The sequence below is a fragment of the Paenibacillus haidiansis genome, from assembly GCF_036553665.1.
In the GTDB taxonomy this organism is placed as follows: domain Bacteria; phylum Bacillota; class Bacilli; order Paenibacillales; family Paenibacillaceae; genus Fontibacillus; species Fontibacillus haidiansis.
Window position 1 is genome coordinate 1 of sequence record NZ_JAZHPZ010000013.1, and the last position, 57671, is coordinate 57671.

General features: G+C 54.3%; 57 protein-coding genes and 1 riboswitch (1 of these 58 running past the window's edge). Of the genes, 6 read left to right on the plus strand and 51 right to left on the minus strand.

Annotation, left to right across the window (positions count from 1 at the left end):
• Positions 1 to 76: 76 nt before the first annotated feature.
• From V3851_RS20285 to prfA, 40 genes are all read right to left on the minus strand, one after another.
• Entirely contained in the window at positions 77 to 997 is a 921-nt protein-coding gene (locus V3851_RS20285) for an IS3 family transposase (protein WP_331848502.1), read from the minus strand.
• Between the two features lie 11 nt (positions 998 to 1008).
• Complete coding sequence (locus tag V3851_RS20290; protein ID WP_331848388.1) at positions 1009 to 1326, minus strand: transposase; 318 nt, start codon at positions 1324 to 1326, stop codon at positions 1009 to 1011.
• A 390-nt stretch (positions 1327 to 1716) separates the two neighbouring features.
• Positions 1717 to 3063, minus strand: a complete 1347-nt coding sequence (murA, locus tag V3851_RS20295) for a UDP-N-acetylglucosamine 1-carboxyvinyltransferase (RefSeq protein ID WP_331848389.1) — start codon at positions 3061 to 3063, stop codon at positions 1717 to 1719.
• 251 nt (positions 3064 to 3314) lie between these two features.
• Positions 3315 to 3566 (minus strand): DUF1146 family protein, encoded by a 252-nt coding sequence (locus V3851_RS20300; protein WP_331848390.1) that lies wholly within the window; start codon positions 3564 to 3566, stop codon positions 3315 to 3317.
• A gap of 381 nt (positions 3567 to 3947) precedes the next feature.
• Positions 3948 to 4358 carry a F0F1 ATP synthase subunit epsilon gene (locus V3851_RS20305; RefSeq protein WP_331848391.1) on the minus strand — a complete coding sequence of 137 codons (411 nt, stop codon included), beginning with the start codon at positions 4356 to 4358 and terminating at the stop codon, positions 3948 to 3950.
• A 60-nt stretch (positions 4359 to 4418) separates the two neighbouring features.
• The gene (atpD, locus tag V3851_RS20310) at positions 4419 to 5819 is read right to left on the minus strand and encodes a F0F1 ATP synthase subunit beta (RefSeq protein ID WP_331848392.1); all 1401 of its coding nucleotides are present in this window, start codon (positions 5817 to 5819) and stop codon (positions 4419 to 4421) included.
• Between the two features lie 104 nt (positions 5820 to 5923).
• Entirely contained in the window at positions 5924 to 6784 is an 861-nt protein-coding gene (atpG, locus tag V3851_RS20315) for an ATP synthase F1 subunit gamma (RefSeq protein ID WP_331848393.1), read from the minus strand.
• 181 nt (positions 6785 to 6965) lie between these two features.
• On the minus strand, positions 6966 to 8480 hold the full coding sequence (atpA, locus tag V3851_RS20320) for a F0F1 ATP synthase subunit alpha (RefSeq protein WP_331848394.1): 1515 nt from the start codon (positions 8478 to 8480) through the stop codon (positions 6966 to 6968).
• 15 nt (positions 8481 to 8495) lie between these two features.
• Entirely contained in the window at positions 8496 to 9044 is a 549-nt protein-coding gene (locus V3851_RS20325; RefSeq protein ID WP_331848395.1) for a F0F1 ATP synthase subunit delta, read from the minus strand.
• Entirely contained in the window at positions 9041 to 9532 is a 492-nt protein-coding gene (gene atpF / locus V3851_RS20330; protein WP_331848396.1) for a F0F1 ATP synthase subunit B, read from the minus strand. The genes V3851_RS20325 and atpF overlap by 4 nt, the downstream gene beginning before the upstream one ends.
• 114 nt (positions 9533 to 9646) lie before the next feature.
• A complete protein-coding gene (gene atpE / locus V3851_RS20335) occupies positions 9647 to 9859 on the minus strand; it encodes a F0F1 ATP synthase subunit C (RefSeq protein ID WP_068778920.1) in 213 nt (70 codons plus the stop codon).
• A gap of 87 nt (positions 9860 to 9946) precedes the next feature.
• Positions 9947 to 10714, minus strand: coding sequence for a F0F1 ATP synthase subunit A (atpB, locus tag V3851_RS20340; protein ID WP_331848397.1), 768 nt, complete (start codon positions 10712 to 10714; stop codon positions 9947 to 9949).
• Between the two features lie 36 nt (positions 10715 to 10750).
• On the minus strand, positions 10751 to 11128 hold the full coding sequence (locus V3851_RS20345; protein ID WP_331848398.1) for an ATP synthase subunit I: 378 nt from the start codon (positions 11126 to 11128) through the stop codon (positions 10751 to 10753).
• A gap of 397 nt (positions 11129 to 11525) precedes the next feature.
• Positions 11526 to 12680 (minus strand): non-hydrolyzing UDP-N-acetylglucosamine 2-epimerase, encoded by a 1155-nt coding sequence (gene wecB, locus V3851_RS20350; protein ID WP_331848399.1) that lies wholly within the window; start codon positions 12678 to 12680, stop codon positions 11526 to 11528.
• Between the two features lie 26 nt (positions 12681 to 12706).
• Positions 12707 to 13336 (minus strand): uracil phosphoribosyltransferase, encoded by a 630-nt coding sequence (gene upp, locus V3851_RS20355; protein ID WP_331848400.1) that lies wholly within the window; start codon positions 13334 to 13336, stop codon positions 12707 to 12709.
• Between the two features lie 207 nt (positions 13337 to 13543).
• Entirely contained in the window at positions 13544 to 14722 is a 1179-nt protein-coding gene (locus tag V3851_RS20360) for a cysteine desulfurase family protein (protein ID WP_331848401.1), read from the minus strand.
• Positions 14719 to 15177: a hypothetical protein gene (locus V3851_RS20365; RefSeq protein ID WP_331848402.1), complete on the minus strand. Its 459-nt coding sequence runs from the start codon at positions 15175 to 15177 to the stop codon at positions 14719 to 14721. Before V3851_RS20365 ends, V3851_RS20360 begins: the two co-directional genes overlap by 4 nt.
• Entirely contained in the window at positions 15174 to 15698 is a 525-nt protein-coding gene (locus tag V3851_RS20370; RefSeq protein WP_331848403.1) for a thioredoxin domain-containing protein, read from the minus strand. Before V3851_RS20370 ends, V3851_RS20365 begins: the two co-directional genes overlap by 4 nt.
• A 16-nt stretch (positions 15699 to 15714) precedes the next feature.
• The gene (locus tag V3851_RS20375; protein ID WP_331848404.1) at positions 15715 to 16194 is read right to left on the minus strand and encodes a hypothetical protein; all 480 of its coding nucleotides are present in this window, start codon (positions 16192 to 16194) and stop codon (positions 15715 to 15717) included.
• Positions 16191 to 18029 (minus strand): ABC transporter ATP-binding protein, encoded by a 1839-nt coding sequence (locus V3851_RS20380; protein WP_331848405.1) that lies wholly within the window; start codon positions 18027 to 18029, stop codon positions 16191 to 16193. Before V3851_RS20380 ends, V3851_RS20375 begins: the two co-directional genes overlap by 4 nt.
• Positions 18030 to 18091: 62 nt before the next feature.
• Positions 18092 to 19384, minus strand: a complete 1293-nt coding sequence (locus tag V3851_RS20385; RefSeq protein WP_331848406.1) for an ABC transporter substrate-binding protein — start codon at positions 19382 to 19384, stop codon at positions 18092 to 18094.
• A gap of 264 nt (positions 19385 to 19648) precedes the next feature.
• Positions 19649 to 20188: a thioredoxin domain-containing protein gene (locus V3851_RS20390; protein WP_331848407.1), complete on the minus strand. Its 540-nt coding sequence runs from the start codon at positions 20186 to 20188 to the stop codon at positions 19649 to 19651.
• Positions 20189 to 20221: 33 nt separating this feature from the next.
• Complete coding sequence (locus V3851_RS20395; protein WP_331848408.1) at positions 20222 to 20734, minus strand: MauE/DoxX family redox-associated membrane protein; 513 nt, start codon at positions 20732 to 20734, stop codon at positions 20222 to 20224.
• Between the two features lie 370 nt (positions 20735 to 21104).
• Positions 21105 to 21743 carry a GDSL-type esterase/lipase family protein gene (locus tag V3851_RS20400; protein WP_331848409.1) on the minus strand — a complete coding sequence of 213 codons (639 nt, stop codon included), beginning with the start codon at positions 21741 to 21743 and terminating at the stop codon, positions 21105 to 21107.
• Positions 21744 to 21941: 198 nt separating this feature from the next.
• Entirely contained in the window at positions 21942 to 23192 is a 1251-nt protein-coding gene (locus V3851_RS20405; RefSeq protein ID WP_331848410.1) for a serine hydroxymethyltransferase, read from the minus strand.
• A 31-nt stretch (positions 23193 to 23223) separates the two neighbouring features.
• Positions 23224 to 23808 (minus strand): TIGR01440 family protein, encoded by a 585-nt coding sequence (locus tag V3851_RS20410; RefSeq protein WP_331848411.1) that lies wholly within the window; start codon positions 23806 to 23808, stop codon positions 23224 to 23226.
• A gap of 175 nt (positions 23809 to 23983) precedes the next feature.
• Positions 23984 to 24067: riboswitch (ZMP/ZTP riboswitch) on the minus strand.
• Positions 24068 to 24116: 49 nt separating this feature from the next.
• Positions 24117 to 24716, minus strand: coding sequence for a low molecular weight protein arginine phosphatase (locus V3851_RS20415; protein WP_331848412.1), 600 nt, complete (start codon positions 24714 to 24716; stop codon positions 24117 to 24119).
• A 69-nt stretch (positions 24717 to 24785) separates the two neighbouring features.
• On the minus strand, positions 24786 to 25346 hold the full coding sequence (locus V3851_RS20420) for a manganese efflux pump MntP (RefSeq protein ID WP_331848413.1): 561 nt from the start codon (positions 25344 to 25346) through the stop codon (positions 24786 to 24788).
• A gap of 122 nt (positions 25347 to 25468) precedes the next feature.
• On the minus strand, positions 25469 to 27505 hold the full coding sequence (locus V3851_RS20425) for a Na+/H+ antiporter (protein WP_331848414.1): 2037 nt from the start codon (positions 27503 to 27505) through the stop codon (positions 25469 to 25471).
• A 63-nt stretch (positions 27506 to 27568) separates the two neighbouring features.
• Positions 27569 to 28429, minus strand: coding sequence for a DUF72 domain-containing protein (locus V3851_RS20430; RefSeq protein WP_331848415.1), 861 nt, complete (start codon positions 28427 to 28429; stop codon positions 27569 to 27571).
• Positions 28426 to 29637 carry an L-threonylcarbamoyladenylate synthase gene (locus V3851_RS20435; RefSeq protein WP_331848416.1) on the minus strand — a complete coding sequence of 404 codons (1212 nt, stop codon included), beginning with the start codon at positions 29635 to 29637 and terminating at the stop codon, positions 28426 to 28428. The genes V3851_RS20430 and V3851_RS20435 overlap by 4 nt, the downstream gene beginning before the upstream one ends.
• 172 nt (positions 29638 to 29809) lie before the next feature.
• A complete protein-coding gene (spoIIR, locus tag V3851_RS20440) occupies positions 29810 to 30499 on the minus strand; it encodes a stage II sporulation protein R (protein ID WP_331848417.1) in 690 nt (229 codons plus the stop codon).
• A gap of 158 nt (positions 30500 to 30657) precedes the next feature.
• Complete coding sequence (locus tag V3851_RS20445) at positions 30658 to 31845, minus strand: FtsW/RodA/SpoVE family cell cycle protein (protein WP_331848418.1); 1188 nt, start codon at positions 31843 to 31845, stop codon at positions 30658 to 30660.
• A gap of 174 nt (positions 31846 to 32019) precedes the next feature.
• A complete protein-coding gene (locus tag V3851_RS20450) occupies positions 32020 to 32880 on the minus strand; it encodes a MurR/RpiR family transcriptional regulator (RefSeq protein ID WP_331848419.1) in 861 nt (286 codons plus the stop codon).
• 100 nt (positions 32881 to 32980) lie between these two features.
• Entirely contained in the window at positions 32981 to 33646 is a 666-nt protein-coding gene (locus V3851_RS20455) for a hypothetical protein (protein WP_331848420.1), read from the minus strand.
• A 23-nt stretch (positions 33647 to 33669) separates the two neighbouring features.
• Complete coding sequence (locus V3851_RS20460) at positions 33670 to 35817, minus strand: hydantoinase/oxoprolinase family protein (RefSeq protein ID WP_331848421.1); 2148 nt, start codon at positions 35815 to 35817, stop codon at positions 33670 to 33672.
• Positions 35818 to 35904: 87 nt separating this feature from the next.
• The gene (locus V3851_RS20465; RefSeq protein WP_331848422.1) at positions 35905 to 37197 is read right to left on the minus strand and encodes a transporter permease; all 1293 of its coding nucleotides are present in this window, start codon (positions 37195 to 37197) and stop codon (positions 35905 to 35907) included.
• A 37-nt stretch (positions 37198 to 37234) separates the two neighbouring features.
• Positions 37235 to 38584: an FAD-dependent oxidoreductase gene (locus V3851_RS20470; RefSeq protein WP_331848423.1), complete on the minus strand. Its 1350-nt coding sequence runs from the start codon at positions 38582 to 38584 to the stop codon at positions 37235 to 37237.
• Between the two features lie 202 nt (positions 38585 to 38786).
• Positions 38787 to 39668: a peptide chain release factor N(5)-glutamine methyltransferase gene (gene prmC / locus V3851_RS20475; RefSeq protein ID WP_331848424.1), complete on the minus strand. Its 882-nt coding sequence runs from the start codon at positions 39666 to 39668 to the stop codon at positions 38787 to 38789.
• 3 nt (positions 39669 to 39671) lie between these two features.
• Positions 39672 to 40739: a peptide chain release factor 1 gene (prfA, locus tag V3851_RS20480; RefSeq protein ID WP_331848425.1), complete on the minus strand. Its 1068-nt coding sequence runs from the start codon at positions 40737 to 40739 to the stop codon at positions 39672 to 39674.
• Positions 40740 to 40957: 218 nt separating this feature from the next.
• On the opposite strand from prfA, the gene V3851_RS20485 reads away from it, so the two are divergent.
• The 6 genes from V3851_RS20485 to V3851_RS20510 all read left to right on the plus strand — a co-directional run bounded on the left by V3851_RS20485 (position 40958) and on the right by V3851_RS20510 (position 47006).
• The gene (locus tag V3851_RS20485) at positions 40958 to 41920 is read left to right on the plus strand and encodes a LysR family transcriptional regulator (RefSeq protein ID WP_331848426.1); all 963 of its coding nucleotides are present in this window, start codon (positions 40958 to 40960) and stop codon (positions 41918 to 41920) included.
• A 99-nt stretch (positions 41921 to 42019) separates the two neighbouring features.
• Positions 42020 to 42817 (plus strand): ABC transporter ATP-binding protein, encoded by a 798-nt coding sequence (locus V3851_RS20490; protein ID WP_331848503.1) that lies wholly within the window; start codon positions 42020 to 42022, stop codon positions 42815 to 42817.
• Positions 42818 to 42860: 43 nt separating this feature from the next.
• Entirely contained in the window at positions 42861 to 43727 is an 867-nt protein-coding gene (locus tag V3851_RS20495) for an ABC transporter permease (RefSeq protein WP_331848427.1), read from the plus strand.
• Positions 43728 to 43766: 39 nt separating this feature from the next.
• The gene (locus V3851_RS20500; RefSeq protein ID WP_331848428.1) at positions 43767 to 44801 is read left to right on the plus strand and encodes an ABC transporter substrate-binding protein; all 1035 of its coding nucleotides are present in this window, start codon (positions 43767 to 43769) and stop codon (positions 44799 to 44801) included.
• Positions 44802 to 44827: 26 nt separating this feature from the next.
• Positions 44828 to 45580: an isochorismatase family protein gene (locus V3851_RS20505; RefSeq protein WP_331848429.1), complete on the plus strand. Its 753-nt coding sequence runs from the start codon at positions 44828 to 44830 to the stop codon at positions 45578 to 45580.
• A gap of 85 nt (positions 45581 to 45665) precedes the next feature.
• On the plus strand, positions 45666 to 47006 hold the full coding sequence (locus V3851_RS20510) for an MFS transporter (protein ID WP_331848430.1): 1341 nt from the start codon (positions 45666 to 45668) through the stop codon (positions 47004 to 47006).
• A gap of 81 nt (positions 47007 to 47087) precedes the next feature.
• On the opposite strand, the gene V3851_RS20515 is transcribed toward V3851_RS20510, so the two are convergent.
• From V3851_RS20515 to V3851_RS20565, 11 genes are all read right to left on the minus strand, one after another.
• On the minus strand, positions 47088 to 47531 hold the full coding sequence (locus tag V3851_RS20515; RefSeq protein WP_331848431.1) for an NINE protein: 444 nt from the start codon (positions 47529 to 47531) through the stop codon (positions 47088 to 47090).
• Positions 47532 to 47552: 21 nt separating this feature from the next.
• Positions 47553 to 47903 carry a TM2 domain-containing protein gene (locus V3851_RS20520; RefSeq protein WP_414859337.1) on the minus strand — a complete coding sequence of 117 codons (351 nt, stop codon included), beginning with the start codon at positions 47901 to 47903 and terminating at the stop codon, positions 47553 to 47555.
• 128 nt (positions 47904 to 48031) lie between these two features.
• The gene (ychF, locus tag V3851_RS20525) at positions 48032 to 49132 is read right to left on the minus strand and encodes a redox-regulated ATPase YchF (protein ID WP_331848432.1); all 1101 of its coding nucleotides are present in this window, start codon (positions 49130 to 49132) and stop codon (positions 48032 to 48034) included.
• Positions 49133 to 49220: 88 nt separating this feature from the next.
• Positions 49221 to 49697 (minus strand): GNAT family N-acetyltransferase, encoded by a 477-nt coding sequence (locus V3851_RS20530; protein WP_331848433.1) that lies wholly within the window; start codon positions 49695 to 49697, stop codon positions 49221 to 49223.
• Positions 49698 to 49723: 26 nt separating this feature from the next.
• Positions 49724 to 50560 carry an energy-coupling factor transporter transmembrane component T family protein gene (locus V3851_RS20535; protein ID WP_331848434.1) on the minus strand — a complete coding sequence of 279 codons (837 nt, stop codon included), beginning with the start codon at positions 50558 to 50560 and terminating at the stop codon, positions 49724 to 49726.
• Complete coding sequence (locus tag V3851_RS20540; protein ID WP_331848435.1) at positions 50550 to 52313, minus strand: ABC transporter ATP-binding protein; 1764 nt, start codon at positions 52311 to 52313, stop codon at positions 50550 to 50552. The genes V3851_RS20535 and V3851_RS20540 overlap by 11 nt, the downstream gene beginning before the upstream one ends.
• A gap of 13 nt (positions 52314 to 52326) precedes the next feature.
• Complete coding sequence (locus V3851_RS20545) at positions 52327 to 52887, minus strand: ECF-type riboflavin transporter substrate-binding protein (protein WP_331848436.1); 561 nt, start codon at positions 52885 to 52887, stop codon at positions 52327 to 52329.
• A 126-nt stretch (positions 52888 to 53013) separates the two neighbouring features.
• Positions 53014 to 54045, minus strand: coding sequence for a type 2 isopentenyl-diphosphate Delta-isomerase (gene fni, locus V3851_RS20550; RefSeq protein WP_331848505.1), 1032 nt, complete (start codon positions 54043 to 54045; stop codon positions 53014 to 53016).
• A 40-nt stretch (positions 54046 to 54085) separates the two neighbouring features.
• Positions 54086 to 55567: a phytoene desaturase family protein gene (locus V3851_RS20555; protein ID WP_331848437.1), complete on the minus strand. Its 1482-nt coding sequence runs from the start codon at positions 55565 to 55567 to the stop codon at positions 54086 to 54088.
• A gap of 50 nt (positions 55568 to 55617) precedes the next feature.
• Complete coding sequence (gene cls, locus V3851_RS20560; protein WP_331848438.1) at positions 55618 to 57126, minus strand: cardiolipin synthase; 1509 nt, start codon at positions 57124 to 57126, stop codon at positions 55618 to 55620.
• A 200-nt stretch (positions 57127 to 57326) separates the two neighbouring features.
• On the minus strand, positions 57327 to 57671 hold the 3' portion of the coding sequence (locus V3851_RS20565) for a TorD/DmsD family molecular chaperone (RefSeq protein ID WP_331848439.1). Its footprint extends 342 nt past the window's final position; only the last 345 of its 687 coding nucleotides appear in the window; its start codon lies off the right edge, out of view; the stop codon is at positions 57327 to 57329.

Consider the following 57671-nt stretch of genomic DNA (forward strand, 5'->3'; position numbering starts at 1 on the left):
CGGCTGGGCCCCTTAAATCCGGAGTCCTGACCTACAAGTTTATTGTAAACGCAGTATTGCTTATTTTCTTACGTGTTTACATCGATTTATGGAACTTAGTGGTATCCTTTAGCGTCTTCACCCATGACGAAAACTTCATTGGTGCCATACGCTTCAAGCTACCATGCATTCTTCGATAATTATAAAAGTCCATATATTGATCAAGCGTTTCAAACGCCTCTTCAAACGTCATGAATTCTCGTCTACTAAACAAGTTACGTTCCAGTATGCTATGAAACGATTCGATGTAGGCATTCATATTTGGAGTCCGTGGGGGAATTCGCTCATGGGCCATCCCTAAGCTCTCACAGGTATCTCCAAACAACTTGCTTACAAATTGAGGCCCGTTGTCCGTCCGGATCACAGGTAATGTTTCACCAGGCTGAATGCGGCACTCTATGGCATATAAAAGCGTTTGAACGGCATGCTTGGCTTCGCAGGTTCGCCCGCGATATTGTCCGACTATCACGCGGTCAAATACATCGATAATGCTAAGAACAAAGAAAAATCGCTTCTGTCCTATAACGTATCCGTATTTGATGTCCATTTGCCACAACTGATTGGAACCGGTTATGAATCGGTTCTTTGGGAGAGTGCGCGGGTGCGATGGAACGTGCTTTCGAGCTTTTTGCAGAATGCCGAGTTCTTTGCAAAGGCGGTACGTTTTCTTCTTATTAATTATGACTTGGTGAACATCACGAATGCACTGGCCCAACAGTTTATAGCCGTAGACATGTTCTTCGCCTTCAAGTAGCTCAAGGAGCCACTCTTTGATCTGCTCATCGCTAATGGGGATCCCCGTTATGCTTAGAGAGTATCCAGGTGTAGGGCGCCCGCGTTTGCCTGCAGGTGACGGCTCAGCCTTTGGGGTAGAAGTCCTCTTTTTCCGATCGTAGTAGGTCGATTCGGCAATTTCCAAAATCCGCAGAACTACAGCTGTTGGTTCACCCCGCTTAATGAATGGTTCTGCTACTTCAAGTTTTTCAGATAAGCGGGGTTTTTCTTTTTTACGAGTTCCCGTAGGATCTCATTTTCGAGTTCTTTCTCGCCGAGCACTTTCATAGCTTTTTCGTATTTCTCTTCAATCTCTTGAAGTCGTTTGAGCTCTTGAAGGTGTTGGTCAGGCAGTGAAGTTTCTATATCCGTTATCTGATCTCGGTATGTTCGGATCCAGGTCCGAATGGTTTCCGGGTGCAGGTCATACGACCGGGCAAGCACCCCCACTTTAATACCAGATAAAGCTTCTCTTACTACCTTTAAACGAAATTCATCTTTGGCTTTTCCCATAACTTAATCCTCTCCCTTATTTCCATTGTAAATCCTTGTAGGGGAGGACTCCAGTTTATTTAGGGGGCCTAGAGGAAAATACAGCTATTTCCCTTCCGCCATCCTCCAAAGCTACTTCAGTGCAAAAATTCATGCACTTTTGCAGGAATCGCCTTCGGCTACCCCTAACGAACCGAAAAAGATGCACAATTGCAGGCTTTTAGTACCCGGTCGCGTTAAGACAGGTGAATCCCAAAATATGTAAGCGTATTCAATTAAATAATCCTGCATATATTTAAATTGCCCACCGTGAAGAGGACTCGCAAACCGCAAAAAAGACCACGCCTCCTCGGCATGGCCTTACGTTTTCTGATTTAAATAGGGCAACTAAACCCTTGCTTCCGTTTTCAATTAAGCCCAAGTGGGCTGAATTTTGAGCAGCGGCAATTCCTCCTGAACCATAACGGGTACTTTGCCCGTTTCCGGAACGGCTTCTTTGCCTTCGGAAATGCGCCAGATGTCGGCGCCGAGTCCGGACAATTTTTCGGCCAGGTTGACATAACCGCGGTCAATGTGATGCGTTCCGCTTACTTCGGTCGTCCCGTCGGCGGCAAGCCCGGCAATGATCAGGGCGGCCCCGGCCCGCAGGTCCGTCGCGCAAACCTTCGCTCCGCTCAATTTGGCGCCGCCGGTCACGATGGCGCTTCGGCCTTCCACTTTAATCTCCGCATTCATTAAGCGGAATTGGTCCACATGCATAAACCGGTTCTCAAACACGGTCTCCGTAACGACGCTTGTGCCTTCCGACGCGAGCAGCAGCGCCATCATTTGCGCCTGCATATCCGTCGGGAATCCCGGGTACGGCAAGGTTTTGACATCGACCGCCTTCAGCGGCTTGTCGGCGATGACTCGCACTCCGTTCTCGAATGTATCCACGCGTACGCCCATTTCTTCCAGCTTGGAAATAATCGGTCCGAGATGGTCGGCGATCGCTCCTTCAATAAATACGTTCCCGCCGGTCATTGCGGCCGCGGTCATGAATGTTCCCGCTTCGATGCGGTCAGGGATAACGGTGTGCTCTACGCCGTGAAGCTTCTCCACGCCTTCGATCCGGATTATGCCGGTACCGGCCCCGCGGACGATCGCACCCATGCCGTTCAAGTAGTTGGCCAGATCGACGATTTCCGGTTCCTTGGCCGCGTTCTCGATCACGGTCGTGCCTTCGGCCAGTGTAGCCGCCATCATAATGTTTTCCGTAGCCCCTACGCTGGCAACGTCGAGGTAAATTTTCGCTCCGCGCAAACGGCCTTGGGATTTTGCTTCAATGAAGCCCTGGCCCAAATTAATTTCGGCACCCATCGCTTCAAAGCCCTTCAAATGCTGGTCAATCGGTCTTGTACCAATGGCGCAGCCTCCGGGGAGCGAAATTCGGGTGTACCCCATTCGGGTCAATAAAGGACCCATGACGAGAAAAGACGCCCGCATTTTCCGTACCAATTCGTACGGCGCTTCACAGGAGGAGATGACCTTCGCATCGACCGTAATGACTTCGCGGTCGTATGTAATGCTCGCTCCTAGCGATTCCAATACTTTATTAATGGTCATTACATCATCCAATGGAGGAGCGTCGTGGATTACACTTACGCCTTCCTCGCCCAGCAAGGATGCTGCAATGATCGGCAGCACTGAATTTTTAGCTCCGCTTACTTTAACGTTCCCGGCCAAAACATTGCCACCGCGGACGATAAATTTGCTCATCTTGGTTCCCTCCGCGCGTTCATTTTCACCATTTCCCCTAAATTTCATCATATCATCGGTCATTTGAGGCGCACAAGGCTCTAAACCTGTCGAAAAGTGGAGTTTTTCCTCGGAAACGGCACTCTCTTTAAGCCAGGATCATTATTACGTTTCGTTCATCCTTATTCACCATTGTTGACACAATGTTTTGATGTTATTCGACATTCTCTTGTCCTCATAGTCTAACACAGATATAACCAAAGACTTAGTAATTAAAACATATAGCGCAGCATTTGCGTGTATCCCCAATAATCCAGCACGAAGGCCGCGACGAACCGTCCGAGACAGATGGCCAACAGCAAGTGCAGCAGCTTTCCTTGCGGTCCCTTCGGATGGCGGATGATCAAATCCAGCTTGAGGTTTTGCAGCGCCCACCAAGACAGGGCGATACATGCCAGCGACACGAGAATCGCCGTTAGGCCGTTGACTCCGACCGCTGCGGGTATGGACTCGACCGGGTTCACATGGATTTCCTCCCTGTCACGTTATATTTATGCCGCAAGTACCCAATCGGTTAATATAACGTCCCTAAATTATATCGGATAAAACAATGTAAAAATATAGACCCTATATATCATACTTGCCTGCGAGACAATAATCCAGTGTTTCTTTCGTCTGCAAGGGCTTCCAATATCATCTATCGGCAGATTTGCTTCTTTCGCAGCATGTCCTTTTGCTTATTGTCCAGTCCTGCATAGTTGTTAATAATATGTTCGATCTACAGTATTGCAATTCCTTCCCGGGGTTTATATCAACATTTTTCGTCCGTTTTTCGCATTTATTTAGCCCGGTGCAAAAAATGACAAAAGCCGGCACCCATGGGTGCCGGCTTGATGCATCTTCGCCTATTCCTTGGAACGGCTCGATACCTTAATCCGCGTGACCGCTCTTTGCAATGCCAGTTCGGCACGACGGTGATCGATCCGGTCCTGAACGGTCGCGGACAATCTGCGTTCGGCGCGTTCCCGGGCCGCGATCGCCCGCTCGAGATCGATCTCCTCAGGCAGCTCGGCGCTCTCCGCCAGCAGGATCGTCTTCTCTCCCTGGACTTCGATAAATCCGCCGTGAACAGCGATCGTTTGGGTTTTCCCCTCGGATTTGATCACGATCGGAGCTACCTGCAAAGGGGTAACAAACGGAATATGCCCCGGCAGGATGCCGAGTTCACCTTCCACTCCCCGGACAGACAGGCTTTCTACCTGCCGGGAGAACACTACGTGCTCCGGTGTGACAATCTCCAATAAAAAGGTGCTCACTTTCATCCCTCCTGTTCGTGGGACGTTCATTTCTGAAGCATCCGTCTTTCGCGGTGCTACTTACAGCGTCTTCGCCTTCTCAACGGCTTCTTCAATCGGTCCGACGAAGAGGAAGGCCGCTTCCGGAAGATCGTCGTGCTTGCCGTCCAAAATTTCTTTGAAGCTGCGTACGGTTTCGGAGATCGGTACGTACTTCCCTTTAAGGCCGGTAAACTGTTCGGCAACGTTAAACGGCTGAGACAGGAAACGTTCAACCTTACGGGCACGGGAAACGATCAACTTGTCGTCTTCGGACAATTCGTCCATACCCAGGATGGCGATAATATCTTGCAGCTCTTTATAACGCGCCAGCAATTGCTTAACGCCTTGAGCAACATTGTAATGTTCTTCTCCGACGATTTCCGGAGTCAGAATCCGGGAGCTGGAAGCCAGCGGATCCACGGCAGGGAAAATCCCTTTCTCGGAAATTTTACGCTCCAGGTTTGTCGTTGCGTCAAGGTGAGCAAACGTAGTCGCCGGAGCCGGGTCGGTATAGTCATCCGCAGGGACGTAAATCGCTTGAATCGATGTAACGGAACCTTTCTTCGTCGAGGTGATCCGTTCTTGCAGTTGGCCCATTTCCGTCGCAAGCGTAGGCTGGTAACCTACCGCGGACGGCATCCGTCCGAGCAAGGCCGATACTTCGGAACCTGCTTGCGTGAACCGGAAAATATTGTCGATAAACAAGAGCACGTCGCGGCCTTCTTGATCGCGGAAATATTCGGCCATCGTCAGCCCCGTCAGAGCTACCCGCAGACGAGCACCTGGAGGTTCGTTCATTTGACCGAATACCATCGCCGTTTTTTGAATAACGCCGGACTCAGTCATTTCCATATAGAGGTCATTCCCTTCACGGGTACGTTCCCCTACGCCGGCAAATACCGAAATACCGCCATGCTCTTGTGCAATGTTATGAATCAATTCCTGAATCGCTACCGTTTTGCCTACGCCGGCACCGCCGAACAGACCGATTTTACCGCCTTTTGCATATGGGGCGAGCAAGTCGATAACTTTGATCCCTGTCTCCAAAATTTCGGATTGAGTCGACAAGTCTTCAAACTTCGGAGGTTCGCGGTGAATCGGATTGCGTACTGTCGTTTCGATTTGACCTTTATTGTCGATCGTTTCTCCGAGTACGTTAAATACCCGGCCTAACGTTCCCTGACCTACTGGAACGGAAATCGGTGCGCCCAAATCTTCGGCCTCTGTTCCCCGTACCAGACCGTCCGTCGAGGACATCGCGATACAGCGAACCAGGTTGTCGCCAAGATGATTGGACGCTTCCAACATCAGATCGCCCGAACCATCCTGCGCGTCTTGTTTCACAATTCTAATGGCATTATTAATATCCGGTAATTGGCCACGGCCAAATTCGATGTCAACTACCGGACCCATTACGCTAACAACGCGTCCTTTGTTCATCTTTTGTTACCTCCTATTTGATTCCATGAGCTTTGCGACAGGACTCGCGCGGAATTCGTTCCCGCGGATTCCCGGCACCAAGTTTCCCCAAATTACAAGCTTTTTCAGCCTTGTGCGTTTGCCCCTGCGACAATTTCCGTAATTTCCTGGGTAATAGCCGCCTGGCGTGCCCGGTTGTAAGTCAGGGTCAGTTCGTTGATCAATTTTGTCGCATTTTTGGTCGCACTGCCCATTGCCGTCATTTTGGCGCCCAACTCACTGGCTTTACCTTCAAGAAGCGCGCTGAAAATCAATGTTTCGGCATATTTCGGCAACAATACCTCCAACACCCCTTCCGGGGAAGGCTCATATTCATACTCGGCCGTAACGCCATGATGCTCCACATTATCGAATGGAAGCAGGCGGTCCACAGTCGGTCTTTGGGTAATCGCGTTAATAAACTTGCTGTAGCACAGATATACCTCATCATACTCTTCCAGCTCGAATCCTTGAACCGCCGCGTATGCGAGCGATTTGATGTCCGCAAATCTCGGCGTATCGGACAGATCGGTCACGGACTGCACCACCGGGAGATCCCGGCGGGTAAAATAGTCGCGTCCTTTACGTCCAACCACAAACAGGCCGTACTCCTCCGTGGAGGCATGCTTGCTTTTCAGCGTATCGGAAACAAGTCGAAGCATGTTCGCATTGTAGCCGCCGACCAGACCGCCGTCGGAAGTGATCACGATGTACGCGGTGCGTTTAACCTTACGCGAAACCAGCATAGGATGAGAGACGCCGTTCGTTCCGGCTGCGATGCTCGACACCACTTCCTTCAGTTTTTCAACATAAGGACGGGAAGCCTGCGCTTTTTCCTGCGCTTTTCTCAGCTTGGACGAAGCCACCATCTCCATCGCCTTCGTGATTTGACGGGTATTCTGAACGCTCTTGATCTGGCGTTTAATCTCGCGTATCCCTTTTGCCATGATTTCACCACCTCAAAACTTTGGCGGAGCCAAAGTTACTTCGAAAGCATAATCTTCAAGTTTTGGCATAGCCAAAACTACTTCGTAAGCATTAGCTTAACTTTGACGCAAGTCAAAGTTTAATCATCATAATCACAAACCGGCGTTCCGGCAAAAGCCAGAGCCGGTTTATGCTTTATCGTTATACGGAAGCCGCAAAGCCCTTCTTGAACTTCTCGATGGCTTCCTTCAGTTTCGTTTCATTGTCGGCGACAAGATCCTTCGTGTCGCGAATCGATTGCAGCACATCATCGTGCTGGCTCTTCACGAACGACAGGAACTCGGCTTCAAAACGACGCACATCGCCAAGCGCGATGTCGTCCAGGTAGCCTTTAACCGCCGTATAGAGGCTGATGACTTGCTCTTCGACCGGCAACGGCTGATTGACGCCTTGCTTCAGGATTTCCATCATTCGGGAACCACGGGTCAAACGCGCTTGCGTCGACTTGTCGAGGTCGGAACCGAATTGGGAGAACGCTTGAAGCTCGCGGTATTGGGCCAAGTCTAGACGGAGCGTACCGGCAACCTTCTTCATCGCCTTGATTTGCGCGGAGCCCCCTACCCGGGATACGGAAATACCGACGTTGATCGCCGGACGTTGACCGGAATAGAACAGGTCGGACTCCAGGAAGATTTGACCGTCCGTAATGGAAATTACGTTGGTCGGGATATAAGCGGATACGTCCGAAGCTTGCGTTTCGATAAACGGCAGCGCGGTAATCGAACCGCCGCCGAGCTCGTCGCTCAGCTTCGCCGCGCGTTCCAAAAGCCGGGAGTGCAGGTAGAATACATCGCCCGGGAATGCTTCGCGGCCCGGAGGACGGCGGAGCAGCAAGGACAATTCGCGGTAAGCGGCCGCTTGTTTGGACAAGTCGTCATAAATAATGAGGACATGCTCGCCTTTGTACATGAAATATTCCGCCATCGCAACACCGGCATAAGGCGCGATGTACAGGAGCGGAGCCGGTTCGGAAGCGGAAGCGGTTACGACGATCGTATAGTCGAGCGCTCCATGACGGCGCAGCGTTTCCACTACGTTGACGACTGTGGATTGCTTTTGGCCGATAGCGACGTAAATACATTTCACGCCATTGCCCTTTTGGTTGATGATCGTGTCGATGGCGATCGTCGTTTTACCGGTTTGGCGGTCGCCGATGATCAGCTCGCGTTGGCCGCGGCCGATCGGAACCATCGAGTCGATCGCCTTGATCCCGGTTTGCATCGGCTCGTGCACCGATTTCCGGTCGATAACGCCCGGAGCGTTGTTTTCGACAGGACGGAATTCCGTCGTCGCGATCGGGCCTTTGCCGTCCACCGGTTGACCGAGCGGATTGACAACGCGGCCGAGCAGCGCTTCGCCGACGGGCACCTGCATAATTTGTCCCGTCCGTTTCACTTGGTCTCCTTCGCGGATTTCGTTGTACGGTCCGAGAATAACGACGCCGACATTGCTTTCTTCCAGGTTCAGCGCAAGGCCGAATACGCCATTTTCAAACTCAAGCAATTCGTTGGCCATGGCGTTCTCAAGTCCGTGAACACGGGCGATACCGTCACCAACTTGAATAACGGTGCCTACTTCGGCCACTTCAATTTCCGATTTATATTGTTCGATCTGACTTTTAATCAGTGAACTGATCTCTTCAGGTCTGATACTCAAGTGTTTCACCCCTATCTACAGTGCTTGTCTTCGAAAAGACTTCTCAAGCCGTTCCAGCTTGCCGGACAAACTTCCGTCATACAATGTATCGCCGATTCTGACTTTGATTCCGCCTAACAATTCCTTATCCACTTCGTTAATGATACGAATTTTCTTGCCGACAAGCACGCCAAATTCTGCCGCCAGCTCTTGCTTCTCGCCATCACTTAGCGGGTAAGTACTGTACACCAACGCGTCTGCCAGGCCCAGCGCTTCCCCCGTAATTTTGGTGTAGCTCGTTAGGAGTTCGGGCAAAATCTCGATTCTCCCCCGATCGATAAGCATTTTCACAAGAGAAACCACGGGCTGTGAAAGTTTCCCTTCCAAACCGCTCCGTATCACTTCCCATTTTTTGGAAGTCGAAATTTTGGGACTTAGAATAAACTGTTGAATGTCAGTTTCGTTATGCAGAACTTCAATCAGGGCCTTCAGCTCCTGCTCGACCTCAAGGGTTCGGCCTTCCTGTCCGGAAATCTCGTACAGCGCCCTTGCGTATCTGCTGGCAACCACCGTTTCCCGACTCATGATTTACTACCTACTTCTTTCAGGTATTGGTTTACCAGCTTCTCTTGCTCGGCAGGATTGCTTTCCACTTCACGCTCGATCAGCTTGGAAGCAATATCGACGGAGAAAGCGCCGATTTCACCGCGCAAGGCTTCAACCGCTTTCATTCTCTCGCTTTCAATGTCACGTACAGCTTCATTCTTCATCCGAATCGTATCTATCTTAGCCTGTTCCAGCAAATCCTTGGCTTGCTTGCTGCTGCTCTGTTTGGATTGTTCGATAATTTCGAATGCTTCCTGACGGGCTTGCTTCAGCGCTTCCTTCTGCTCTTCAACATATACAGCAGCTTGCTCTCTGGTTTGCTGCGCCTCTTCCAATTGGGTCCGCACCAGCTCACGACGCTGTTCCATGATCGCGAACAGTTTACCGAATGCGAATTTGCTGAGCAGCCAATAGAGAATACCAAAAGCAATCATGGTAATTACAATATTTTCCCATAGGACGTTCACCGATGTCACTCCTTTCCATTAGCTACAACTTGCACTAGCACTGCATTATACTATTAACCTATAAAACGAAGGCGCGGATGGCATCGGCCCTCCCCGCCAAACCGTAGCTATTTATTAAGAGAACATGATCAGGAACGCGATAACGGTAGCGGCCAACGGCACAACTTCCACGATACCTACCCCGATGAACATTGTAGTTTGCAATGGACCGCGAGCTTCAGGCTGACGGGCGATCGATTCTACTGTTCTGCTTACGATCATACCGTTACCAAGACCTGCGCCAAGTGCACCCAAACCAACTGCTATAGCTGCTGCCAAAAAATTCATTAAATTTTCCTCCTTAATATTGGTCAATTTGATGGTTGATATAATATACCTCTTCGAGTAAGTCGTATAGACCTGCTCTTGAGTTTATTAATGACTCTCTTCTTCGTGAACCGTTGTCTGAGCGATGTATACCATGGTCAATATCGTAAAAATGTAGGCCTGGAGCGCGCCGACAAAGATACTGAATCCTTGCCAAACCCCCATGAACGGGATACCCAGATAGCCCATTTTCAGAATGACCGTGATCAGAACCTCACCGGCAAAGATATTTGCGAACAACCGGATCGCCAGTGCGACTGGCTTCGCCAGGTTCTCGATAATATTCAGCGGGAGAAAGATCGGGAACGGTTCGATATAGTGTCTGAGATAGTGCTTCCGGTTGTATTTCAATCCCAGGAAGTTCATCAGGAAGAAGACGATGATTGCCAATCCGGCAGTAACAGAAATATCGGCCGTTGGAGATTTCCACCAGAGAATTTCGGCGTGCTCTCCGTGACTGAGATTACGCGTCGCTTCAATAACATGTCCGAAAATGGTTTCAGGCTGATGAGCCTCCGTGATGATTCCCATCGGCAAGCCTAACAAATTCGATACGAAAATAAAAAGGATCAGCGTCAAACCCAGAGTGATATAAGGTTTCCCTTTCTTCAGATCCATGGCACTTCCGACGATCCCTTGAACGAATTCCACTACCCATTCCATAAAATTTTGAAGCTTACCCGGATTCTCAACCGACAAATTTCTGGTAGCCAGTCTGCAAAGCACAAAAACTATAGCGCAGCTGACAAACAGCATAAGAACGGCAGAGAGATCCAGATTGAATCCACCAAGGTCGATTATCGGTGCTTCATGCATGTGTTCGTACTCACCCCTTTCCACTCTTTAAGCTAGTCAAGACTTGTTTCGGAGGCTGATTACTATGCTTGCCGGTATGGTCAGAATCTGCGGAACAAAAAGACCGATAATTGTACTGATCATAGAGACCTGTTCGAGTTTCGCCGCAATCATAACTGTCACAAAAACCAGACAAATTCTAGTAACAAACCCGAAACTGTAGCGCTTCTTCTCCTGGCTGACTACGAGGTTTACTAGCCCCCGTACCTTGCCTGACAAGAAACGGACATAAACCAATCCAACTGTCAGGCCCAGAATCAATCCAATGCATACAGGCCTGTGCTCCGGGAGAAAAGCCCATCCAAGAAACAAGACGGATAACATTAAGAAAGTTATCCGGGATACGGCCATGACAATGGAATTCAAATCATCCATCTCTCTCCCCCATAAACTTATAAATTAGAACAATAATATTTGCCATCCCAAGGAACAGGCCAGCAATACTTCCAACGGAAATCCAGACCGGAGATGCCCCGAAAAGCGACACTAGCCACTTGGAAACGAGAAAACCCGACATGATGTAAATTACAAGCAGCAAACCAGCTCCGCTTATATATGAGGCTACTACCCATGGTTTTACTTCTTTGTCAGATTTATTCATCATGCAATCCCAACTTATTTTACTGAATGTGAAGACTTTTTGTCAATTGAGCTTTTTTAGTCATTTAAAGTTGTGAAACGTTAAATTCGACCTTGAAATCCTGACCCTAATGCGTACACCATACAGTAATACTGTATACTTTTTCGGGCCTGGGAGCAAAACTTATTTTGCTTACTTTGTGAACTTTTTGTGAAATTGCTCTGGACGCTCGCTAATAATTCCGAAATGGTGCAAAATCGCATTGACAATTCTTACCGAAGCCTTTCCATCTCCGTACGGGTTAGCGGCCCGACTCATAGAATTATAAAGCTCGCTGTCACTGAGCAGCGCCTTTGTCCGCTCATATACCATCTCCTCATCTGTGCCGACGAGTTCCAACGTCCCCGCTTCGATGCCTTCCGGGCGTTCGGTTGTGTCGCGAAGCACAAGCACAGGAACGCCAAAAGACGGCGCTTCTTCCTGTAAACCGCCGGAATCCGTAAGGATAAGGTGGGTATGCGGGTAAAAATTGTGCAAATCCACCACATCCAAAGGCTCGATTAATTTAATACGGGGATGGCCACCCAAAGTTTCATACGCCGGTTCTTTAACCGCGGGGCTTGGATGAACGGGATAGCAAATGGCCACATCTTCAAATTCATCCGCAATCCTTTTGACGGCCCGGAAAATATTCATATGCGGCGCACCCTGCGATTCCCGCCGGTGCGCGGTCATAAGAATAAGCCGCTTTCCGGCGGCCCACTCCAGCACAGAATTGTTGTAGTTCGGCTGTACTGTATATTGAAACACATCCGTTACCGTGTTGCCTGTGATATATATGCTTGACTTCGGCTTATTCTCTGTGAGCAAATTGCCCGCCGACCAGTCCGTCGGCGCGAAATGCAGATCCGCCAGCACGCCGGTCAATTGCCGGTTCATTTCTTCCGGATAGGGCGATAATTTGTTCCAGGTACGAAGGCCTGCTTCCACATGCCCAATCTTGATCTGCTGAAGAAATGCCGCATAGCTTGCCAGGAACGTCGTCAGCGTGTCCCCGTGGACGAGCACGATATCCGGCTTCGCCTCGCGGAGAACTTTTTCAAGCCCTTCCAGCACGCGGATCGAAATTTCGTTCAGGCTTTGATTCGGCTTCATCACATCAAGATCATAGTCCGGGACGATATGAAATACATCCAGCACCTGATCGAGCATCTCCCGGTGCTGCGCCGTAACGCAGACCACGGACTCGATATGCTCGGGATGCTTCTGCAGCTCCAGAATGAGCGGAGCCATCTTGATCGCTTCCGGCCTTACGCCGAAAATCGTCATTACTTTAATTTTTGACATAGCCGTATCCCTTCCTTGATCGATTCTTATTTCGTTCCATACAAGCGGTCGCCGGCATCGCCAAGTCCAGGGATGATATAGCCGTGATCGTCCAGACGCTCGTCCAGGGCCGCCACGTAAATATCCACGTCCGGATGTGCATCCTGAACCGCTTTGACCCCTTCGGGAGCGGCGATCAGATTCATCATCTTGATCTGCGTGCAGCCGCGCTTCTTAAGGGCGTCGATCGCCGCGATCGCCGATCCCCCCGTCGCCAGCATCGGATCGATGACGATCAGCTCGCGCTCCTGTACGTCGGTAGGCAGCTTAATGTAATATTCGACAGGCTGCAAGGTCTTCGGATCGCGGAAGAGGCCCACATGACCCACTTTGGCCGCCGGCAGCAATTTCAGCACGCCGTCCAGCATGCCCAGCCCTGCGCGAAGAATCGGAATCAGGCCCAGCATTCTGCCCGAAATGACGCGCGACTCGGCCTCGGCCACCGGCGTCTGTACTTTAATCGATTCCAAAGGAATTTCTCTCGTAATCTCGTAAGCCATCAGCGTGGCCACTTCATCCACCAGCTCGCGGAAATCCTTCGTGTTGGTCCGCATGTCGCGGATAAATGTCAATTTGTGTTGAATCAAGGGGTGATCGCATATCACCAATTTTCCCATGTTTTTGTCCCTCCGGTTTTATTGCTCAGTCTTCACTTGCGACGGCATTCCCATTCCATTTCCCTAAAAAGCCGTCCAAATCTCGTTTATTATATCATTGTCTATATTCGATTTCCATGAACGCGGTAAGGCGAAACGTTCCATTTAAAGGAACGGCGAAAATCGCCCGAAAAAAAGACGCCGCCTATACAAGCCGCGCCTGACCGCTTAACTCAGCAGTTCAAATTTGTTCATCAATTGAAGCCGGTTCATCATCCGCTCGACGGCATCCGTCAAATATTGGGCATCCTCCATTTTGACCGTTTCGTGAAAACTAAGTCTGATGCTGGCGGAAGAGGTCGCTTCATCCCCGGTCATCGCCAACAGCACCCGGCTTTGCTTGGCTTGCGACGAGCAGGCGGACTGTGAGGATGCGATAATCCCGTTCTTTTCCAGGATGCCTATCATCATAGCCGAGGTGATCCCTTTCTTGATGCATGAAAAATTAATGATATGCGGCGACGACAACGGAATATCGGGGCTATTCAGGATGATTCCCGGGATCCCCTTAAGCCTTGAATACACATAATCATGCAACAGCGAAATATGCTCCATCTTCTCTTCCCGCTCTTCGAGAGCGGCCTCTACGGCTGCCGCAAAACCGAGTATCGCGGGAACATTCGTCGTTCCGGGTCTCCATCCGTTTTCTTGTTCCCCTCCGTACAAGAGAGGGTCGATCTCTACGTGTTCCTTTTTGACGAGCAGCCCGATCCCTTTCGGCCCGCCGATCTTATGGCCCGATATTGTATATAGATCAATATGATCCATCGCAACCGGCAGCTTGCCGAAACCCTGGACACCATCCACGTGGAAATAAACTCCAGGTTGCTGCGCTTTAATAAGCCTGCCTATTTCGGATATCGGTTGCAGGGATCCGGTCTCATTATTGACATGCATCACACTGACGAGGGCCGTATTGGATTTCAGCGACTCTTTAACCTTTTGCACGCTAACGATCCCGTTGCGATCAACGGGCAGGAGCGTCACCTCCGCGCCTTCCTCTCCCAAAAACTTGCAGCATTGATACACGGAGGAGTGTTCGATCTCGGATAAAAGGATATGAGGAACTAGGCCCGTTTTCCTTCTCCAGGCGCGGAGTGCACCCTGAATCGCGAGATTGTTGCTCTCCGTGGCGCCGGAAGTGAAAATAATCTCCGCCGGTGTCACCTGAAGCAGCCCGGAAAGCTGATCTCTAGCTTCCTCGATCAACCGCCTTGCCGCAAAGCCCATTTGATGCGCGGAGGAAGGGTTGGCGAAGCATGCCTCCGTTGCAGTCATCAGCTTCTTTAGAGCCCGGGGATGCAAGGGCGCCGATGCGCAGTAATCAAAATACAATGGATTCATCATGCCCTCCGGGAACGAATTTTAAAAAGAGTAGGAAACTTGTTTGCGCCAGCCGTTTCCGCAAGCGTAAGCACATCCGCCGAATTATAGACAAAGCCTTTTCCGGCGACCTGGCGATTGCGGTCGACAATGACACAGAAGGGGTGAGAGCGGACGAGAAAGTCCTTTTCCATATGCTCCGGGGCAAGCGGAACCACCGTCCATGGTTGCCCGAGAAATTCACCCAATTCGACATGATCCTCAAGACTCCCCGCCGAGAATACAATTAAGCGGGCATGGGGCAGCCGGACCTTCCGAAGCTCGGGTACCAACTCCATGCACCGTACGCAATGCATCGAAAGGAACAAGAGAACCTTGGTATCCCCGCCTAATCGCAAATTCAAAATCCGGTCATGATAATCCCTATATTCCTTATCCGTAATAATATCTCCGCGAGCCGGGCCGTTTTCGGGATTCATGCGCCCTCTCCTTCCCGCTCGTCAATCGGCATTCGATCCCCATCGGTATTCAGCCAAAGCTCAAGTTCCTTCGCGTCTCTGACGGTTCCCTTCGATACCACAAGTCCGCCGCCTGAGAGGAGATACAGATACGGAAACAGCGATACGTTAAATTTCTCCTTTTGAACGGAATCGTAAAGAAGAAACGGTAGCCCGATTTGATGTTCTTCCAGTATGGTTTTCACTTCGGTTACTTCGCCTTGTATGCAGAGCGCTACCCTTTGGTTTAGCCGGTTTTCGCCGAAGGCGTTTAGTCTGGGCAAAATATCCAGGCATGACCGGCAGGTCGTGGAAAGGAATAGGACGATCATCCAGGTTTTGTCCGCGGGCCTCACGATTTCCCCCGTATATAATGTAAACTCCGGAAAGAGGCTGCCCAAGGGCAATCCCTGCTCCCGCCGTTGCCAAGCCGGTGTGCGCGTTGTCCATTTTCGTCTTGCCGGCCGCAGTCTATTCATAATTTCAATAAAAACGTAACGCATGTCATCCCTCCCCGGATCAGCGCTCTATTAATGAAGCCAAACGCTCAGGCTCCGCCAACTCGTCCACCCTTTCAATCATGCCGGAGGCGTTTGCGGTTACAATGGTCGGCATCCGCCGGATTTCGAACAATTCTATAATTCTGGAGGATCTAATAATGGAAAATGGATAACGAATATCTTCCAGGTCGGCATCCGAATAGGGTTCCGGCTCGCTTTTAATCACCAGGAAATAGGTACTGAATGATGTATTGGCCAATTGCCTAAGAACTTCGGCACAGGAAGCGCAGCTATCGCTAAGAAAGATCAGCTTGACGGTTCGCCCGGGAAGCTCTTCCGACTTTACCTTCCGCCCCTTCTGATCCCTTCCTTTAAATAGAGGAAGAAAATCCCCGACTTTGCCGCCTCGAGGTGGGTCCGTTTTTACTAACTCAGGACTCTGCTTTTTGGCCTTTAAGAGAGCAAAGATACCGCCTAACGTACTTGGACTGTTTTTCATGCGATCACCCCATTCTTGTCATACCACTCCGCCTGAACTCCGTACATTCGCGCATACTCCCCCTGACGCTCAAGCAATTGGAAATGAGTTCCCTGCTCCACAAGGCGTCCGTCCTTCAGCACCAGGATCAGATCCGCGTTGCGGCAGCTTCCCAGCCGGTGAGAGATCATAATGCTTGTTTTTCCCTCGACCAACCCGGAAAATCGTTCAAACAAAGCCGCCTCGGCTATGGGATCCAGCGCGGAAGTAGGTTCATCGTAAATCACGAGCTCGGCTTCGATATTAAAGAAGGAACGGCTTAGCGCCACCCTTTGCCATTGCCCCTGGGACAATTCCTTGCCCCCTTCATACTCATGGCCCAGTTGCGTTTCGTAACCATATGTAAGTGAACGGGAAATGGAGTCGACCCCTGTCTTCACCGCCGCTTCCCTAAGCCGCTCCTCGTCGTCCAGGGCGGAGATACGTCCGAATCCGACATTCTCCTTCAACGTAAGTTGATATTGCATGAAATCCTGGAACACGGCGCTGATCTTTCCGGAAAGCTCCTCCGAGCCCATGTCCCGACCGTTCCACAACAGGCTGCCGGATTGGGGACTATAAAGGCCAAGCAGGCATTTGGCCAAGGTGCTTTTGCCCGCTCCGTTATGACCGACAATCGCCACCCGCTGTCCCGGATGAATGTGAAACGAAATGTCGGTCAATGCCGGCGCCGTCTGCTCGGGATATGTAAAGCTCAGCCCATTCACCGTAAGGCCGTCGGCTCCCGCTTCTTTTTCCCGATGTTCGGGTAATTTTTTCGGCGTTTCAACATGGTCGTTCTCCTGTTCATCCGGTAAACGCAGGAATTGAATCAGTTCGCCCGTAAACAATGCATTCTCATAAATCCCCGATAAATTCGCGGCGATCAGCATCACGCTGTCCTTCGCCGCCGTTACGGTCTGAGTCATAGCTACGAAGACGCCGATCGACAGGCTGTTCCCGTAACCAATGACAAGAACGACCAAAGTGGCAAGCACGGTAAATGCGTATGAAAAAATCTCGGTGAAACCGCCCAGCCATTGCCCCGCCCTTTCCAGTTCCGCCTTTTCCTTGGCGTTTTTCCAGTATAGCTTTTCCCATTTGTCAATCATGTACGGATACAACTTAAACAGTTTCATTTCCTTGGCGGATGCCCTGCCGGTCATTAATCCCATTAAATATTGCACCTTACGGCTTGAGGGAGTCTGGGTAAACATCTGCTTGTATCGCTTTCGCCCCAGCTTCATATTGATCAGGAAGGAGGGAACGATTAAACCAAGTACACCGACGGACAATATCCAATGGAACCCGGCCAGAACCGCAACCAGGGAGACGAGCGTGATCAGGCTTTGCAGCACCAGAAAGAAATGATCCAATACGGAAAGGCCGCGATAGGCCAGCCCTTGAGTGGTTCTTTGCAGACGGTCATAATACACCGGTTGTTCGAAATAGATGAAGTCCAGCCGCGAGCATTTATTCGCGATTTCCCGGTCCATTTGAAACTGAGCTTGCTGTTTAATCTCCAAGAGGAGCATATGGGCAAGCGATCGGAGTCCAAGGGCGGCAAGAAAAAGAAAAGCCTGCCAGACTATGGTCACAAGCGCCGGCATGAACATTTCCGACCTGCCTTGGAGCAATAAAGCAGCCTGCTCTACGAGCCGCTTGGTCAAATATATTTGTGCCGCCGGCTGCAAAGCCTCCGCCATGCGAATGACCATCATTCCCGGCAACCGGACGGGTGCCGACCTCCAAATAAACGGAACGATATCAAACAGCAGCCCGCGGATGACTCCTTTATGATTCAATTCATGGTCCAATTCGGCTACACTCTTTCTGTTCATTTTGCGTCTGGGCTATGCCCGGCTACCGTGATAATTGTCTACTTCCGATCCAGCAAACGCTGCCCTCTTTCCTGCATGGAGGCCATCGCTTCGTCCAAAGTCTTTGCCCCTACCGCAACGGCCTTCAATTCAGAGTTGATGATTCCTTTTAAATTCGTATGGGTTCCCCGGGGAAGCAAATCATAATTGACGTTACCGGAGGAGCTCACATCCGGCTTTAGTTTATAAAATGCCTCCACCCGTTTGCCTTCCGGGTTATAATTATAATCCGTACGAGTAAACAGGGAGAAATTCGGGCTTCTTGATTTCGACTTGGCCAACTCCTCGCCATTGATGAACTTGATGAATTCCCAAGCAGCCTGCTTCTGCTCGGCCTGGGCATTGATCGAGTAAATACCGCCAACTACAAAGTAAGGTGATGTATCCCGGCTGGCTTCATCTGTCGGAGCCGTCGCCAAATCCCAATTCAAATGAAATTTATTCCCTTGCTCTTCCCGAGCCCAATTAATCTTGTTGTTCATGTAATAGTTATAGTCGATCGTCATAGCGCTGCTTCCGGATATGAAAGGGTCGTATACCTCAAACGGGTCGATGTCGGGCAGCGTCACAGTCTTTGATGCATACGCATCTAATGTCCGCTCAAACACATCCCGAAAGGCTTCCGTATTAAGCGTTACTTTCCTATCTTTCATATTGATTTCGCTGAGATGCTCGCTTACAGCCAGATCGCCGGCCAATACAGAAAAGTTTTCCAGATATAACCCGTACACCCCCTCCTCTGCGGGAAAGCGCGCCGCCAATTGAAAAAGTTCATCCCAGGTCATCTGATCCTGCGGATAAGGAACCCCATACTTATCAAACAAGTCCTTATTATAATAAGTAGCCTTACTTACAAATTCGGGAAGAACCCCGAACAATTTGCCGTTCCCCAATTTCCGCAAATAATCCACAATGTAAGGATGCACGCCTTCAAGCTTAAAGGCCTCATTCGCAAATAAGATATCCAGATCGTACAGCCTGCCGTCTTGTATGAACTCCCGGTATTCATCCAGCGACAGAATAAATACATCGGGGTTATTTTTCTTGATCGCCGTTTCGGGATCCGTCCGATCGTATTTAACCAACTGAATCTCGATATTGGGATACTTCACTTTGAACAGATCCCCATATTCCTGCATGTAATATTCTTCAGTTGCGTTCGTCATCACTTTTACCGTAGCCTGCATCCCAGGGTCACCCTCGTACTTGATCGTTTCCTTGCCGGCCAAACATGCCGATAGAAGAATAAAAAACAGGCTTGCGGCCAGCAACTGAGCAAAGTGACGCTTCATTTATAGTCCCTCCATATATTTCAAAGCCTAACAAGCTGAGGTATCAAATCGGTTGTAGCAGGAGGTCTGCTGCCTTGGCTTTCAGGCAGCAGACGGTTTCATGATTGGCCTAGCATCCGCAAGTGCAAACCGAACAGCCGCTCGAATAATACTGACACGATTGCTGCTTAGTAGTGCCGCTGCAAGGATAAGCAAGCTGCTGGCAGTAAGTATACAGATAGGATCCTGAACACATATGGATTCACCTCCTTTCATGAATTCCTTTTACGCCGACGCCCGCTCTTCCCCATGCGTAACTAATGCCTGCAGGTGACCCTCGTTATTGATAATCCCTTTCGCTTGAATCAAGCCGTCCGGAGATACATAGTAACCAAACGGCACGAAAGGAGTCTGTAAATCCTTGAAATTCTCCACATGAATAACGGGAACCTCGAGTCCGTACTCTTGAATCGCCGCGTTCACCTCTTCCAAAGGGCCGGACATCATAAAGAGATATTGGTAGGCGGGCATTTTCTTCTGGACATCGTTAATGACGGAGTACAGTTTTTTACAGGCCATGCATTGCGAAGAGGTCAGAAATATTAGCGTGCCGAGCTTTCCGTGGCCGGTGAGGGCAAGCGCCTTTCCATCCATAGGAATCCAATTGTTCAGGGGAAAACCGATACCCTCCGGCAACCCCTCCTGCTGTTCATAAAGTGTACTCCTAGCGGTGATGGCGCTTTTTAAGACGACAATGATTCCGTAAGAAATTAGGATAACGACTAGCCACAGGAGGATATAAGAAACAGCAAAAATATCCGGCATCCCTTTCCACATCCTTTGGGTTGATAATGGGTACTACTCCCGATACAGCTTATGGTATTGCCACAGGGTCAAGACTAAAGCGTAGAGGATCATAATGCCGAGAGAAGATAGCACCATGGAGGATATTTCCGTAAAAGAAGCCAGCTTCGGTGCGTGAAAGGCCGGTGCAGCAAGCAAGTAAATCATCATGCCAAAAAGAACAGCGTGTCTTATGTATAGTCCACTGCCGAACTTTTCCGACAAGAGTCCGCCGAACCATTCATAGCTTACCATTCTGCCCTTGGCTCTCCAGACCGCCCACACATAGGAACTCAGCAAAAGAAGTCCGAATGCCGCCCCATATACCAAAGTTGCAGGGAACAACAGCAGCCCGCAGGCGGCCAGCTCGGCCAGAGGAATTATCACGGCGGCCCTTCGTGCCCGGAAAGGCGGAATTCTTAGCTGCCTGAGCGTGTTCATAAATGAAGACGGCTTGCTTAATTTGGATGCCGCAGACACCAGAAAAAGAACGCTTACAAATAATTGGATAAAAACAACCCAGTCCATCCTTGACTCTCATCTCCTTATTTCCTATTTCGACGTTAAAACTAGGGCAATCGTTTGCATTAATAAAAATAAATCGGGGTTCGACTTAACTAAGGTGCAGTAAAATAAGGAATGTATAAATCGTGAAGTAAAATAGCGGGTGCAATCGTTTGCTCAAATGAGCGCGACCATTCATTGAATTTGTATTTCGAGGATGTTATAACCTTACATGTAATATGTTACCATTCGAGTTTAATTATAGCTTTCATTGCGGAGTTGTCAACAAGTAAAGTAAAATTTCCCGGATAAATTGCCGACTGCATATATTAAACGAAAAGGCCAGCCGGCAAAACCGGTTGACCTCATACTTGTATCCAATACTTGTTTCCTCTTACCTCAACGGAAAATAGCCCAAACGATGCAATTCCTGCGCGATCATGCGGTAACCGCGGGCATTGGGATGAACGCCGTCAAGGAAAAGCAGCTCCCGTTCGTTGCCCGCAAACGCCGGATAAATATCGGCGACCCGGTAGTTTCCTCCTCCGAGCCCGGAAAGAAACGAGTTGTACTGACGGGCGTACGCTCCCACTTCCCTCACACTCGGAAAAGGATTGTACACCCCGACCATGCGAATTATGAACGGACGGCGCTGTCCGGATTTGATCCGATACATTTCATACACGATTTGCCGCACATTTCCCTTCGTACGGTTCAGCGCCTGCGCAATCCCGGAGGCCCCGGCACCGGACCCGCCGGCCAGGGCTTTGGCGTACGGGCGCAGATCATTCGCGCCTATGGACACGGTTATAATATCGGCCCGGTTGATCGCCGCCCGGATATACTGGTTACTCCGGACCATTGGTAGCAATTTGGCGCTGGTTAGCCCGTTGACCCCAAAATTCTCATAATCGACCGGGGTCCGCAGACGTTCCTCGGCCATCTGGCGGTAAAGGGGCGCAAATCCGCCGCTGAGCCAAGCCCCTGCCCCTTTCGTCAAGGAATCCCCGATCGCCGTATAATGGTAGCCCATCGCATCACCTCCTCCGCTCCTGTATCTTCCTTGGAGCGCATGCGTACCCCGCCATGAGGAATATGCCGGTTTCCGTCTCACAATATCTTATGCAATACACGATAGATAGGACAGGGGGATTTGCTCAATCTTCACCGCAATGGGCCAACGAAAAAAACCGCCCGCAGATATTCTGCGGGCGGTAACTTCAGGGTACGCTTATTCGTAGCTTAAGCCGGGATAGATCGGGAACTTATCGGTCAGCTCCACAACTTGCCCGCGCGCTTTGGCCAATACGGCTTCATCCTTAGAATTCTTCAGCACGAGCGCGATGATCCGGCCGATCACCTTCATCGCTTCCTCATCCATGCCGCGCGATGTCACCGCCGGCGTGCCGATCCGGATGCCGCTCGTTACAAACGGGCTGGTCGGATCGAACGGAATCGCGTTCTTGTTCACGGTAATGCCAATGGAGTCGAGCACATGCTCGGCATCTTTGCCCGTGATATTGAGATTGCGGGTGTCGATCAGCATCAAGTGGTTGTCCGTTCCGCCGGACACCAGATTAAGCCCTTCCGCCGTCAGCGTCTCGGCCAGCACCTTGGCGTTCTTCACGACATTTTCGGCATACGTCTTGAAGGACGGCTGCAGCGCTTCGCCCAAAGCGACGGCCTTCGAAGCGATGACGTGCATCAGCGGACCGCCTTGCGTGCCCGGGAATACGGCCTTGTCGATCGCGGCCGCCCAGGACTGACGGCACAGGATCATACCGCCGCGCGGACCGCGCAGCGTTTTATGCGTGGTCGTCGTCACGAAGTGGGCGTGCGGCACCGGATTCGGATGCAGCCCGGCGGCGACGAGGCCGGCGATATGGGCCATATCGACCATGAACAGCGCGCCCACGTCGTTCGCGATCGCGGCGATCTTCTCGAAATCGATAATGCGCGGATAAGCGCTCGCTCCGGCAACGATCAGGCGCGGGCGATGCTTGAAGGCGGCTTTGCGGAGTTCATCATAATCGATGAGGAACGTATCCTCCTGCACACCGTAAGCCACGAAATTGTATAACAGGCCGGAAGCGTTCACCGGGCTGCCGTGCGTCAAATGGCCGCCATGGGCCAAATTCATGCCGAGCACGGTATCGCCGGGTTTGAGCGCGGCGAGGTAAACGGCCAGGTTGGCTTGAGCGCCGGAGTGAGGCTGAACATTGGCATGCTCGGCGCCGAACAGTTCTTTGGCCCGGTCGCGGGCGATATTTTCCACGATATCCACATGCTCGCAGCCGCCGTAATAGCGCTTGCCCGGATATCCTTCCGCATATTTGTTGGTCAATACCGAACCCATCGCTTCCATGACGGCCTCGCTGACGATATTTTCCGACGCAATCAGTTCGATGTTGTTGCGCTGGCGTCCGAGCTCCAGATTCATTGCCGCCAGCACCGCCGGATCCTGCTTTCTCAATTGCTCCATATTCCTTGTCCTCCTATGTCAAAATAATGGATCACTCACATAAATGCGATTCCTGTACCTTAGGCAGCGCATATACCGCACGCTCTCCGCCGATCAGCTTCGGCCGGGTCCAGGCCGCGTTCACCCGGGCCTTGCCCACGTACCGCAAAGCCGGCCGGAACGGAACGGCGACGCGGCGCAGATGCATGCCGATCAGCGTCTCTCCGATATCCAGCCCGGCATGGGCCTCGATACTCTCGGCGAGGCAAGGCTCGGACAGCCGGGTATAGGCGACCGCCGCCATGGAGCCTCCCGCTTTCCGTACGGGGACGGCCGCCACTTCGGTCAGCCTCATCCGTTCCAGCACTCCCCGCTCCACGACCAGAGCCCGGTTGAGATGCTCGCAGCATTGAAAAGCGACGTCAAATCCGTATTTTTGCCGGATTTCGTCGACGCCCGCGAACAGCTCGGCGGCGATATTCTCCGCGCCTCCCGTGCCGATGCGTTCTCCCGCCACCTCGCTCGTGCTGGCGCCGATAACCACAAGACGCCCGGGTCCGAGTCCGGCGGTAACAGCCAGCTCCTCCAGTATCTGTGCAACCTGCTTCCGGATTTCTCCGAGCTCTGCCGTTTCCATGCCCATCGCCCCTTCCGATAAATCTCTCGTTTTGCCGAAAAGCTATTCTTTATTATACCTAAAAACAGAAGGATATTGACGACAATCTTCGAGCTTGGCGGCGAGGGGGCACAAACCGCAGGTCCAAAGGCCCGTGACAACGAAAAAAGAGCATGACGCATCATAAAAACGTCGTGCTCTTTGCCCAGGCGACCGGCCGTATATTCCGATGCTCCATCGTGGTTGGACCCACTTATCGTCGCCAGTCACATCGGATCTTCATTGTTAGCTTTAGAATAAAACATTAACGGGACAAATGCAACCGGTTTTCACTCGGAAGCTTTGCCGCCAAAATGTTCCTGCATCAGCCTCTCCAGCAGCTTCTCGAGTGCGCTCCGGATCTCCGCGGCCGTCCGGTTGTAATCCTCACGGGAGCCTCCGAACGGATCGGAGATATCGTACACGGGCATCCGCCGTACCAGTTCGGTCAACCGACGCAGCGCCGCCGCCTCCGGCTCGCGGCCGAGCGCCCGGTCCGTCTCGATCTCCGCGGCCAGCCGCTGCAGCTCCTCCCTTTCGACCAGAACAACCGGGTCGTTCTCGGCATATTCTTTCAGGGTATATGTTTTGTCGGCCGCATCCGGGAAGGACATGATCATCTGCCGCTTATGCCCTTCCGTAAGAGCCAGAATGAGGTCGGCCCAATTCACCAGCTCCGCATGCAGCGGGGTCGACAGAATACGATCTTCGATTCCCTGCTCCTTCAGCACCGCCCCGGCATGGTGGGAAATCGACATCCCCTTCGCCGCGGAAACGCCGGCGGACTTGACTTCAATGTCGAAGCCCCGCTCCCGCGCCAGCTTGCGCATCATTCCTTCGGCCATCGGACTGCGGCAAGTATTTCCCGTACAGACAAACAAAATTCGCATTCGCATTCACCTCCGCTTAGACGAAAGAAGATTCGGCTTCCATGGCCTAATCAAGTTAATGTTATTGTATCAAAAGATGAACAGGAGGCCAAACGCAAGCAGGACCGCTCCTCCGGCCGCTTCGCCGTAATCGCCGAGACTGCGGCCGACGCTGCGGCCGAGCGCCATGCCCGTAACCGACATCAACCCGCCGAAGAACCCGAAGGCCAGCACAGTCAGCAGCAGATTGGTATGAAACATCCCCAGGGAAACGCCCACCGAGAAGGAATCGATGCTGACGCTGAGGGAAAAGAGTAAAACTCCCCACAAAGTGCGATGGTCGATCGACTTGAAGCCGCTGCCTTTGACCGAGCTGAAGATCATATGGAAACCGAGCAGCACGAGCAAGCCGCCCGAAGCGTACCGCGCAAAATGCCCTAGCAGTGCCCCGACATACTGGCCCGCAACCACACCGAGCAGCGGCATGATTACATGAAACACGGCCACGGTCGAGCCGATCCGGATCGCATCGCTGCGCCAAACCCCCTTAAGTCCGATGCCGATTCCCAAGGAAAAGGCATCCATCCCCAGGGCAACCGCCATGAGAAGAATGGTTATCAACTCCCCAAGCTGCGAAACCGCCTCCGTCATACCGCCACTCCTTCATGTCCAAGATTCACTTGTACAACCATATGCTTAGGGGAGGCGATTCATGACATGGCGGTTTCCGGCAATGGCAAGCCTTCTTTTACGGCCGCATTACCGGCTATCGGCTATTCCTCTTCGTCCGGTTCAAGCACACCGGCTTCCCGGTAATTGATATATTGTCTCAATTTGCTGGCCGAATTCCAGCTGATTTCGCCTTGCTCGTACATCGACTGCAGCTCATTGCGTTCCGCCTGGATCGCTTTGATGCGCAGCTCGTTTTTATGCTGGTTGAACACATCTTCGTCTTTAATGCCGCCCGTCAAGCTTGAACCGCTTTTCAACCGGGTTAATAGCTCTTTGTATTGGGTTACCACCAGCATCCCGGCCTGGCGGTTTTCATCATGGATATGCGCCTGAACGGCTTCCAGCGCAGCGGTGGTGGTCCGAAGCCGGGCCGCACGGATCCGCTCTTTTTTCTCCTCGGGGAGGTCCAGGGTTTTCTTCTTTGAAAATTGCTTGGAAAACAGGCGGCGCAAACGGAACAAAGACACCAGAATCTGCATTTTGAACCGGCTGGACATTACCATTTCCATTTGATTCATGACCTCTTGCAGACTGGTCGCCAACTCCCCGCTGATCTCGCCTTTGCTCAGCATGTTATGGATCTCCCGGCGCTCGGCCTGCATCCCGATGAGCCTAAGCTCCATCATCGCTTTGTTTCTGCTCCGGTCGTTCCATTCCTGCTTCCGGCCGGTCTGCAAACGAAGCAGTTGGCGGTGATAGCCGCCCAGTACGGCTCCGGCCGCAGCCCGGTTCTCGTCATCCGTCGCTTCCTTGATCGCCGTAATAGCGGAACGCAGCATGCGAATCCGGGCTTCGCGTTCGCGTTCCTCGACATTATCCCTTTCCCCGTCTATTCCTTTGGATAGCAGCGGCAGCAGCACACTGGCGGCAATCAGCGAGATAAGAATGACTCCGGCCGCCAGAAAAATAATCAGATCCCGTTCGGGGAACGGGCTTCCATCTTGGAGAAAATAGGGGATGGAGAATGCCGCCGCCAAAGTAACGGCACCGCGTACCCCCGACAAGGAAATCAGCACCGACGACATCAGCTTCGGCTTGCCCAGATTTTCCCCGCTGTTCAGCAGCCAGGAGCCTTCCCAGAATAAATACACCCAGATAAACCGCAGGATGATAAGGCCCAGGTAGATCAGGCCGATAAATCCAACTACCTGGAGATTGCTGTAATTCGGGCTTTGGAATATCGTCGTCGTCGCATCCGGGATTTGCAGCCCCAGAATGACAAAGACCAACCCGTTCAGGATATAGAGGATGACCGACCACGTATTTTGCGAGACGACGCGGAGCTCCGGCTGCAGTGACTCATTGCGATCGCGCTCGATCGCATGCACGATGCCCCCGGCCACCACCGCGAGGATGCCCGAAAATCCGAATTCCTCGGTGACGATGTAAATGACGAACGGCGTCAAAATCTGGATCAGCATGTGCATCGTCACATCTTCCATCCCGAGCCGGCGGATGAATGTCCGCAGCCAAACGATCAGGAAAGCGACGATCGCCCCGCAAACCAGCCCTCCGATCGCGATGAACAGAAAGCTTACCGTCGCTTCCGTAATGGAAAATACGCCCGTAACCGTCGCGGCCACGGCGAATTTAAAAGCGACGAGCCCCGAAGCGTCGTTCATCAGCGACTCGCCTTCCAGTAGCCGCATAATCCCCTTCGGCAGGTGAATTCTTCCCGCCAGAGCGCTGACGGCGACGGCGTCGGTCGGCGACAGAATCGCGGCGAGCGCAAAAGCCGCCGGAAGCGGAATGCTCGGAATCAGCCAGTGGATCAGATAGCCTCCGGCAAACACGGTAACGAACACAAGCCCAAGGGCAAGCAGCAGGATCGGCGCCCTTAGGTCCCATAATTCTTCGCGTGGCGTTCGTTTGCCGTCATTATAAAGGAGCGGGGCGATGAACATGAGCAGAAACAGCTCCGTATTCAGCGGCAGATGAATGCCGATCGGCAGGAGAGCGACCAGCGTCCCCAGAATGATTTGCAGCAACGGAACCGGAACAAACGGAATGAACCGGTTTATAACATTGGATAACCCGATTAGAACGAGCATGATAAGCACAATTTCAAATATCTCCAAAATCAAATCCCCCCCGAAGGTATGTATATCTGCAAATCCGGCATTGTCCGGATGATTATTTTCTCACTCTCCCTCGCCAAACAGATCGATCTGTTTCGGCGGCAGTCCTATCGTTTTCATACCAAGAAGCCTCATCAACTCCAGCGCATTCGCAGCGGCATCTCCGCCGGAATTATTGTTAAAGATCATGCAAACTTCCTTCGTTCCTTTCGATTCAAGCTCGGTCAGCTTATCCTTCCACTCCAGCAGCTCCTCCCCGTTGTACCGGTAGAGCGTGCGGATTTCCCGCCAATTCGGCGCCCCTCCTTGCAGCCAGCCTTGCTCGTTCCGGCCATGAAGCCGGACGATCGTGAACTCGGGGTCGGTCGGCTCCAGCACCGTCGGTACGGAGCCCTGCCCGACCTGCGGTTCATCGCAAATAATATGAATCCAGCCCTCCTCCTTCATGAAGGAGAGCGTGTTGTCGCGCACCTCTTCCGCGTACCAGCTCCGATTGCGAAACTCCAGCGCCAGCGGAAGCGAGCCCATCCATTTGCGGATGGCGCGGAGCCGGCGGACATTCCCGGCATTGCAATCGAACCAGGGCGGAAATTGGAACATGATCGCCTTTAAGCGCCCTGCTTCCACGACCGGAGCGACGGAGTCCAAGTAGGCCCGGAACATTTCCCCCGGCCCGCCGAACGGGCTTTTGCCGCGATTATGTCCGGTCATTCCCCGGTAAGCCTTCAATATAAAGGAAAAATCCGGCGGCGTTTCCGCAAGCCAACGGCGGTAAGTGTCCGTACCCAGCACCGCATAGAAAGAACTGTCGACCTCCACGACCGGAAAATGCTTGGCGTAGAGCGCCAGCTTGCGGTTCGCCGGCGTCCCCTCCGGATACAGCTCGGGATGGTCTCCCCATCCGCTCAATCCGACGGTAATCATGCGCGGATGACCGTATGCCCCGCCGCTTTCAGCAGGCGGTTCATCACGGCGGCGCCGAGTCCTTCCTGCGGGCAGGACTCGGCCAGTATATAAGTGACGCCGCTGTCGTCGAAGCGGCGGAGCGCGGCGTAGAGGCGGTGGGCCGCCGCCTCCAGCGCGGTCAGGCTGCCGAGCGAGAGTACGCAGTCGGCGCGATAGAACGGAAGGTGCTCGTCGAAGGCGAGCACGCCCGTGACCTCCCCGCGCGCCTTGGCCGCGTCAAGCTCGGCCCGGATGGCCGCCGCCACCCGCTCGGGGGCGGCCCCGGTCACTACGCGCAGCTCGCCGCGCGGCGCGTAATGCGTGTACTTCATGCCCGGCGCGCGCGGCGCCGGCATGTCGCTTTCGCCGCCGCCCGCGCTTTGCAGGGCGGCGTCCAGCCGCACGCCCGCGGCATGGCGGGCGAGCTGCTCGGCCGTGATCCCGCCGGGGCGGAGCACGGTGACGATCCCGTCCGCGCCGGCTTCCGCCACCGTCGACTCCACGCCCACCCCGGTGGGTCCGCCGTCGACGATGCCGTCGATGCGCCCGGCGAGGTCGTCCCATACGTGCCGGGCCAGCGTCGGGCTCGGCCGTCCCGACCGGTTGGCGCTCGGCGCCGCCACCGGGCACCCCGCCGCGGCGATGAGCCGCAGCGCGATATCGTGGGCCGGCATCCGCACGCCCACGGTGTCCAACCCCGCCGTCACGCGCGGCGAGACGGCGCCAGGGGCCACGGGCAGTACCAGCGTCAGCGGCCCGGGCCAGAACGCTTCCATGAGCTTCCGCGCCGTCTCGTTCACTTCGGCAACGAGACCGTCCAACTGGCTCATGTCCGCGATGTGCACGATCAGCGGATTGTCCGACGGCCGCCCTTTGGCGGCGAAGATCGCTTCCACCGCTGCCGTGTTGCGGGCATCCGCGCCGAGACCGTAGACCGTCTCGGTCGGAAAGGCGACCGTTCCGCCGGCGGCGAGCATCGCCCCGGCCTCGGCCAGCGCTTGTTCCGCAGCCGCAAGCTCCTCTGCCGTATGCTTCGCTTGCACTTGTTCTGCTTCCGCTCCCGGCTCGTCCACTGCCTGTCCGGCGGCTTCCAAACCATGACCAACTAGAACGGTCACATCCCACCCGCGGGTGGAATGCGCCCGTTCCGTTGCGATTCCGTGATCCAGCTTGCTTTTATCTCCCATAACAGCTAATCATCCCAAACATTCAAAAATTAGATACTCTTTCTATTATAACAATCCGCACTAAAGGTTAGCCACCCGCTGGGCGAAAACAGCCGGCCATACATCCCTCTAAACGCAAACGAGCCGCGCAGGATGGTTCCTGCACGGCTTCCCCCAGAATGTTATGATTCCGTTAAGCGAATAAACCGGTAATCCAATTCCACAATCGAACGAGCACATCCCATATAAAGAAGCGTACCTCCGGCTCATCCTGCTGGACCTGAGCCTCGCCCGCATCTTCCGCATGGGCCTGTTGACCGGCCGTTTTCAGCCCGGAATCCGCCTTGTCCGCCTTCTGATTCGCCGCGCTTGCTTTGCTTTGCAAAGCTTCGCCGCTTCCCGCGTCGACAAAGCATAATGGCGGGAAGAGCACGCACCACCAATTCTTCCCCTTGCCTTCCCCCAGCGTCACGCGGAGCGCTTCATAATCTCCCGCTGGATAGACCGCCCCGCCGTACATTTTCGTCGGAAAAGGCACTACGCCGAGCTCTACCTTATAGCTGTAGCTTTTCCCGCTGTCCGCCAGCGTCCGGCCGACCTGCCGCTCGATCTCAACCATATGCTCCCGGATTACCTCGCGCGCCGCCTCCAGGCTTTGGGGATTGTCCAGCTCGGCTACCCAGCCGTTCATCTGCTCCACCACTGCGTCGCGGACACGACGCTTGACGACTTGATCCCCGGTCCGGTCCGAGTTGGCCAAAATCCGCAGCCGGATCGACTCCTGCGGAATCAGTCCCTCCGCCGCGGCCGAATCTATTTTTTGCCCTTCCCAGGACATCAGCAATATCATCATACTGAAAAAGATAAGTGCTCCCCGCTTCATCGCTACTCCCTCCGCCATCTCTCTGATGTCTATCAGTATGTCCGTTTGGGAGAACTCTAAACCTATGAATCTATTAAAATTGCCCATAGAAACAAGATCACCTGAAGGCGCGCAACAAAAAAACGGCAACTCCGTCCGGAATCGCCGCTCATTTGTAATTAACTCTGCGCTTTCAGTTTCGTATAATGCGAGGTTTGCACCTGCTGTTCCTCGTCAACCTCGTGGCCGTGAATCCGGATACTCATCGCCATCCCGATGCAGGCCATATTAATCAGCAACGAGGTTCCCCCGTAACTGATAAACGGAAGCGTGATCCCGGTGAGCGGCATCAGCCCGATAAACATGCCGATATTCTCGAATATTTGATACAGGAACATCGCCACGACGCCCACGATGATCAGCGGCCCGCTGCGGTCTCGGCATTCGAGGGAGATGAGGATCAGCCGGTGGATCAGCACAAAATAAAGCAAAAGCAGCACCGAACTGCCCAAAAAGCCGAACTCTTCGGCGATGACTACGAATATGGAGTCGGAATAGGTCAGCGGAACGCGCTCCGACTGCACGGTTTCCCCTTGCAGGTAGCCTTCGCCCGTCATTCCGCCGGATGCGATTGCCAGCTTGGCGTTACGCGTATGGTAACTGGCGTCTTGCGACGCCTTCTCCGGCATCAGCCAGGGGTCGATCCGCGAAATCCAGTGCTCGCGTCCGATCTCGGCAAAGAAAGCATAAACCTGATCATGATATACCTTGTAGGCGGTAATCCCCCCGATGACCGAACCGGCAAACACGGCCAGCGCAATTAAGGCATGCATATATTTGATATTGCCGATCCACAGCATCCCGGCCAGAATCACCAGATAACTGAGCGCGTTCCCCAAGTCGTTCTGGGCCATAACAATCATAAACGGCAGGAATGTAAGCAGCATAATCGGCAGAACGTCCCGCCAAAACAAGAGCCGCGGCTTGCGCTTGCGGAGCAGCATGAAGGCCAGGAACAATATGAGCAGCAGTTTAAACAACTCCGCCGGTTGAATGCTTAACCCGCCCGGGAGCTTGAGCCAGCCCGTGGCGTTGTTCAGCGTGCTTCCGACAAACATGACGACGACCAGCAGAGCGACCCCGAACAGATAAATATAGATGGCGTATTTGACGAACAACCGGTAATCGATCATGGACACGGCGAAAAAAGCCGCAAAGCCAAGGACGTAATAAACGATCATACGCAAATGATATCCATGGAACTGCGTATTCGATGTCGCGCTGTAAAGCACCGCGATACTTATACCCATAAGGAGCAGCAGGATGAACACGATCGTGTAGTCGATTTTTTTCAATTTGGTGAGCATCTCGGTCCTCCCTTTTCTCTCCCTGCTTTAAACGGATCCCAATAACTATACTTTATAAGAAATAGGAGAAAATCACAAATATGAAAGTGACGATAATCGGCGGTTTAAACATAAATAAACGCCGGTATGCACCGGCGCCTATTCATTGGCGTAGGTTAAGTTTAATAGGTTTGTCTACAGAAAATAATTCGTAATCGAATGGTCGCTGGCCAGGATGGCTTCGCTGTCGAGCTTCTTCTTCAAATACGACTTGTCCGAGGAAATGAACACGCTCATAATCAGATCGACCACGAACAGGAATGTAATATGGTTGGACATCAGCGCGCTGTTGCTCACGGAGATTTTGTCGGGCACGATAATATCGACATCGGCGTTCTCCGTAATCGGCGACGAGTCGTAACAAGTGACCGCGATCGTCTTTACCTGGTTTACCTGCGCCAGCGTCACCGCATCGACGATTTCTTTGGTCGAGCCCGATCTGGAAAAGACGACGACCGCATCCTCCGAGGTGCACTGCGCAGCCGCGATCTTCATCGCTCTGCTGTCATTGATCGCTTCGGACATGATGCCGATAATCGACAGCCGGTTCTTCAGCGCAATCGCTGCAAGGAACGAATCGAACAGCCCGAACAGGAAAATCCGGCGCGCTCCCTTCAATATATCGACCACCCGCCGAAGCTGCTCCTCCGTAATCAGCGCCGACGCGTTTACGATCAGCTCATTGTAATCGAGAGCCAAAGCGTCGATAGCATTAATCTCGCGCCGCTCTTTCTTCTTGGCTTGCATCTCCCGGTAGAAGGCATCCTGGGCAAAGGCGATCTTGAAATCGTTAAACCCTTTGAACCCCACCTTTTTGCAAAACCGGTTGATGCTCGTTTCCGATACCCCGATCTCGTTGGCAATCGCCGTAATCGTGTTGCGGGTAATAAACTCCGGGTTGTGTATGACAAAATTCGCGATTTGATTTTCTCCGAATGTCAGCTTTTGGGTTTGGGAGACGATTTTAGCGATAACCGCCGGAACCTGTGAAGACATGATACCTCCTCCTGATCTACCTATGGAAAATGGCGAATCCGAATCCGGTACATTCGCCAGTATTCCCCATTATATCACACCGAGTAAGGTATAGAGTAATTTACATCCATGTTTTCCAAACGCCCGTCTGCCGCTCCCATTCCGGCCATGTCCACGCGCCGGTATGAATCAGATACATGTAATCCAGCAAATTGGGCAGGAACGGCAGCCCTATGATCTCCTTGCAAAAGGCATGCGCGGCGATTTCGCTGCATTTAACGACCGTTGACGTTTTCGCGAACGGGCCGATCCGAAATACCGTAATCGGCTCCAGTCTTTCATTGGTGAAGTTTCCCGATTTGTATTCCAAATAATGATACAGTTCATGCGCCAGATGAATATCGATCAGCCGCTCCCGTTCCGGGGAATTCGCTTCTCCCATCACCGCCCGGCAGGCCTGCTCCATTTCGGCCAGGGAAGAGGCGTAGATGATGACCTCGGGCGACGGTTTGGCGAAATCGATTTGCGCGCGAAAAGAAACATTATGAAATTTGCCGGACCGCTTGCTGATTTCGTATCGAAGCCCTTCCCGCCCGCATATATCCCTTACACTCCGGCCCGCATAGGCCGCCGCGGCCGCTCTACCCGCCTCCAAAGAAGCCCGGACATAATAGGGGATGCGGTCCGGCGGGATCTTATGGAACAGCGGGTCCTGCGCCAGCTCCGCGCAGGCCATAACTTCGTCGGACGCCTCCGTCGGAATGGAGTGGGCAGCGCTATGAGACATGACCGTTCCTCCTCTTCGCATTTCTATTGGTAAGCTACGGTGATCAATTCGTCCTTGTCGTCCAGCATTTCCGTTTCCATATCCAGAATGGAAATCAACTGCTCTTTCGTTTGCATCCCGGTAAGATCCAGCATCTTTTCTCTATAGAAAGCGAATACCTTGGGGATGGTCGCGTTGGCGTCCGAATAAATCGTATTGTCATCGAGAAAATCGCTAAATGCCGTATGAAGCTGGTCTTTCCGCAGCATCGTGAAATGAACGTTCCCCTTTTTGAAGCGGACGACCCCTTCACGGTCCAGTACGCTCACATAATTCGTTTTTTTCTTGAACATTCCGAAGAACGACTTCTTGACGCTTTCGCTGGCGAACAGATTCCATCTCCCGGTTTGCGCCGCCAAACGGGTCGCCTCAAGCGGCTGGTCCACGGACTGCGCGGCAACAGCGGCCATCTGTTCCGCCGCCATCGCCGCCTGGCTCAAATCTTTGGAGCGGAGCTCGGTCGACCCCGTCGCCACGGCGCGCAGAATGTTCTTCTGGCTGTCGATTTCGATGGTGACCTCCACCGTATCTTCATTGGCCCCGGATTTTACGATCCTGTCGACGACATCCGCGCGGATCCGCTTGATATCGTCCTCGGTCGGATTCACGACCGTCCGCTCAAGCTGCTCCTTGACCATCGCCAAAGCGACGCCGATCGTGGATACGTAAGGCGCATTGTGGGCGATCTGGCATTTGAAATTTTCACGTTCCGCCATCGCCGGCACCAGCACGGCACCGCTGCCGCCGCCTCCCACGAGCGTAACGAAGGAACGATCCAGCTCATAGTCCTCGATCATCTCGTTGACAGTCTTCATCGTTTTGTCGACCGCAAGATTCATCACTTGTCTGGCGGCCTCTTCGCCGGTGATTCCGAGATGGCTCCCCAGCGCGTTCCAGGCCAGCTCCGCCGCTTCTTTATTGCCGGAGGCATAATCGCCTTCCGGAATGTAACCGAGCAGGTTGGCCGCCCCGGCCAGCGTGTACGAATACTCTTTCCCGCCGGCGCACTCGCAGATCGCGTACTCCTGCGGATCTCCCGCCCGCGGGCTGATAAATTTCACCTTGGGCTGGTTAATGGCGCCGCTCGGGGCGAACGCTTCGTATTCTTTGCCCGCGATATGCGCGCTTCGCGGCCCGACATCGGTAATCTTGCCGCCGGAGACCCGGATCATGCTCCCTCCGGCGATTCCGAGCGTCCGCACGTCCAACGACTGTAAATAGGTGCGGTGCCCGCCGACCTGAGCGTTCTTGATCATGACCTTCCCGTTCTTGATCACGGAAATGTCGACGCTGGTGCCGCCGACTTCAAAGAAAATGCCGTCCGAAATTTTCTCGTACATCAAGGCGCCCGCAACCCCCGCGGCCAGACCGGACAGCATGGTTAGAATCGGACGTTTGCGCACCTCGTCGATGCTCATGACCCCGCCGTCGCAGCGCATGATCATGAGTTGCGATTTGATGTTCGCGTTCTTGACGGATTTCTCCGTCATATTGGCGGTCTCCATCATTTTCGGAATCAGCGAGGCGTTGACCACCGCCGTCCGGGTTCGCGTCTTCAGCCCGTATAGTTGAGAGATTTCATGCCCTCCCGTAGCAAAAATTCCTTTCCGGTTGGCGATTTCCACCACTCTCAGCTCGTTCGTCGGGTCGTCTACGCTGTAAGCCTCCGAAGCGACGATGACCTCCGCCCCTTGCTCCACCAGCTCCGCGATCGCCTTCTCGATCTGTTCGTCCGTCAGCGTCTTGGAATCCAAAAACGTGTGAAATGTTTTCAGATACTTGCCCGGGGCGAGCTCGATATCCCCAGGATTCGACTCCGAGCGGGCGCTGAGTCCGTCGATGCCCGAGCCCATGCCGACGATGCCGACCTTGGCCACATCCCCTTCCAGGAGCGCGTTGGTGGCTTGGGTCGTTCCGTGGGCGATAAAGGCCACATCGTCCGGCAGGATGCCTTGGCTCTCCAAAATTTGATTCAAAATTTGAACGATCCCCTTCGCCACGCCATCTTCGTCGTGGTGAGTGGTCGGAATTTTCATTTTCGCAATCACTTCGTACGTTTCATTATCGATTAAGGCCGCGTCCGTAAACGTGCCCCCGACGTCGATCCCTACTCTGACTTTTTTTCTCTCCATGATTCCCTCCCGAAATTAGGGACGGGGGCTGGCTATACGCCAACCCCGTCGTAATTCAACCTGCCGTCTGAAGTTGCGCCGCCCGGTTCAGAATACCATGAACGAGCCGATTACCATCGAAACCAGCACGGCGGCCATCATCCAAGGCAACGTTTTTTTCAAGATATCGTTAATGTCCGTCTTCGTGAAATCGGACACCCATACGTTGTGCGAATTGGTCGGATCCGAAACAGCCTGCACATTGCTCACGACGCGCAGCGCCAGCATTGCGGCGATCGGCGTCATCCCGGCGCTGACGAACAGGGCGGCGATGCCGCTGCCCAGTCCCCAGACATTCAGCGGACCGCGGTAAATCGCGAGCGGAGACAGAATGGTGAAGAACAAAATATACATCAGCGGGCTATTCGGCAGGACGGCTTCGATCAGCGGCGAAATGAGCGAGGCGACCTGCGGCGCCATAACGGAATTGAGGAGAATCCCGATACCGATCATCAGCCCCATCGCGCCGGCGACATCCTGAATCCCTTCCACCATGGCGCTGGACAACACATGAACCGGCCGCTTCGGCAGGGTTAAAAGAATCGTGACCACCGCCCCGATGACCACGGCGGGAACGATGTCCAGCTTAAAGGCAAAGACCAGAATGACCGGAACGAGCGGGCTGATTAAAGCGATGGTCGGAACCTTTTTCCCGTCGTTCGCCGGAGCCGTCGGCATAGCCCAGGCCTTCCGCCCTTTGCCGTCCTTTTTGACATAGAAGACGATCATGGCGAGAGCCGCGATAATCAGCGGCAAAGCAGCGACAAGCGTATAATCGGCGATCGTTTCGACCGAGAGCCCGAGCACATCAATATAGACGGCCCAGTTGGATACATTGATCAGGGCGCCGACGCCGACCGCCGAGATGACGACGATCGCGGCGACGAATTGGGAAATCCCGGCGGTCAGCATAATCGGAATCACGATGGTGCCGACCAGAATGACCATGCCGAGGCCGCCCGCCGCGGAGAAAATAATGGAGGCGGTGATGAAGAACAGAATCGCGATCAGCATCGGTTTGTCACCGGCCAGTTCCGCCGCCTTCCGGATAATCGCCTTCGTAATGCCCACCTTGTTCAAAATTTGGCCGAACCAAGCGCCGAAGACAAGGCCCGCGATGGCGCCGGACAGCCTCATCGAGCCTGAAGCCAATACGGTTTTGGCGATCGTGGTGGCCTCCGGGTCGCTCGACATCCAGGGCACGCCCGCGATGATGGCAAACAGTATCGCCATGCAGGGCAAGGCCAGAACGGTCGGAAGCTTCCGGGTCATCATGAGCCCTATAAACACAAGGAAGACGAGTAAAATGCCGATAGCTTGAAACCACATTAATGGTGTCACTTCAATTTCCCCTCTCGAATTGGTTATGCATTTACCGCTATACTTCCAGATAAGCGCCTTGCTCTTTCAGCAACTGCTGCACCCGGCCGATATTCACCTGCCGGACGGCTACGCCTTCCTTGGCCGCCAGCGCCGCCGCGACCCCGCCGGCATGCCCGATGGCTCCCGTCGTCGGGGTCGTTCTCATCGCCGACTGGGCTTCGAACGTCGCCGAGATACAGCGCCCGATGACGATCAGGTTGCTTACCGATTCCGTAATCATGCAGCGGTAGGGAATGCTGTACATGCCGCCCCATTCCAGCTTCTGGTGCTTCGTGCCTTCCCCGTCGGGACTATGGATGTCGATCGGGTAACCGGAATGGGCGATCGTGTCCTCGAATTTCCGCTGTTCCAGAATATCCTCGGCCGTCAGCGTATAGACTCCTTTAATCTGCCGGGAACCGCGAACCCCGATCGACGGACCGGTCGACTCGACGATCGCGTTCTCGAAGCCGGGAATGTATTTGCGGACGAAATGCTCCAGCTCGCGGCACTGTTTGCGGCCTTCCATCTCCGCCTTGCTCAGGCTGAAGGCGTCCGTCGCATCATGTCCCAAAATCCGCGTGGTGTTCATGATGACTTCGCCCGGATTGTTCGTTTCGAAGAACAGGATATTTTCCCGCGGGATTGAGATTTCTCCCTTCGCCTTAGCCTCCTTGAATAGGCTGTCGAACCCGCCGACCGACAAGCGCGGCGATTTCTCGATGATCGAGGTGTCTCCATTCATCAGCGGGAAATCTTCGGGATGGGCGTGAATATACTCTTTTACCTTCGGAATATCGACGTTGATCATTTTCATCTTGAGCGTCATCGGCTGGGATGCCCCGTCGGATTCCCTTCCTTTGGTGAATTCCGCGCCGGCCCCTACCGACAAGTCGCCGTCCCCGGTCGCATCGATGAAGACGGACGCCGAGATGTCGGTTAGCCCGGATTTGTTGCAAACGGTAATGCTCCTAATGGCGCCTTGTTCGGCGTTTACCTTGGCCAGCATCGTGTGGTACAGAATTTCGCCGCCGTTCTCCGTCACCATGAGCTCCAATTCATGCTTCATCGCCTCGGCATCGAACGGGGTCACCGAATATGTAAATCCGGTCGTGTCAAAAATATGCCCCGGCGACTTGCCCAGCTTCTTGAGCCGTTCGATCAGTTCGTCGGTGAGCCCTTGAACCGCCTGCTTCTCTCCGGCGTGAAAGGTCATCATCGGCCCCACGCCGTTCGCCGTCAAGGTGCCGCCAAGGAAACCGTGGGACTCCACGATCAGCGTTCTGGCTCCGGCCTTGGACGCGGCGATCGCCGCCATCGCGCCGGAGATGCCTCCTCCCATGACCACTACGTCATAATCCTTCATGCGCTCCAACTCCTTCGGGTATGGATTGTTGTACTTCCTGCTCATAGGCTAACAAATTCCAATTTAAATGTAAATGCTTTCAGGAAAATATTTTTCTATATTTCCGGATTTTTAGAAAATACTTTTCTAAAAAAATAAAACCTCTATAGTTGAACAGGCCTTTTACTGCCTGATTTCAACCATAGAGGTTTGTTGGATTCCTTTATATCACGCCAAGCACATGGCGGTCGATTCCCGCCAAATCCTTGATCGTGATGATGTCGCGCCACCAGCCGGCCTGGCGGAGCAGCTCCGCGACCTCACCGGCCTGCCCGAGCCCGAGCTCGAAGCCGATCAGCCGGGGCGGCCGGGGCAGCAGCGGGAGCTGTGCCATCATCGCGCGGTACGGCGTGAGCCCGTCCGGGCCGCCGTCGAGCGCGCCGCGCGGCTCGTAGTCGCGCACCTCGGGCTGCAGGCCCGCGATATCCGCCGCCGGAATGTACGGCGGATTGCTGACCACGATGTCCAGCGGCTCGCCCGCGAACGGTTCAAGCAGGTTCCCCTGCTTGAAGGCGACGTCAAGGCCGAGCCGCCGGACATTGCCCCGCGCCACGTCCAGCGCTTCCGGCGAGATATCGCTCGCCGCCACGCGCCATGACGGGCGCAAATGGGCCAGCGCGGCCGCAATCGCGCCGCTGCCGGTGCCGATGTCGGCGGCGTACGGCGCGCCGCCGGGCCAAAGGCGATCGGCTTCGCGGACGATCGCCTCCACAAGCAGCTCCGTTTCCGGGCGGGGAATCAGCACGGCGGGCGTGACCTTGAAGGCCAGCCCGTAAAATTCCTGTTCCCCGATAATATACTGCGCCGGCTCGCCCGCCGCTTTGCGGCTGATCGCTTCCTCCCAGGCGGCTCTCCGCTCCGCCGGGAACGGATCGCGCAGCGCGGCCAAATAGGCCGCCCCCGACAGGCCGAGCACGTGCCGGAGCAGGAGCTCCGCGTTCGACTCCGGCTCCTGAATGCCGTGCGCCGCTAAAAAAGAAGAAGCCTCTTTGCGGGCTTCCCAAATATTGAGCGTTCCAGATAACACATATCCGTTACCGTTCAAGTCTTATTCTCCTCTTTCCATCAGCTCGGCCTGTTCCGCCAGCGTAAGCGCCGAGACGATTTCCTCGATCTCGCCGTTCATGACCTGATCCAGCTTATGCAGGGTAAGGCCGATGCGGTGATCGGTTACCCGGCTTTGCGGGAAGTTGTAGGTGCGGATCCGCTCGCTGCGGTCCCCGGTACCCACTTTGCTCTTCCGCTCGCCGGCGTACTTCGCTTCTTCCTCCTGGCGCATCATGTCCGAAATCCGCGCGCGCAATACCTGCAGCGCCTTTTCCTTATTGGAGTTCTGCGATTTGCCGTCCTGGCAGGTCGCCACGATTCCCGTCGGAATATGCGTGACCCGCACCGCCGATTTCGTCGTGTTGACGGACTGGCCGCCGGCGCCGCTGGAGCAGAACGTGTCGACGCGGATATCCTTGTCGAGAATTTCGATATCGACTTCTTCGGCTTCCGGCATCACCGCGACCGTCGAGGTCGAGGTATGAATGCGGCCGCCGGACTCCGTGGACGGAATCCGCTGCACGCGGTGCGCACCGCTCTCGTACTTCATCTTGCTGTAAGCGCCGCGTCCGTTGATCATGAAGATTACTTCTTTGAATCCGCCAAGATCGCTTTCATTGGCATCCATCACATCTACCTTCCAGCCTTGCGTGTCTGCATAACGGGTGTACATGCGGTACAGATCGGCCGCAAACAGCGCCGCCTCGTCGCCGCCGGCCGCGCCGCGGATTTCCACGATCACGTTTTTATCGTCATTCGGGTCCTTCGGCAGCAGCAGGATGCGGATTTTCTCCTCCAGTTCCCGCTGGCGTCCGGAAAGATCCTCGATTTCCATCTTAACCATTTCGCGCATTTCATCGTCCAGCTTCTCCGCCTGCATCGCTTTGGCGGCGTCCAGCTCTTCCATGACCTGCTTGTATTCGGTGTACGCCTCATAAGCCGGCTGTAAATCAGATTGTTCTTTGGAATAATCCCGCAGCTTCTTTGTATCGCTTGCCACGTCGGGATCGCAGAGCAGCTCGCTCAGCTTCTCATAGCGGTCGGCCAGAGATTGTAGTCGGTCCAACAAGGGAAGTCACCTCTCTTTATGACAAATTCCTCTACCTCAGTAAAAAATCGTTCTGTCCTTATTGTAAAACATTTATAAGGTAAACGACTTTTTATTATACCATGAATTTAGTCCTTTGAACAGAACCTCTTCTAGTCTGTTTTTACTAATGATTGTTTGCTGAAAATCATGTAAAATAAGCTAACACCAAGTTTTGCGTAAACGGGAGGGAATGTTGGATGGACATGCTCGATCTGAAAGTGTTTATCGCCGTAGCCGAAAGCGGAAGCATGCGCAAAGGCGCGCAGCTCGTCGCTTTGACCCAGCCAGCGGTCAGTCTGCGCATCGCCGGTCTGGAGAGCGAGCTGGGCATTCCGCTCTTCAACCGCACCCGTTCCGGCGCGTTTCTGACCGAACCGGGGCGTAAATTTTATTTCTACGCGTACCATGCCCTAAGCGCTCTTGAAGTAGGCAAGCAAAAAGCGTCCCAAGCCCCCGCATCCGCGGCGGGTGACAACCTAAGCATCGGCATTGTGGAGTCGCTCACGCATGTCATGCTGCCCGCCGTCGTCCAGGCGATGAAGAATCAGACCTCCATCACCGCCTGGAAGATCAGCACCGGCGAATCCGCCGACCTCGCCTTGCGGGTCACGTCGGGCGATCTGGATATCGCGTTTATCAATTACATGTTCGACCCGCTGCCGCATACGGCAACGATTCCATTGTTCGAAGAGCCGATCTTCCTTATCGGACCCGAGCAATCCCCATTTCCGCACTATCGTAGCCTGGCCACCTATTTGCAGGAGGTTCCTTTCATCCTGCTCAAACGGCAGATGCCGCTCAGAGAATTGCTGGAGCGCCGCCTATTCGAACCGCTGCGGATTTATCCCCGCAAGCTCATTGAGGTCGACACCTCCTCCCTGATCCGCCAAATGGTCGCCCAAGGCAGCGGTTGTTCCTTTCTGCCCGCATCTTCCCTTTGGCCCGCCGATCACAAGGCCCCGATCGAGCGGATTCCGCTTAAGGAAGTATCCTTGAAGCAAAGATTTTACTGCGTATACCCCCTGCACCTGTCCGCTCATCTCGAGCAGTTTCTTCAGCCTCTGCAAGCCCTCGTTTCCGAGCAAGTCCTGCGTTTTCGCCAAAATGACATCTTTTATACCGCCAGTCCGGATCATACAGCAAATAATAACATTCACTAATGTTAATTATATGTTATATAATCTAACATATTAATTACTTATCACCTCCTTTGTGTGAGATATATTACTATTTTCTTAACACAAAGGAGGTGGCAAATGATGAACGATTATAAGATGGAGCTGGAAAACGTCAGCAAAACCTACCTTGGGGCTGACGGTTCGCCGGTTAAAGCGCTGGGACCCATCAACATGCAGATTCCGAATCACCGTTTTATCAGCATTGTCGGTCCGAGCGGCTGCGGCAAATCAACATTGTTCAACATTATATCCGGCCTGGTGGAGACCTCGGATGGAGCGATCTACGTGAGCGGCAACCGCGTGGACGGACTGACCGGCATCACGGGCTATATGCTGCAAAAGGATCTGCTGCTGCCTTGGCGTACCATTCTCGACAACGTCATTCTCGGCCTGGAAATCCAGGGCGTCCCGAAAAAAGAGGCGAAAGACAAGGCCTTGCCCCTACTTTACAAATACGGTCTTAAGGGGTTTGAGCATCAATATCCCGCCCAGCTTTCCGGCGGCATGAGACAACGGGCCGCGCTGCTGCGGACCATTATGTATGACCGGGAAATTATTTTGCTGGACGAGCCCTTCGGCGCACTCGACGCGCAGACCCGGGCGATGATGCAGGAATGGCTGCTTGATTTGTGGGACGACTTTCAGAAAACCATTCTCTTCGTCACTCATGATATGGAGGAGGCCATTTATTTATCGGATGAAGTATATATCATGACTTCCCGGCCGGGTACGATCAAGCGGCATCTGCAGATCGATCTGCCCCGGCCGCGCAAGCCGCAAATCGTCACCTCATCGCATTTTATCGAGTTAAAGGAAGAAGCGCTGCGGACGCTTTCCGAGGAGACGCTCCGCGCTTACCGGCAGGAAGCTGCCGTATAAACCGGGCGCAAACATGCATGGCAACAAGAAAGGAGTGAGACACATGTCCAATGAAGCGGAAGCAGTCAGCAGCCGAACCGGCGGGTTGGCAACGGGGCGAAGCGCTCCCCGGCCCAAGTCCAATTGGCTGAAACACGAAATGGCCGTGCCCAAACCCTGGGCGGTAAATGTCGGCCGCGTCGCCTTGTTCATCATCGTATTAGTACTTTGGGAGATCGGCGCCCGAACCGGGCTGATCAACTCCTTCTTCTGGAGCCAGCCGCTCGAGATCGCCCGCACCTGGTGGATCGGCGTTCAATCCGGCACCGTATGGGCGGATACGATGTACACCTTCCGTTCGACGGTGATCGGCTTCTTGCTCGGCACCCTGGGCGGAACGGCGCTGGGCCTTTCCTTCTGGTGGTCCAAGTATTACGCCAGAATCTGCGAGCCGTTCATCATCATGTTTGAAGCGATGCCCAAGCTCGCCCTGGCCCCGATCATCGTCCTGGTGTTCGGCATCGGCATCGGATCCAAAATCGCCATGGGCTTTGCGATTACCGTCGTGATCACCACCTTGACTACCTACAACGGCGTACGCAGCGTGGACAAAGACCTCGTGCGCATGGTTTACTCGCTCGGAGCCTCGCGGATGCAAGTATTCCGCAAAGTGATCGTGCCGTCGGCGATTCCGGCCATGATCTCGGCGCTGCGCATCAATATCGGTCTGGCGCTGACCGGCGCCATCGTCGGAGAATACATCGGTTCGGAGAAAGGGCTCGGCCGGATGATCTTCTATGCCGGACAAACCTACGAGATCAGCCTGATTTGGGCCAATATTTTCAACCTGTCCGTGTTGTCGATGCTGCTGTATATCCTCATCGGCAAGCTGGAATCCGTTTTGCTCAAAGGATTTACGCATCAAAAATAATAGCCTACAGAAAAACAGCCGTTTGGGGAGGAAGCAGCCATGCGTAGTAACCACCGTTTTTCACGTATTTCATTCATACTGGCCTTGGTCGTCCTAATCGCTGTCCTATCGGGCTGCGGCGGAACAACCAAGGCGACTTCCCAGCCGGATACGGCCGCGGCCGAAGGCGCTTCGGGAAGCGGCAAAGAGCTCGTTATCGCCGAACCGGTGCACAGTACAGGCTATCTGCCGCTTTATATCGCGATCAGCAAAGGCTTTTTCGAAGACCTTAATGTCAAAGTCGTTACGTTGGCCGGCGGCAGCGCCCATACGAATGCCGTGCTTACCGATCAGGCCTTCGGCTTTATCGGCGGGCCGGAGCACAACGCGTTCGCCAAGGCGAAGGGCGCGGAGCTGCGGGCGATCGTCAACATCGTCAACCGCGGCAATGTGTATCTCGTTGCCCGGAAGGGACTCGATCCCGGCGGCGATATCGCCGCCTTTATGAAGGGGAAGACCGTGGCCGTATCCCAATATGGAGGAACCCCCAACTCGATCATCCGCTATCAAGCGCAGGAGTGGGGTTATGAACTCGATCGGGATATTACCCTGAAGGAGGTTGATGCAGGAGCCATTCCGGCCATTTTGCAGCAAGCGCAGGCGGATGTAGCCGTCGTTACCGAACCGGTATTGACCCAAGGGATTCAGGAAGGCATATGGAGCGAGCCTTTTTACAATGTGCCTAAAGAACTTGGCCCCTACGCCTATTCCACGATCAACATCAAGCAGGACAATATAGCCAATGATCCTGAAACCGTGGGGAAATTCGTCGCCGGCATCCAGAAAGGACTGGAATTTTTAAGAGACAATCACGAAGAAAGCATGGCCATCGCCAAGCAGGAGTTCCCGACCATGGACGAAGAGCTGCTGGAGATTACGCTTGAACGCTCTTACGAGGATGAAATGTGGGAATTCACCGGACAAATCAGCGAAGAATCCGTGAATACGGGTCTATCGGTTGTGCGCGCCGCAGGGTTATTGAAGGATGACAATATCGGATATTCGGACATTATTGATACGCAGTTTGTAAAATAAATTTCATTTTGAGGAGGATGTACACTATGCGGGTATGGGAGTCATTTTTATCGGAACGGGACAAGGTTGTATTCGGTCAAGCGGGCTATGACGCCAAAGGCGGATTCGGCAAGCGGCCGGCCGTGCTGGTCATCGATGTAAGCTATGCATTCACGGGACATATCAAGGAACCGGTACTCGACTCCATCCGCACCTGGCGCAACAGCTGCGGCGAGGAAGCCTGGGACGCCATACCATATATCCAGAAGCTGCTAGGAGCGGCCCGGGAACAGCATATCCCGGTCTTCTACTCGACAGGTATCGACCGGCGTCCCGACGGATTTGACGCCGGCGGCTGGAACCGTAAAAATACCCGCTCGGAAGACAATAAGGGGGTTCCGGGTTACGGAGGCAACGAAATCGTTCGCGAAATTGCGCCGCAGCCTAGCGATATTGTGATCGAAAAACAGAAGCCTTCGGCCTTCCACGGAACCCCGCTGATGGGATTCCTCAATGACCTTGGCATCGACACTCTGCTTATCTGCGGCACAACGACCGGGGGCTGCGTCCGGGCCAGCGTCATCGACGCCTTCTCCTACAATTTTAACGTCGGCGTAGTGGAGGAATGCACCTTCGACCGGGGCCAAGCCTCCCATGCGATCAATCTGTTCGACATGAACGCCAAATACGCCGATGTCATCAGCACCGACGAGGCGGTAGATTATCTGAAACAAATCGAAAAAGGCCTGTTCGACCACAAGATCGATTTTAACATGGCCAGCCCGCAAGTTACTGTTTAAAAGACCCTACAGGAATCGATCCATGACGGAGCCCTCTCCCCAAGGGGCTCCGTTTTCTTTGTCCACAATACTAGGAGGTACGGACATGTCCAAGCAACGAATGCTCCATTCTTCAGCTACCGGCTTCAATCCCGTCTGGATTTCCCTTTCCTGCGGCCTGTATTGGTTCGCCTTCTCTCTAACCCGCCCGATCATCTCCCTGTATGCCTCATCCCTCGGCATTCAGGGCATCGGGATCGGCGTGGTCCTGGCCGTTTACTCTTTGCTGCCCTTGATCGCCGCCATCCCGGGCGGATTGATCGCCGACCGGCTCGGGCGTACCCTCGTGCTGCGCGTAGGGGCCGTAACCATGCTGGTCAGCGGCCTGCTGTACTGGCTGTCGTCCGGGCCGGGCTTGCTGGCGCTCGCCCAGCTCCTGGCCGGACTCGGCCAAATGGCGGTCTGGCTGTCCGTACAGGTGCTGATTACGGAAGGCCCGAAGCAGGGCAGCGAGAGCCGGTTCGCCACCTTTTCCCTCTATATGGCCTTGGGCCAGATGGTCGCGCCGGTTTTGTCGGGTTATTTATCGGACCATTACGGCTATTCCGTCGTCTTTGCCGGATACACGCTGACCAGCCTGCTGCTCATATTTTCAGCCTGGAGATGCAAAGAAGCGGCCCCGGCAGCCCGAAAGGCCAAGGATGAAGGCTCGGGAAACGCCGCTCCCCCCGCCCCTTCACCCCGAAAGGCCGGTGCGACCGCTATCGTGCAACAAAGCCTGCATCTGTTGAAAAACCGCTACTTTGCCGTGATTTTGCTGACCACATTCATCTCGCTGTTTATTCTTGACGTGCGGACGACTTACCTGCCGATTCATCTGGAGTCCTTGCGGATGTCGAACACCGAAATCGGCCTGCTCGTCTCCGCCGGTGCGCTGTCCGCCGTATTCGTCCGTCCGATCTACCCGCTGCTGATGGCCAAGCTGCCCTTCCGCCTGCTGCTGATCATGACTTACGGCGTGTCGCTGCTGCTGCTGTTCGTCACGCCGCTGCTCGACAGCTACTACGCACTGATGGCGCTGGTATTGGTGACGGGCCTTGCGCTCGGCATCAACCAGCCGATGACCTTGTCCATGGTCGCCGGCTCCACCGCTTCCGAAGAACGCGGGCTCGGCATCGGCCTTCGGCTCATGGCCAACCGGGCCGCGCAGCTCATGAATCCGCTGCTGTTTGGCGCGTTTACGTCGTTTGTAAGCCTTGAGGCCGCCTTCCTGCTGGTAGGGCTAGTCTTGCTCCTGGGCTGCATCTTTACCGTGTGGCTGTACTCTACAGCGGAACCAGGGCGTGACGAACGGTCACGATCACGGACAGAAGGCGAAGCATCCTCCGGGGACGAGGCCGCGAGCGGAGCGGCCGCAAAACCCGAGCCCTTATCCCGCCCGCTATAAGCAAAAGTCTAAAAAACCGGCGGACTCAACATCCCTGTTGAGGCCCGCCGGTTTTGGAAAAGCGCTGCTGCTTGCCGTCGCCTAAAACTTGACACTCCCCGTTCCCGGATGCGACGGCCCGCGGAAAGAAACAATTTGATCAACAACCATTTGCTCCAAAACTGCATTCCATTTCTTTACCATGCCCGGCAGGAGGCAGACGTCGACAATCACCCAAATGCCCAAGGCGAGGCCAAATAAGAGGGTAAGAATCAAAAATGCGACCCAAACGCCATAGTTGTCGGAATAGGGGGCGTAATCCTCATCGGACACTATATAAAAGCCAAAATAGCAGAGCGTCGTCAGAAGAAACAGCACAAGCTGGATCGTGCCGGAAGCCGGTCTTCTTAAATAAAACCGATGGAGCCCCATGTGGCCGGCGAGCAGCATCAGATAGGCCAGGGGCAGCGACTTCTCCCACTTGCGCACTTCCGAAGATAAAATCAGCAGTTCATTTGTCGATAACGCTTGTTTGGGATTATTCATAGAAGGACTCCTTTGACCGGCCTAGACCGGATAATTCCCCGACGGGCCCCTGGTATACATGATTTGATCGATGAACTGGTTCTCCAGTACCTCATTATGCTCCCTAACCCAATTGCGGGTCAGAAAAGCGTCCACGATCCACCAAATCGAGGTGGCGATCAATCCGATAACTGTAATCGACAGGACGAGCTGGGTAACCGCGGTTCCCGTCTTGCCCATATAAAACCGGTGGCCGCCGAAAATGCCGAGAAAATACCAGAGGAGATAAGCCGCGGTAATGTCCTTCCCCCGGTTCTTCACCTCTAAATCCAGAAGCAGCAGTTCCCGGGCATCCAGTTGGCTTTTTCTGCCCAGGCTATAATTCATATTCATTTTGTTCCTCCGTTATCGGGATCTCAATGATTCCAGTATACAAACCGCTTCGATTCCCATCAATACAATTTATTACAGAAAGAACAAAAAGGACTTGCCCGCCGGGCAAGTCCGAATTGCAGTTCATTTTACACGTTAAACCGGAAATGCATAATGTCGCCGTCCTGTACGACGTAGTCTTTGCCTTCCAGGCGAAGCTGGCCGCGTTCGCGGACCGCATTCATCGAACCCGCGGCTACCAGATCGTCGTAAGACACGACCTCCGCGCGGATAAAGCCGCGCTCGAAGTCGGTATGAATGACTCCGGCCGCCCCCGGTGCTTTCGTGCCTTTGCGGATCGTCCAGGCGCGCACTTCCTGCACCCCGGCCGTAAAGTACGTGTACAACCCGAGCAGGCGGTAAGCCGCTTGGATCAACCGGTCAAGACCTGAGGCGGAGAGGCCCAGCTCCTCCAGGAACATCGCCTTGTCCTCGCCCTCCAGCTCGGCGATTTCCGCCTCCACTTTGGCGCTGATCGGTACGACCTCGGCGTTCTCCGCCGCCGCAAAATCGCGCACTTGCTGCACGAACGGATTGCTGTCCGCGTCGGACACGCCGTCTTCGCTGACATTGGCCGCATACAGCACCGGCTTCATCGTCAGCAGATGCAGATCGCGGATCATCAGCTTCTCGTCGTCCGACAGCTCCACGCTGCGCGCGGGCTGGTCGTTATATAACGCCTCTTTGACGCGCTCCAGCACGGCGACTTCCTGCTCGTACTGCTTGTTGCCGCCCTTCATATTTTTGCGGGCGCGCTCGATCCGCTTCTCGACGCTGTCCACATCCGCCAGAATCAGCTCCAGATTGATTGTCTGAATATCGCTGATCGGGTTAATCTTGCCGTCGACATGCGTAATATTCTCATCCTCAAAGCAGCGGACCACATGCACGATCGCATCCACCTCGCGGATATGGGACAGGAATTTGTTGCCGAGGCCTTCGCCTTTGCTCGCGCCGCGCACGAGTCCGGCGATATCGACAAATTCAAACGCGGTCGGCACCGTACGGTTAGGCACGACCATTTCGGTCAATTTATCAAGGCGCTCGTCCGGAACCTCAACCACCCCGACATTCGGATCGATCGTGCAGAAAGGATAGTTGGCGGATTCCGCCCCCGCCTGGGTAATCGCGTTAAACAACGTGGATTTTCCGACGTTCGGAAGGCCCACGATACCAGCCTTTAAAGCCATATCTATGACAACTCCTCATTCATGTAATTGCTCATCTTCTTCAACCATAGTACCTATCCCCCGCCGAGATTTCAAGGAATTCTCCAAATTATAATTTTTTGCTCATTTGGATGTCCGTTGTCTCGTAGCCCATTTTTTGATAGAGATGGTACGCACGCTGATTGTGGCCGAACACATGAAGGCCGATGCTGACCGCTCCCCGCTTCCGGGCTTCTTCGTCCAGCGCCTCCAGCGTCCTTTTGCCGTAGCCTTGTCCCTGATAAGCTTCATAAATGAGAATGTCGTAAATAAAAGCTTCCCGGCCGAACTTGCCCTCACTGAATTGGACCCAGAGGACGCCGACCGGAATTTCCCGGCCATCGGCCCTATCGACGACGGTGTACAAAAAAGCGTCCTTCGTGGCTCTCCCCTCCGGAAGCAGCTGAGCCACCGCCTTTTCCGACAAGGAAAGCGCCTCTTCTTCCTTCCAGGTGCCGGCCTTTATTTTATCCTCGGCATAGTCGCGAACCGTGCGGTCCAGAAACGATTCATACTCAATCTCATCCATTTCTCTAAGAATCACCATATTGAAGGATTCCCCCCTTATAGTTATTAATTAAAAGGATACCAAAATCCCTCGAAACGCCATCCTTTTGCCAAAATCGCCGCTACGAGCAGCAGCGCGCACAGGCACAGCACCAGCTTGTCGCTCCGCGCCATCGGCGTGCCCATGTACCAGGTGCGTTTCGTTCCCGTGCCGAAACCGCGCAGATCCATCGCATTCGTCACCAGCTCGATATGCTGGAGGGAAGACTGGAGCAGCGGGACGACAACCAGGGACAGATTCTTGATCCTGCGCCATAAATGGCCGTCTCCGCGGGAAATGCCGAGCCCACGCATCTGTAAGGCATTCAAAATATTCCGGAACTCCTGCGTCAAATCCGGGATATACCGGAAAGCGATGCTGACGGCGTAGGCCAGCTTATAAGGAACCCCGAGCTTGTTCAGACTGGCCGCGAACCGGCTTGGATGCGTCGTAAAAATGAACAGCAGCGTAATCGGCAGCAGGGTCAAATATTTGGCGGACAAGGTCAGGACATAAAAGAGTGTCTCCGCGTTAATCATATCGTAGCCGAGCGGGATGACCGGGGTATCGGTTCCGGTAAGCGTCGAGCCGAACCGCGGCGTAATGATCAGGATAAAAATGCTGTTGATCAGCGTAAAAACAACCAGCAGTCCAAACAGCAGCACTACCCGCCTGAAAGGGACACGCGACCGGAGCAGCATGACTATACCGGCGGCGAGCATCACCCCAAACACCCGCAGGTCGAGAAACAAGAAGGTTACGACGGTCCAGACCAGCAGAAGGATCAGCTTGACCGCCCCGTCCATCCGGTGAAAAAAAGATTCTCCCGGAGCAAAAATCTGAATTCCCGAATTATTGTTCATGCGCTTGTTTCACCTTCTTCTCGGCCTCGATGAAAGCCTGCAGAAATCGCGGCGGCGAAGTCAGCCCCCAGGCTTTGGCAAAACGCGACAGACTGGTTTCCCGCAAACGGGCTTTGCCCGCGACCTCGCCGTCGGCAAGGACGCGCGCAACCGGATCGGAAGCGATGATCCCGCCCTCCGCCATGACGATGGCGCGGTCCGCGTACTCCAGCGCCAGATGCATATCATGTGTGATGAACAAAAACGCCATACCCCGGCCGGCCAAACGGTCGATGAAGTCCATGAATTCGGTATAATGGCGGTAATCCTGGCCCGCCGTGGGCTCGTCGAGAATCATCAGCCTCGGCTCCAGCGCCAAAATCGCCGCGATGGTAAGCCGCTTCTTCTGTCCGAAGCTTAAGCCGGACACCGGCCAATTGCGGTACGGGTACAATCCGCAAATTTGCAGGGCCTCATCGGCTCTTCGCTCCCGTTCGGGCGAGGGAACCCCTCTGGCTGCGAGGCCGAGTGCGACCTCGTCGCGGATCATATGCTGGGTGATCATATGATTCGGATTCTGCATGACATATCCGATCTCCGCTCCCCGCTTTCGGATCGACCAGCCCGCAAGGTCCTCGCCCCGCAGTGCGATCGTCCCGGAGCGGGGCTTCAGCAGCCCCGTGATCAGGCCGGAGAGCGTCGATTTGCCCGCCCCGTTGCCGCCCAACAGAGCGACCCGCTCGCCTGCCCGGATCGAGAAGGAAACATCCCGTACGGCATCGTTTCCCCGCCGGGTGTATGCAAAGGATACGTTTCGAAGCTCGAGCAGCGCTTCTCCCGGCGCTTCCCGATGCAAGATCGGCTCGTCCGCGTCACCCCCGGCCCAGGCATCCAGCGCTTTCCGAAACTCGCCCTCATGCGTCACCGGGCTTCCCTCGCCATCCCGGGCAGAGATGCGTACGCTTTCCGGTGTGCGAAGTTCCTCCACTTTCTCCAAAGAAATTCCCGCATACTCGAGCGCGTTCAAATAAAGCGGCTGCCGCAGGCCGTAACGGGGCAGCGTCCCGTCCCGAAGCAGAGCCTCCGGCGTGCCGATCGCGGCGATTTCCCCTTCGTTCATCACAATGATCCGGTCAACCGGTTGAGCCAGCACGTCCTCGACCCGGTGTTCGATAATAATGACCGTCTTGCCTCCGGTCCGGTGGATCTCTTCGATCAATTGCATCGCCCGGATTCCGCTCTCCGGATCGAGGTTGGCCAGCGGCTCGTCGAACAGCAGAATATCGGCGTTCGAGGTAAGGACGCCGGCCAGGGACACGCGCTGCTTCTGCCCTCCGGACAGGTCATGGGGGCCTTGTCCCTCATAGGCCAGCATCCCGACCAGGTCGAGCGATTCGTAGACCCGGACTTTCATCTCCGGCTGGGGCACCTGCTCGTTCTCCATTTGAAAAGCGACATCCTCGCCTACCGTCTGGCCGACAAATTGGGCGTCGGGATTTTGCAGGATCGTACCGATCCGGCGGCTGCGCTCGAATATCTCCTGGCCGGACATTTCCCTGCCGCCGATATACAGCGAGCCGGATACCTCGCCGCCGTATGAAAAAGGAATTAGCCCATTGATGCAATGGGCTAAGGTCGACTTGCCGGAGCCGCTCGGTCCGGCAATCCAGATTTTTTCCCCGGGCGCGATATCCAGATAAATGTTATTCAAGGTCGCCTGGGCTTGGCTTTTGTAACGGAAGCTGAAATTTCGGAATGAGATCGCCGGCTGCATATTTCCGTTGCTCCTATCTCTCTACCGTCAAATTCGTATTGCTCCGGTTGCGCTTGGCGTAAGCCCATACGGCCGGAATGCCCAGGATAATGAATACCGCCGCATTGGCCAGACCCGCGGATATCGTTTGGATGACGATTTTATCGTTCGGTTCGCCCATGACGTAAATATCGAACAGCCCCGAGAACACCAGCGCGGCGAAGATGCCGACCAGCCCGTAAAGCAAGAAATGTGCCAAGTGGCGTTTGCGGATATCGCCGCCCTGCGGATCGAAGCTTTTCGCGAGGTAGATCAGCCCCATGAACGCCGCCGTAATCCCCGAACCCAGCGCCCAGCCCCACCATACGGTGCCGCTGGTCAAGAGGTCGTTGATCACATGTCCGATAAACCCGGCGACGAAGCCGACGACCGGCCCGAACAGAGCGCCAAATATCGCAAGCAGCGCCACGGCCGGCCGAAGCTGCGTATCCGGCGCGATCGGAATGCCGATCCAGCTGGTTGCCCCATAGAGCGCCGCCCCGATACCGATCGTCACCACGGTACGCGTATTCCATTTCCAAATCGATGGTTTCATTCACAATTCCTCCTTATATGTGGGATCAACGCGAATTCTGGCATGTAATCGTTATTTCCAATATAAGGGGAAAGTTTCAGAAACACAATGAAAAATTCTCGGTTTTCTACCCGGAATTATAAGAATTTATAATTCGCGCCGTACGAGCCGCGGCGTGCCCCGCAGCGCCGCCACCGTCCCGGCGCCGATGCCGAACATGGCGGTGCGCAGCTCCAGCTCGATCCGCTCAAGCAGCGCATCGAGCCGCTCCTCCGAGTTCACCGCCGGCTCCAGCAGCGCCCGGCCGAACCCGGCCAGGTCCGCGCCAAGCGCCAGCGCTTTGGCCGCGTCCACGCCGGTGTTCAAGCCCCCGCTGCCGATCAGCGCGGCTTCCGGGGCCGCCGCCCGCACTTCGCGGATGCATTCCGCGGTCGGAATGCCCCAGTCCGCGAAGCTTTCCGCGGCCGCGCGCCGCACCGGGTCGCTGCTGCGGAACTTCTCGACCTGGCTCCAGGACGTGCCGCCCGCGCCGGCGACATCGATGAAGGCTACGCCGGCTTCGCGCAGCCGTTTGGCCGCAGCCCCGTCGATGCCCCAGCCGACCTCCTTGACGCCGACGGGCACCGGCAGCGTCCGGCACAGCTCCTCGATCCGGGCGAGCAGGCCGCCGAAGGCGGTATTCCCCTCCGGCTGGAACACCTCCTGCAGGCTGTTCAGGTGCAGCACGAGCATGTCCGCCCCGGCGATATCGACGGCCCGCCGGCATTGCTCCGCGCCGAAGCCGTAGTTCAACTGGACCGCGCCGATATTGGCGATGATCGGGATCGTCGGCGCCTTGCGCCGGACCGCGAACGTCGGCGCAAGCTCCCCGCGTTCCACGGCGGCGCGGACCGAGCCGACGCCCATCGCCCAGCCCCGGCGCTCCGCCGCTTCCGCCAGGCGCTCGTTGATCCGTCCGGCCAGCTCGCTGCCGCCCGTCATCGAGCTGACGAGCAACGGCGTCCGGACCGGCGCGCCCAGAAACGTCGTCTTCAGGCTGATCTCTTCAAAATCCAGCTCCGGCAGAGCGTTGTGGCGAAACCGGTACTTTTCGAAGCCCGTCGTAATCCCTTCGCTTCCCACCTGTTCCTCCAGACAAAGCCGGATATGCTGCGTTTTGCGTTCGGATGTATCTCCCATCCTCATTCCTCCTTCATGCGTTTCGTAAGATGCCCGGCTTCTATTTCGTACGGCTCCCGGCGATATGTTCGGCGACAAGCTGCCCGGACAACGCGACGAACGGGACCCCGCCGCCGGGATGCGTCGTGCCTCCGGCGTACCATAATCCGCGGATATCCCGGCTGCGGCTTTCGGGTCTGCGCAGGTTTTGCCTAAGGTTATGCGACGTGATGCCGAACATGTTGCCCCGGTAAGAGTAAGTATCCCGCTCCACATCTTCCGGTGTATAACGGGCCAGCTCATGGCTGCGGTTCAATTGGTTTAAACCGTACCTCCGCAAAGCGGCAAACACATTCTCGGCATAGGCCTCTCCTTCCCGTTCCCAATCCCATTTCGCCGAAAGATACGGCGTATGGGTCATGATGAATAAATTACTGCAACCCGGAGGGGCCGCCTCTTTCTCCGAATAGGAGGAGTTGCATATGTACACGGACGGACGAACGGGCGGACGGCGCCGGACAAAAATGTCCTGGAATTCCTCCTCGTAGTTTTCCGAAAAAAATACGGTATGATGATGCAGCCGGTCCAGCCGCTCCGGCACTCCGGCAAGCTGGACAAAGGCGGACAGGGAAGGCTCGAAGGATGAAATCGTATGGTTCGTCAGGGACGGACGGTCCTTTTCATCGAGCAGCTTCCGGCTGGCGGAAAGCGCGTCCCCGTTGACGACGACGAGCGGAGACTCGAAGTCCCCTATAGAAGTTTCGACGCCCCGGACTTTACGGTCCACGATACGGATCCGGCTCACCTCTACACCCGTTTCTATGGCTACGCCCAGCTCCCGAGCCAGCTTCTCCATGGCCACGATCAGCTCATAAGTCCCTCCCTGGACCAAATGGATGCCTTGATCGGCTTCACTGCTTGCCAGCATACCATAAAGTGAAGATACTTTATAAGGAGACGAACCGGTTCTGGCGGCGTATCTGCCGAACATCGCCAGCGTATTGGGATGAGTAAAATGCCGCCGCAGTTGACGGTGCAAGGAACGGTGCAGCGCGGGCGCCAGCGAGCCCATAAAAGCCAGAGGCCGGAATTTGTCCATCAGATTCATAGGCAGCCGGTTAAGCACATGCTCGTTCGCATAGCGGAGCATTCGGCGGGATTCCTGGATAAAAGCAGGATAATGCAGGGCGTCTTCCGGGCTGTACGTGCCGATTTGGTGCTGCATATGCTCGACATTTCCGGTAAGATCGACGACGCTGCCGTCGGCAAAGACGCTGCGCGACCTCGGTTCCAGCGGGATCAGCCGCACATAGTCGTCCAACTCGCGCCCGGCCAGGCGGAACAGGGATTGAAACACATGGGCCATTTCGATCGTCGTAGGGCCCCGGTCAAACCGGTACCCGTCGATGATCACCCGCTGAAGCTTGCCTCCGGCAAAGGGCTGCCGTTCCAATACGGTGACCTCGTATCCCCGCACGGCCAGCCCTATAGCACAGGACAGGCCGCTAAAGCCCGCCCCGATAATCAATGCTTTTTCTCCCATCTGGATACAACCCCCATCCCTTCTACAAACGCTATTAATGGGCTTTTCACTTATAACAGCGGCGACAACAGCCTTGCGGCCGATTCCATGAAGCGAACGACTATTCTTTTCTTCATAAATATTTTTCGGTTAATCACTTTGGTTGACAGCAGATCGCGTTCAAAATCCTTGACGATTTTCTTTACACTGTCGCTTTGCACGAGCAGCATATTCACCTCGAAATTCAAATGAAAGCTGCGCATGTCCATATTGGCGGTGCCCACGGTGGCGACTTCGCCGTCGGCGATGAGCAGCTTGGAATGCAGGAAGCCCTTTTCGTACTCGTAAATTTTCACGCCTACCTCAAGCAGTGAAGGGAAATACGAATGGGAGGCCAGGAACGGCAGCCACTTGTCCGGTTTGGCCGGAAACAGGATCCGTACATCGATCCCGGACATTGCCGCCACGCGCAGGGCGGTCAATATATCCTCGTCGGGAATGAAGTAGGGAGTGGCGAGCCACACCGATTTCTTCGCCGAGGTTATCATGGCGAAAAAGATGTCTTTCATCGTGCTGGTCTCTTTGTCCGGCCCGCTCGGGATTACCTGCACCGCGCCGGAGCAGCCTTGTTCGAGCTCGGGTGATAAATATTCCAGGTCCATAATTCGCTCGCCCGTGACATACTCCCAATCCTGCAGGAACGTAATCTGCATGGAGCGTACGGCCTCACCTTTAACCAGCATGTGCGTGTCCCGCCAGAAACCGTAGGTTTTGCTGCGGCTTAAATATTCGTCCCCGACGTTGAGTCCGCCGAGAAAGCCGGTATTTCCGTCGATTACGACGATTTTCCGGTGGTTTCTATAATTTACCCGGCTGGAAAGCGCCAAGAAACGGACTTCGCCATAGATGCCAACCTTGGCTCCGGCATCCCGCAGCTCCTTGACGAACGATTTCGGCAGGCCGATGCTGCCGACCGCATCATACATAAACCGGACCTGCACGCCCGCCTTCGCCCGTTCGATCAGGGTCTTCTGAATTTCCCGGCCGATCGCGTCGGCCCGGTAAATGTAGTATTCCATATGTATGTGATGCCGGGCCTTTTTCAATTCCCTGAGCAGTGTCGAGAACGTTTCATCCCCATTGGTCAGCACTCGGGTGCGCGTCGCCATCGAAAAAGGGGTGCGGGCGATCCGCTGCGCCATCTGCAGCAGCCGCTGTTGACCAGGGGTAAACTGCGACAAGTCGCGGGGCAGCATATGGCCGTTATGGTCGATCCGTTCAAAGCTTTTGCGGTCCTCCTCCGCCTTCTTGTCGAATTTTCGCCGCTTGAAATAGTTTTGGCCCAGCAGAAAATACAGGACGAGCCCCACGACCGGGAGCAGAGCGAGCACCAGAATCCAGGCCACCGTGCTGGAAGGATTGCGGTTCTCCATAAAGATAGCCAGTCCGATCGTAATGACTGTCAGGGTTTGAAATATACTGACCAGCGTCCCGCCGAAATGTCCGAAGATGCCGAATCCGAAGAAGTAAAAAGCAAACAGGATAGCTGCGATTAGAATAATTTGTAGTCCGCGTCTCATTGTTGAACTCCTTTTATATTACTGCATGTTGCTGTCTATATATTTTACATGAACCTTTAATTTCTTCCCATAAGAATATCGCGGACGGGTATCGGTTTAAAAGTTTATACAAAAAAAGGCTGGACGGAGATATACTCATATTCTCCGACCAACCTCTTAATTCTCCGGGTATTCCCGGGTTGTTGTCATCTATGCCTCGGTTAGCCCTGCAAGCTCCGCCAAATACGGAGATGCTCCAGATCAAGCTTTAAAAATTCCTCCAGCAGCTCCGCCATCCCGCCGTAAAGCGTACTTGTCGTAGCGGCCGCCAACTCTGCGGAGAAGACCGGAGCCCATTTCAGAAGATGGGATTCCAGGAAACCGATTTGGACGTCGGCAAGTCTCAGACAGCTCTCCCGCAGACCGGCCTTGCTCAGCATCGCTTCGCTCAGCACCGCCATAAATTCCAGCTCCAGCGCGATATGATCGTCGCGTTCGCCGCGGATTTTATTGAACACCACGCCGTTCTCCTCATATTCGTTGCGGATTTCCGCGAGGCAGGCCAA

What these genes read in the sequence shown, in the direction of transcription:
- V3851_RS20290 (WP_331848388.1), bottom strand. Translation starts at nt 1,326, where the DNA reads ATGGGAAAAGCCAAAGATGAATTTCGTTTAAAGGTAGTAAGAGAAGCT.
- murA (WP_331848389.1), bottom strand. Translation starts at nt 3,063, where the DNA reads ATGAGCAAATTTATCGTCCGCGGTGGCAATGTTTTGGCCGGGAACGTT.
- atpD (WP_331848392.1), bottom strand. Translation starts at nt 5,819, where the DNA reads ATGAACAAAGGACGCGTTGTTAGCGTAATGGGTCCGGTAGTTGACATC.
- atpG (WP_331848393.1), bottom strand. Translation starts at nt 6,784, where the DNA reads ATGGCAAAAGGGATACGCGAGATTAAACGCCAGATCAAGAGCGTTCAG.
- V3851_RS20325 (WP_331848395.1), bottom strand. Translation starts at nt 9,044, where the DNA reads ATGAGTCGGGAAACGGTGGTTGCCAGCAGATACGCAAGGGCGCTGTAC.
- atpE (WP_068778920.1), bottom strand. Translation starts at nt 9,859, where the DNA reads ATGAATTTTTTGGCAGCAGCTATAGCAGTTGGTTTGGGTGCACTTGGC.
- atpB (WP_331848397.1), bottom strand. Translation starts at nt 10,714, where the DNA reads ATGCATGAAGCACCGATAATCGACCTTGGTGGATTCAATCTGGATCTC.
- V3851_RS20345 (WP_331848398.1), bottom strand. Translation starts at nt 11,128, where the DNA reads ATGGATGATTTGAATTCCATTGTCATGGCCGTATCCCGGATAACTTTC.
- wecB (WP_331848399.1), bottom strand. Translation starts at nt 12,680, where the DNA reads ATGTCAAAAATTAAAGTAATGACGATTTTCGGCGTAAGGCCGGAAGCG.
- upp (WP_331848400.1), bottom strand. Translation starts at nt 13,336, where the DNA reads ATGGGAAAATTGGTGATATGCGATCACCCCTTGATTCAACACAAATTG.
- V3851_RS20360 (WP_331848401.1), bottom strand. Translation starts at nt 14,722, where the DNA reads ATGATGAATCCATTGTATTTTGATTACTGCGCATCGGCGCCCTTGCAT.
- V3851_RS20365 (WP_331848402.1), bottom strand. Translation starts at nt 15,177, where the DNA reads ATGAATCCCGAAAACGGCCCGGCTCGCGGAGATATTATTACGGATAAG.
- V3851_RS20370 (WP_331848403.1), bottom strand. Translation starts at nt 15,698, where the DNA reads ATGCGTTACGTTTTTATTGAAATTATGAATAGACTGCGGCCGGCAAGA.
- V3851_RS20375 (WP_331848404.1), bottom strand. Translation starts at nt 16,194, where the DNA reads ATGAAAAACAGTCCAAGTACGTTAGGCGGTATCTTTGCTCTCTTAAAG.
- V3851_RS20385 (WP_331848406.1), bottom strand. Translation starts at nt 19,384, where the DNA reads ATGAAGCGTCACTTTGCTCAGTTGCTGGCCGCAAGCCTGTTTTTTATT.
- V3851_RS20390 (WP_331848407.1), bottom strand. Translation starts at nt 20,188, where the DNA reads ATGCCGGATATTTTTGCTGTTTCTTATATCCTCCTGTGGCTAGTCGTT.
- V3851_RS20395 (WP_331848408.1), bottom strand. Translation starts at nt 20,734, where the DNA reads ATGGACTGGGTTGTTTTTATCCAATTATTTGTAAGCGTTCTTTTTCTG.
- V3851_RS20400 (WP_331848409.1), bottom strand. Translation starts at nt 21,743, where the DNA reads ATGGGCTACCATTATACGGCGATCGGGGATTCCTTGACGAAAGGGGCA.
- V3851_RS20405 (WP_331848410.1), bottom strand. Translation starts at nt 23,192, where the DNA reads ATGGAGCAATTGAGAAAGCAGGATCCGGCGGTGCTGGCGGCAATGAAT.
- V3851_RS20410 (WP_331848411.1), bottom strand. Translation starts at nt 23,808, where the DNA reads ATGGAAACGGCAGAGCTCGGAGAAATCCGGAAGCAGGTTGCACAGATA.
- V3851_RS20415 (WP_331848412.1), bottom strand. Translation starts at nt 24,716, where the DNA reads ATGCGAATTTTGTTTGTCTGTACGGGAAATACTTGCCGCAGTCCGATG.
- V3851_RS20420 (WP_331848413.1), bottom strand. Translation starts at nt 25,346, where the DNA reads ATGACGGAGGCGGTTTCGCAGCTTGGGGAGTTGATAACCATTCTTCTC.
- V3851_RS20430 (WP_331848415.1), bottom strand. Translation starts at nt 28,429, where the DNA reads ATGATTACCGTCGGATTGAGCGGATGGGGAGACCATCCCGAGCTGTAT.
- V3851_RS20435 (WP_331848416.1), bottom strand. Translation starts at nt 29,637, where the DNA reads ATGGGAGATAAAAGCAAGCTGGATCACGGAATCGCAACGGAACGGGCG.
- spoIIR (WP_331848417.1), bottom strand. Translation starts at nt 30,499, where the DNA reads ATGAAGCGGGGAGCACTTATCTTTTTCAGTATGATGATATTGCTGATG.
- V3851_RS20445 (WP_331848418.1), bottom strand. Translation starts at nt 31,845, where the DNA reads ATGCTCACCAAATTGAAAAAAATCGACTACACGATCGTGTTCATCCTG.
- V3851_RS20450 (WP_331848419.1), bottom strand. Translation starts at nt 32,880, where the DNA reads ATGTCTTCACAGGTTCCGGCGGTTATCGCTAAAATCGTCTCCCAAACC.
- V3851_RS20455 (WP_331848420.1), bottom strand. Translation starts at nt 33,646, where the DNA reads ATGTCTCATAGCGCTGCCCACTCCATTCCGACGGAGGCGTCCGACGAA.
- V3851_RS20460 (WP_331848421.1), bottom strand. Translation starts at nt 35,817, where the DNA reads ATGGAGAGAAAAAAAGTCAGAGTAGGGATCGACGTCGGGGGCACGTTT.
- V3851_RS20470 (WP_331848423.1), bottom strand. Translation starts at nt 38,584, where the DNA reads ATGAAGGATTATGACGTAGTGGTCATGGGAGGAGGCATCTCCGGCGCG.
- V3851_RS20485 (WP_331848426.1), top strand. Translation starts at nt 40,958, where the DNA reads ATGGACATGCTCGATCTGAAAGTGTTTATCGCCGTAGCCGAAAGCGGA.
- V3851_RS20490 (WP_331848503.1), top strand. Translation starts at nt 42,020, where the DNA reads ATGAACGATTATAAGATGGAGCTGGAAAACGTCAGCAAAACCTACCTT.
- V3851_RS20495 (WP_331848427.1), top strand. Translation starts at nt 42,861, where the DNA reads ATGTCCAATGAAGCGGAAGCAGTCAGCAGCCGAACCGGCGGGTTGGCA.
- V3851_RS20500 (WP_331848428.1), top strand. Translation starts at nt 43,767, where the DNA reads ATGCGTAGTAACCACCGTTTTTCACGTATTTCATTCATACTGGCCTTG.
- V3851_RS20505 (WP_331848429.1), top strand. Translation starts at nt 44,828, where the DNA reads ATGCGGGTATGGGAGTCATTTTTATCGGAACGGGACAAGGTTGTATTC.
- V3851_RS20510 (WP_331848430.1), top strand. Translation starts at nt 45,666, where the DNA reads ATGTCCAAGCAACGAATGCTCCATTCTTCAGCTACCGGCTTCAATCCC.
- V3851_RS20515 (WP_331848431.1), bottom strand. Translation starts at nt 47,531, where the DNA reads ATGAATAATCCCAAACAAGCGTTATCGACAAATGAACTGCTGATTTTA.
- V3851_RS20520 (WP_414859337.1), bottom strand. Translation starts at nt 47,903, where the DNA reads ATGAATATGAATTATAGCCTGGGCAGAAAAAGCCAACTGGATGCCCGG.
- ychF (WP_331848432.1), bottom strand. Translation starts at nt 49,132, where the DNA reads ATGGCTTTAAAGGCTGGTATCGTGGGCCTTCCGAACGTCGGAAAATCC.
- V3851_RS20530 (WP_331848433.1), bottom strand. Translation starts at nt 49,697, where the DNA reads ATGGTGATTCTTAGAGAAATGGATGAGATTGAGTATGAATCGTTTCTG.
- V3851_RS20535 (WP_331848434.1), bottom strand. Translation starts at nt 50,560, where the DNA reads ATGAACAATAATTCGGGAATTCAGATTTTTGCTCCGGGAGAATCTTTT.
- V3851_RS20540 (WP_331848435.1), bottom strand. Translation starts at nt 52,313, where the DNA reads ATGCAGCCGGCGATCTCATTCCGAAATTTCAGCTTCCGTTACAAAAGC.
- V3851_RS20545 (WP_331848436.1), bottom strand. Translation starts at nt 52,887, where the DNA reads ATGAAACCATCGATTTGGAAATGGAATACGCGTACCGTGGTGACGATC.
- fni (WP_331848505.1), bottom strand. Translation starts at nt 54,045, where the DNA reads ATGGGAGATACATCCGAACGCAAAACGCAGCATATCCGGCTTTGTCTG.
- V3851_RS20555 (WP_331848437.1), bottom strand. Translation starts at nt 55,567, where the DNA reads ATGGGAGAAAAAGCATTGATTATCGGGGCGGGCTTTAGCGGCCTGTCC.
- cls (WP_331848438.1), bottom strand. Translation starts at nt 57,126, where the DNA reads ATGAGACGCGGACTACAAATTATTCTAATCGCAGCTATCCTGTTTGCT.